The organism is Paenibacillus sp. FSL K6-1558 (assembly GCF_038002565.1).
Lineage (GTDB): Bacteria > Bacillota > Bacilli > Paenibacillales > Paenibacillaceae > Paenibacillus > Paenibacillus polysaccharolyticus.
The window spans coordinates 115344-173014 of the sequence record NZ_JBBOCV010000002.1; the positions used below are offsets into that span (position 1 = coordinate 115344).

A 57671-nucleotide genomic window follows, 5' to 3' on the forward strand; every position below is an offset into this window, starting at 1 on the left:
GCCAAGACTGATTCCAGTCCCAAGTCGGCTCGTTGATCGGGCTAATATAGTCAAAAGCAAGTCCTTTTCCCTTGAAATACGATAAAACATCAATTAGATACGACGCGAACTTTCCATTATACTCCGGTTTCAGATTCGTCGAACCCACTTCAAGATCAGGCTGGGCATGCCCATTTTTGGTCATCCATACCGGCGGACTATTTACAAATGCGATAAGTGTCCCAACTCCCCGATCACGCGCGGCTTGAAGGAACCACTGTTGGCCCGACTGTTTACTCCAGTCATACTCGTGCTCCTCTGATATTTTGAAAGCTTCGGCTCTTCTCCAAGGGTCGGGAATTCGATCCTGATCGGTTTCTGTTGAACCTGCGCCTATGTTAAAACGCCATGCGGACAACCCGATGCCTCGCTCCCTGGAAAATAACAGATCGGCGATTTGCGCCTTGTTTTCCTCGCTCCAATGCTTCCCTAGCGGTTCCATCGACCACGCATCCGACGCGCCAAAATTGTCTATACTCTGATAACATATATTTCCATCAATCGTGACTTGTGCATCCAGCCTATCGTTTGCTTTTGGGGTATCTCTTTGCATCCCTCATCCTCCTCTTCCTGGTCTATCTTTGCAGATCTTTGCACTCCAAACCGTTCATTGGCTATGGGTTAGAGACTGCCAGCTATGTAGGCAGCCTCTTATATTTTTTCGAATTCAGTGTCCTTCTCAAGTTATAAAGGAAATATTCCCCCTTTAATCCCTGCTCCGATTCCTGTTATCCTACAAGACCGGAACGTTCCACACTCTCCACAAAATGACGCTGAACGAACAAATAAATGATAATCAGTGGCAGAATCGCCATCAACACACTCGTATTCATCATCATGGACATGAAAAACGGGTCTTGTGTATAAGATGCCGCAGCCTGGCCTCCGCCCGTTAGATACGTCGCAATGGTAAAGCCCGAGGATGACATCATCGACGACATCACTTTAGGTTCATTCAAATACATATTGGTGAAGAAGGAGTCATTCCATTGCCATACGAACGAGAACAACATGACCGTAACCATTGAAGGGATCGCGTTAGGCAAAATAATGCGTCCAAACGTTTTGAAATATCCTGCACCATCCACGTAGGCAGCCTCTTCAATCTCACGCGGAATACCTCTGAAGAACTGGCGGAAAATGTAGACGTACAGACCTGTTTTCACACCCATACCGAGTGCTGCGGAGATCAGAAACGGCCAGTATGTGTTGATCAGATTAGCAGGACTGCCACGAAACAGCTCGATTAAGCCCATCACATCAAAATTCTTAAAATTCAGATAGAGCGGAATCATGATCGTCTGTGTAGGCACCAGAATGGTAAATATTACGGCAGCAAACAACAAACCACTGCCTCTGAACTTGATTCTTGCAAACCCATAGCCGGCTAGCACACAGGTTATCGTTTGCAGAAGCATAACCGCAGAGGATAACCATAAGGTGTTCATTAACACGCCGGGATAGTTCATTGCCGTAAAGACCAGTTTAAAGTTTTCGAGCGTAAACGTACGCGGAATCCAGATCACCGTTGGGTCATACAGATCGGACATGCTTTTAAAGGATATCGATATTTTCAATAAAATCGGATATAGAATGACAAATGAAATGCCAAAGATCAAGACAAACCGAACCAGAATCCACGCCCACTTCTTGATCGCTTCAAACCAGTAGGCCGTGGAACCTAGGCGATGCAGCCATTCCTTTTTCGCTGGCGGTTGCCCTGCTGCGGTTTCTGTCTTCATGTCAGGCCTCCTTCAGAATACTAGTTTTGATAAAAGACCTTGCGGGATACCAAGGCGGTCGTTACCCAGAGAATCAGTGCAATCACAGCAAAATACATCCAGGACATCGCCGCACTGAGCCCGAAGTTAAAGCTTTTGAAGGCCGTATCCACCACAAGTCGGCTCGTCTGATCACTGATGAAGCTATCCACGATGGTATACACCAGATTCGTCAGAATCAACGGGCTTAGCATCGGGAACGTAATTTTCCAAAAGGCTTCATAGCCTGTAGATCCTTCGATTTTGGCTGCTTCATACAGTGATGGAGAAATCGACTGCAAACCGGCAAGGAAAATTAGAATCTGGACGCCTGATTGACTGACAATCTCGTATATCCGGCTAACCGCACCTGTCAGATATTCGACCAAAATCGGACTCATGCCGGATTCAAGCAACATAATGGTCAGATCCAGATTTTTCATCACGGACAGTCCACCGCCCGTCATATCGTTGGCACTACGTACAACGGATTGCATCAAATCCCCGTTTTCGATACTCGCAATAATACCCGAAGCCAAAATAACCGGAAGGAAAAAAATCGCTCTCGCCAGCACCCTTCCATGAAACTTCTGATTCAGAATCACCGCAAAAAACAGGCTGAAAATAATGATTAACGGTGTATTTACGACAATATTGATTACAGATTCCGTCAACATCCTCACATAGGATTCATGAGAGAATAACGCCTCACGGAAATTCGCCAAACCGATAAACTCCAGCGTAAACCCTTCATTGGACACCTGCAGATTGCTCAGACTGTATCGGAACGAAGAGATCAGCGGCACCATGAAAAGTAACAAGAAACCGATGAACCAAGGCAGGATGAAATACAAACCGTAATATCTGTTTTTTTGCTCTAGGGATAATTTCTTAAGTTTCATTCCGGCATGTCACCTCCTACCCAGTAGCTCTTCGCTGCCACACGTGTGCCATTCCACTCCACAGCAGCATCGTTGTAATTCACAATGACCGTTTTACCTTTTTCGTAAGTCGTTTGATAAACACCCTTAGCCAGCTTCTCATGTTTAACAATCGTTTGATTCTGTACATCTTGCAACACATTCCTAAGTTCCTTATATCGCTCTGCTGATTCCTCGATCCAGCGCCGATAATCGGCTGAATATAACGCGTCAAAACTCGTCAGTTTGATCGCAGATGGATCTGCATAGAACCACGTGTAATACGGTGCCGATCCGGTTTCGATCGCCCGGAGCATCTGTACATGGGAATCCTGATCATCCGCCATATTCCAGGCCTGCCCTGCATATTGCACGAAGCCGTGATAGACCAGTTGGAAAAAGGGCACCGCTTCATCGGTGATGTTAAACCCGCTGTTGCTAACAGGTGCATCTACGATATGTCTGGCATAAGGGCTTGCATAACTATTGCCGCCCTCTACGAGAAGCGATGCATCCGAGCTGCGCACCTGCTCAAGCTGATTCATCACAACCTCTTTGGCTTGTTCGCGATTGATCACGTTAGCGCGGTTGAAGTCGGAATTCAGCTGGTCGCCTAAATCTCGAAGCGATAGACCTGTAAGTCCTGTTTCCTTATAATCTTGCAGAAATCCGCTCACAATGCCCGGCACCGCTTCCGGACTCAGGACATAACCTGGAGAGGCTTCATTCTCCTGTGTAAAGGAGGCGATATAGTACGGGAACAACTGCGCAAGTTTACCCGTAATTTGGCGAGAAGCATACGATTTTTTGAATCCCTTCGCTTCTGGGAACGCCTCCAGGAAGGATACGTCCGGATATAATCCAAAACCATTCTCTTGTGTATAGGCCTGTAGGCTTTGCAAACCTTTAGCGCCACCAAGCTTTTTATCAACATCGATGGACTTCGGCATATCATGATGCATACCTCCGTTAAACCACCCCGAGTACCGAAGCTGGATATCCTCCACACCAAGGCTTTGCATTTCTTTTAAAATATCCTGTGCCTCTTCGAACGTGGTAAGCGACTCATAAGCATTGTACGGGATGCCGAGGAAAAACTTTTTCTTCGGGATACCGCCGATCAATTCCACGTAAAAAGGGAGTTCCGTATCATCACCTAAACGGGTGAGATTCTTTTGCTCCGTCAGATAATCCCGATAAGTCGAGGCCATACCGGAATAGCTCGCATCATCTGCGCTCAAAAATTCATAGATAACGGACATTTCATTATGAAAAGGCTGTGCCTGAAACCGTTTGACTGTGCTGGAACGCCAGCCGTTCGTCAGGGTAACCTCTTCCATACTGCTGAGTGAAAAACTGGAATGCACCGTATTGTACTGGTTCAATCTTCCGCTGACATCCGCTTCAACAGACGCAACCGCATCACCTTTATCAATGACAGCAAGATATCCTTTGTCTCCGTAACTCATACCAAACACCGGCATTCTCGCCTTCTGTTCCTTCTGGATCTGGGAGAGCTGATTTACAGCATGATCACTTCCATACAGAGCCGTACTATATGGGGATACTGACGTTTTTTTATTATTAAAATAAATCAGAGATCCCGATCCGTCTGGCACCAGACTGTATCCTTTATCTTTTGGACCGCTTGCTCCAAAAAACGGCAGCAGGGACAAGGATTGAATTTTCATCGTATCTGGATACTGGATTCCATTTTCCGGAATGGAAACACGCAGATGTCCTTGCTCCAGCCGATACTGGACAGGCACAATGACACTTGCGCTCCCGCTTTCCTCTTCACCGTAGGCCGCTTTGTCTATGGCAATCTGTGCCTCATCATAGCCGACAGACTCGAAAATTCGGGTTACTTTGGACAAACCTACGCCTTTCAGAGATGAATCCCGTCTTTCGTAGCGTTTGTTCTGCTCATCATACTTAAAGCGCTTCTCAATCTCTTTCTGGTCTTGTTCTTCCAGTTTCCCGAGAATTAATGTGTTAAAACGTTCTTCGCTAATATATTTAGGGATAGCTTCAATATCACTTTTGACTTCACCCAGCGTGTATACAACGTTGAAGCCGTCCTCTACTTTTTCAACTTCAAACTGACCACTCTCTACACTGTGCGTAAAATTATCGTATTTGAGCGCATTGCCCGTATTATCGTAATACGTCAATTCAAATTGCACATTCAGCTGGGACTTGTTATAACCGGTCGCAATGGTATCCTGTTCACGATCCTGCGGGTTAGAAAACCACATCGCACCATTCTTCTGATCCTTGACCGCAATCTCTGTCGTTTCCGGCTTTAGATACAGGATCAGGCCATCCTTTTCCGCAACAACTTCCATCCCCTCAGGAACAGTTACGGCTTCGTTCTTCTGTTGATTCGCAGATGCCGTCTGCGGTTCAGAGCTGGTCGCATCGGATTGCTTTTCCCCCTCACGTTCAGGATCCGTCGTTGTAGACTCTTGTTTTGTTAAAGTTTCCTGTGTTTTAGAAGACTCAGTAGCCGTACTCTGATCTGCCTCCTGTGAATCGCCAGATGTGGTTACCACACGTTCCGATACGGATTCCGCATAGTTGATATTTTGAGCCATAAACAAGCTTGCAATAAGGATGACCGCTGCAAACGCGGTACGCTTTTTTCTCATATCAGGCACCTCCCTTCTTCTCCTATTCGCGCAGTGTAATCTCTTGAAAGAGGGTATAACCGAAACTGATGATCTGCTGGATCAGGCTGAAGAAAAGCAGGCCCAGGAAGATCACAACACCCATGACAACTAGCGTAAGCAGCATGGTGGTAATCGTTTTCATGACCGAGTATTGATGTACTGTCTTGGTTCCAATAAACAGCAGCCACACAAACCAGATGACACCGAACGAATCCAGCAAGTAATAAAAAGAAGATTCGCGCAGCGTAATCACATTACTCAGCAAAATATTAGGAATGTTGACCAGAATAAGCGGAAGCATCGCATATCCTGTTGCAATCAAGATGTCTTTGAACTTACCTTCCCCGTCCATCAGCGTAGTCAAGGACCAATTGGAAATACACCAGAGTAGAAAAGGGAGAACGATATATTTGAACTCGTTAATACTATTAAGCGAGAGCGGATAGTTATCATTGACAACATACCCGGCAAACTGTCGCTTCAAGATCATCGTTATCGTGACAGCCAGAAGCACTAGCAATGCAACGCGCAATCTGCCTTTATTTTCATATTTCAAATCCCAGTATCCGTCAAAAGGACGTACCGCGACATGCAGAGAGTATTTGAGTTCCTTAATTAGCGACATCTCTGACCCCCCTCTCATTCCTTGTTCTGGCGATCCGGCGCCAGACGATGACGCTGATTAGCAAGGCAATTGCTACAGTCATGTACATTCCGAAATATTCACGCATGTATTCTCTCCGATATTTCGCTAAAGCTTTGGAATAGTATTCGCGGTCATTCCCTAATTTCAGATAGGTCATTGCGTCCTTGTACTTTCCTTCTCGCAGCATCGATTTGCCGATACCGATATAGGCCATCTCATAGTTCGCGTCAAGGCGCAACACCTCTTGCCATAACTTCGCGGCTTCCGTATGTTTGCCAGAGCTGTACAACCGATTGGCCTCATTAACCAGGCTTCCAAACGTTGTTGCCTTGAACTCCGTAATTCGCCCGAGATCCCGATCCAGTACGTAGATAGCGTCCCCATAGCTTTCGATGGCGACCGGATTTTTGAATGTACCGATCTGGTTGCCAAGCTGACCTATGACATAGAGCAGATTACCATCCTCGTTATACGTGAACACCCGGCCTCTTGTTGAATCCAGCGCACGATAGACACCGTTACTGGACACCTGGATATCCACGAAGGAAGAGCGATTGAAGGTCAAGTCTCCGACCGGTGCAAATTCACCGTTAACCCGAAGTACGTCAATACCGGAGGGATTCAATCTTTTGACCGCAGAAAGCGAGTTTTTGTCCGCTGTTGTGGTGTAGATAAAACCGCCATCATCGATGTCCGCGTTGTTGAACTCCAGCGGGATAAACCGAATCATTTTCTCCCGTTGTTCCTTGGTGGATACGGTTTTCCAGAACAGGTCGACCGGATCAAACTGCACTCGATTGGTACCCATAAATCCGGTGAAACGTCCGTCACTATCAAACTCGATCAGTCCTTCAAAGACCCCGCGACCAACCACGTAGATCCGTCCAGCTTTGTCCACGATAACCTTGCGAGGAAAGTATTCAAACGTATCACTAAGCACATCCGACTCTGGTGCACCGATGGCCCGCACAAAAGTACCATCTTGATTCAACTCTACGATTCGTCTGTTTTCGGTATCCGCAACGTAGATTTGACCTGCTTCCGTCACAAAAAGTCCCTCAGGATTGTTAAAGCTGTCCTTTTTACCGTCATGGTTAAACTCTTGAATGACCCGAACCGTTTCCCATTTCTCGTTCAAGACAACGATCCGTCCATTGCCTGAATCCAGAATATAGAGCAAGCCATCTTTCGCAGCATATAAATCCAGCGGAGACTGCCATGCTCCTGTTCCGGCCTCATCCCCTGTGATTACTCTGGAGGGAAGAAACGCAATCGGTGACTTCACCGCATCTCCCCAATAGTTGTAGGTATATCCCTCATACGGTGCCGCATGAGCCTGGTTATGTCCGAATCCGGCAATCAGCAGGGAAGCTGCCAGAACGATTAGCCATGATTTCACTCTCATCTGTAACACCCTCTCCCTTAATCCTTCATGCCGGATGAAGCCATCGTTTGAATGACATTGCTCTGCGACAATACAAACGTCACGATCGGCACCGTCATCATGATGACCGCTACTGCAGCGCCTACCCCTGCACGAGCAATTCCCCCTTGAACAATCTGTCCCATGGCGTAATGCATCGTTTTGAGCTGCTCACTGTAGATAAAACTGCCGCCATCCGTTCCCCACAGCATCTGCATCATCAGGATTAGCAGGGTTAACCAAGCCGGTTTAACGAGCGGCATAACAACCTGTATGAAAATCCGGTATTCGCTCGCACCATCCATTTTCGCCGCTTCCAGCAATGCATCCGGGATCTGCTCCATAAACTGCTTCATCAGATACAAACCCAGCGGATAAGCAAAGGCAGGGATAATAATCGCTTGATACGAGTCGAGCCACCCAAGGGTCGACATGATCATGTAATTCGGGATTGCCGTGACATGTGGCGAGAACATAAGCGACAATACGATGACTGTAAACAGCACCTTGTGTCCGCGAAATTTATGTTTCGCTAGTGGGTATGCAGCCGCCGAGGCCAGAATGATATGACCGAACGTACCCGCCGCAGTAATAAACACGGTATTAAAAATGTATCTCGAAAAAGGAACCCATGAATTTTTCATCACCTGAAACAAATCCGAGAAATTCTCGAACGTCGGATTGCGAACAAACAGGGTTGGCGGGAAAATGAACAGCTCATCCAGCGGTTTAAACGCATTATTAATGACATAGATGAGCGGAACCGCCATAAATGCGCCAAATCCGCCAAGTAGCAGGAACAGCAGGATGTCGACCTGCCAGGATCGGTTGATTTTTCGTTTCATACGCAGGGCTATCTTCATCTGCTATTCCCCCACTCTCTTCAGAAGCTTTTGTACAAGCAGGTTGGAACCCAGCATCAGACCGAACAACACCGTTGCAATGGCAGACGCATAACCCATTTCGAAGCGGATCGTTCCGTAATCCATCAAGTGAGTGACGATCGTATGCGCACCGTACTGCACACTTGGGAACCCTGCTAGCGCCGTAGCAACTTCGGCAACCGCCAAGGACGCAGTAATCTGAATGACCGCACCAAACATCAACTGAGGCCGCATCGAAGGCAGCGTAATGTACCATAACTCCTGCCAGCGATTTTGTACCCCATCGATTGCTCCTGCTTCATACAGCGTACGATCCACGGTCTGCAAACCGGCGATGAACGCCAGGAAACTGGTTCCCAAGCTGAGCCACAGCTGCACTAGCATGATGATCGCCAGCATATATTTCGGATCTTGAAGCCACAGGATCGGTTCGTAAAGAATGCCTGTTTTCATCAAGAAACCGTTCATAATGCCGTATGAATCCCCGGAGAATATAATTTGCCAAATAAAAAACACATTGCCTGAAATTGAAGGTGCAAAAAAGATCAGGGTCATAAAGGCTCTCACCTTGGGATTCAGCTCATTAATCAGCCACGCGAATACAAAACAAGCGATGTAGCTGATTGGGCCGGTGACCACCGAGAAAATAATTGTATTTTTGAGACCAATCAAGAACACATCATCATTCCAGAGCAGCTTGGAATAGTTCTCCCAGCCGACCCATTGCGGAAACTCCAGCATATTGAAGTTAGTAAAGCTGAAGAAAATGGAGATGATGACGGGAAACACGGTAAATAGTAAAAACAACAACATATACGGAGATAGTAGAACATACAGATGTTTATCCCGCTTCATATCTCTGACAAAGAGTTCCCATTTCCCCGGCATGCCGGCAGGCGTGCGCTTGGGCCGAGAACCGGTTTTGTTCACCATTTCTGTCTTTTGCAAAAGAGTCCCTCCCTAGCGCATTCCGTCCAATTTAAACTCTTTTCGTTTCTGCTGAATTTCGTAGTTAATTTCCTGCACATAATCATAGATGGCATCCGTGGAATTGGTACCGTTATTCACGACCTCACGCAAGGCATTGTCCAGATGGCGACCTGTAAAGTAACCTCCAGGCACTTCAGGCACGCCCTGCACCCACTCCCATTGTTCTTCCAAACTGCGATAATCGCGGATTGGCCAAGGCAATTCCTGTAATGCTTCAATGTTGGCTGTCGGATAGCGCGCCGCAGCTCCCATCAGACCTTCCATTTCCCGTCCGAATCGAACTTGTGCATCCTTACTAACCCACCATTTCATGAATTCCCATGCCGCATCCTTATGTTTGGATTGTTTCAGCATGACCGTCGCCGTGCCACCACTAGCCACATCCCGTTTGATGCTTCCGTCCTTCTGCTTGATTCCTGGAACCGGGATAAACTCCCATAATCCTTTGATCTCTGGCGCAGATACAGACAAATAGTTGTAGAAGGTGTAATCCATAATGCCCACTGGCATTTCACCTGTTCTAAAGCGCATCGGGAAATCAAAGGTGAGCGGAAGTTTATAACTGGTATAAAAATTCGTCCATTCTTTGAACGCTTCCAGCCCCGTTTCCGTATCCATACCACTTCTGGCACCTTGGTCTAAATAGAATGAACCACCCATTTGATAGAGCAGCATTGCATACGCCCGGTTTACTTCGAGTACCGGTACACCTGTGGTTTGAGCAAGCGGCAGTGCCATTTCCATGTTATGCTTCTGCAGCACCGGAATCATGGCATACACATCTTCCCACGTCTGAGGTGGCTCAAGGTCAAGCTGTTCCAGAATATCTTTCCGGTAAAATAACATATTGAATATTTGCTGTTCCGGTAGGGCAAATACTTGATCCTCAAATTGATAAGGAACCATGGCACTGTCCCTGAACTGTTTGATCAATTCGTGGTACCCCGGATACGTAGACAGATCCTCTGCCGCATGCCGCATCCCGAAGTTAACCGGCACATCATTGCCTACTTGCATCGCCACATCCGGTCCTTCTCCTGCAAGGGAGGCGCGGAGCAACACGTCGGCATTGACCAGCTTGAGATTGACACTAATGCCTGTCAGCGGTGTAAACGTGTCATCAATCATCGCTTTTAATACCTGCGCCTGGTCGCGGCCTGTACCAATCCAGACGGTAACGGATTTATCTTCATCCGCTGTGCTACCGATGGTGTCGTAATCTTCAAAGAAAGAATGGAAGAAAGACGAAACCTCATGCCCTGCTTTGCGGAAGGCCGAATCATTTGCGTTTGGCAACTTCTCATCAGGGGAAGCTAAGAGCAGATAGTCAATTTCCAGCGGTTGCTCCCGAACTTCCAGAAGCCAAGAACCGACACTTCCGACGTTGATTTTGAATTGAGATAACCGTTTCTGAACCGTTTCCGGTTTGTCAGCCAGATCAGCCAGTTGATAAGCGGTTTTATTCAAAATCGCGGTTTTATCACTCTTTTCACCTGTTAGACGAATTAATTCTTCAGAAACCGCATTCAAGATATCGCTTTGCTTATGAAATACTTCCACCATATCTGGAATCTGCTTCTCTAATTGATAATCGCGATATGGGTCAGGCACATTGCCTGTGATCATCAGAATTTTTCGATACATCGCATTGATCTCAAGCACGCTGGCTTCAACCTGACGGATCAAAGGCGCAATGGCCCCAAGACTGACCTCAAGCCGCAAATCATGTTTTCCTTTGGTTAAATAAAATAAATACGGCTCTTCCTCGCTCCCAAGCACATGCATCTGCCAATCCGAATCATAGAAGAATGGAATCTGCATCATCTCTTTGAATGGCGTTTGGTTATCGATCTGCAACGAGCGTGTGGAATATATGCCTCTCAGCAATTCCTGTCTGCCTTTGATTGCAATTTTATATAAGCCATCCTCCGGAACATCCATTTCCCATGCAATCCATTGCCCCGGCACACGCCAGTTGTTCCCACCAATGGTGTTCATTCTGATTTTGGAAACATCATAAGGTTCTGTTGAGGTGCTGGATCGATCTGTAATCGGATACAAGGTCGGTGATGACTTGGTTGCGGCCTGTTCCCCTTGAACTTTGATCAAGTGTCCGCTTGTTTCCGCGTATCCTTTCGATTCGTACTCCTGCTTCAGTTCCGCATAGGATGGCGGCTCTTCGTAATGATGTAGTTTGATCGAATCAATGACCATCGGCTCCCGTGTCGATACAAGCTTTATGGAGTGTTTCCCTGCTGAAAAATAAAACTGGTACGGCTCTTCATAATAGCCTTCTTTATCTCTCAGGATGGACTCCTGCCACATGGGTGCTTCAATCTGACGCGGACGCAAGTCATTGCCTCTATTGTCTTGCTCAATTTCGGATTTTTCATTGACCCAAACCCGATGAAAGCTCATGTTGCGTGCACTGTTGAAAGGGATCTCCCCATCAATCCATAACTCGCGTTCGATCGCAGAGCTCTTTCCTTGAATCGGGTAATAACGCAACGTCATGTGATACATGCCGGATTCCGGAACATCCACGTCCCATTGCATGGAACCGCTCTCCTCTGTTCGTATAAACTTGCCCGTTTCGCCGCCGAGCTCTGTGATCATCTCTGGTTTCATTCCTTCAGCAGCTGTGTAATCTGCTCCCTGAATGACAATTTCTCTGGAAGGCCGCTTCTCGTTCTGGTATTGCTGCAGATAATAATCATAGCTACCCTCCGCAGCAGACTCCGATATCGGCATCACACGGCTCGGATCTGATGTTCGATTTCCGGATTTGGAATTACCGCTCGCACCGGAACTAAATATCGCGTACACCACGACGAGCATGACCATGACGACGACAATCGTCACTCGGGATAATGTGAATTTCACCCAATGCCCCTCCTTTAACTGACTCTCTTAAACGTAATCAGATGGACGGCCTGCAAATTTGTTTCCCGGCTAACCGAGAACAGATATGAGGCCGTCAACTTATATCCATTATTTTTTCTTGTCTTGCTCACCGCTTAGTACTTTTTTCGCCGCAGCCTGAGCAGGTGCAATGACTTGTGCAATACCTGTGGAAGGTGTAATTTCACCTTTCACAAATTTCTCGGTTACGCTGTCCAATTGCTCTTTGATACCCAGACCGCCGAAGCGTCCGCCAAATAAACGTTGTACCTTGCCATCATCATTCATCGCATTCGCGATTGAAGTTTCATCCGGTAAAATATTTTCAAGAGACAGTCTGCGGTTATCCTGCCAGTTATCAAAGTCTTGCAGATCTTCCCAGATCTTCACGATCACATCTGCATCCTTAACACCTTTCGGAATAACATAAGCTGCCGTCTGACCGAATGGTTCATAGTAAGAGTTCGCTTTAGGGCCCTTAGGCATATAAACATATCCCCACTCATCCTTCAGCTTATCTACAATCCGGCCTTCAACCTCCCAGAGTCCACCAGGATACATTGCAATCGTGCCTTCTCCGAAATATTTGGCTGGATCTTCCCAGTCGTTGCCTCCGTTGGCTTTGATCACTTTATGCTCGGTGTACAAGCTATGCAGGAAGTTGAGCGCTTCCATCGCTTCGGGAGAATTAAACGTCACTTTGCCTGTCTGCTCATCGTACAGTTTGCCGCCGTTGCTGGCGATCAGCATTTCCGAAAGCACGTAATGTGCTCCAGCCAGACCGTATTGATCCATTTTACCGTCACCATTGCGGTCAACGGTTAGCTTTTTGGCTGCATCCAGCATCGTATTCCAGTTCCAATTATCCTCATCCATTAACTGCTGTGGGTCTTTTAAACCCGCTTCCTTGAAAATCCGCTTGTTATAGAACAAGCCGCTTTCGTTCGGTGTATACCAGCTTTCGAGACCATACACCTTGTCACCGCCAAAGCGCATCGAGTCCACAACATCCTTCTCGACCCGAGTGTCTTTGAGATAATCATCCAGCGTGGTCAGGAATCCACCATGCATAAGTCCCCAGATGAAACCATCAGGAATGCGGACAATTTCCGCAAAAGGCTCGTTCGCAAGCACGGAGGAAGACAGTTTTTCAGATGTAGACCAGTATTCGGTGTTCAGATACTTGATTTTCACGTTATATTTTTCTTCCACCATTTTGATTCGCTCACGCGCCAGTTCATCTGACTCTGAATCCCCTTGGGGAGTGGCATCCCACCAGTGAGATATGCGAATGACCCGTCCGTTCAAATCAGGAGCTGGCACAGCCTCTTCCTTCTCTTCTTCCTTGGCAGGTGTGGTGTTAGTCTCCGTCTCAGCTGGTTTAGTCGCAACAGGCTCGGCTGGTTTATCATTAGAACCACTACATGCAGACAAAAGCATAATCAAAGCGGCAAACAAAACGATGAACATGATTTGGTTAGAAATCAATTTTTTCAACATGGGTTGCCTCCCTTAAGTAAATGATTTTACTTTACTTGCTTTTTTCGCCCTTCAGTACTTTCTGAATTCCTGCCTGTGCAGGTCCGATGACCTGAGCAACACCTGTAGATGGAGTCACTTCACCTTTCACGAACTTTTCGGTTACACTGCCGAGAGCTTCCTTAACACCTAATCCTCCAGCACGAGCACCGTATACACGTTCAACCTGTCCGTTGTCATTCATGGCATTAGCGATCGAAGCTTCGTCAGGCAAAATGTTTTCTAACCACAGACGGTGATTATCCTGCCAGTTGTCAAAGTCCTGAAGCTCTTCCCAAATTTTCACGATGATATCGGCATCCTTAACGCCCTTAGGAATAACAAAACTTTCTGTACTGTTGACTGTATCCAGATACGTTTTTGCTTTTGGACCTTTAGGCATGTAAACATAACCCCAGTCGTCCTTTAACTTATCCAGAATACGGCCTTCGACTTCCCATAATCCGCCAGGGTACATCGCAATGTTGCCTTCTGAGAAAAATTTGGATGGGTCTTCCCAATCATTACCGGCATTGGCCTTCACAACTTTGTGGTCGTTGTACAGACTATACAAAAAGTTAAGCGCTTCCAAGGATTCAGGTGAATCAAACGCTGCCTTTTGCGTTGCCTCGTCATACATCTTGCCGCCGTTGCTTCCAATCAGCATTTCGTGAAGTACATAGTACGCACCCGACAGACCATACTGATCCATCTTGCCGTCACCGTTTTTATCTACGGTTAGCTTCTTGACAGCATCCAGCATCGTATCCCAGTTCCAGTTATCCTCTTCCATCAATTGCTGCGGATCTTTCAAACCAGCTTCCTTGAATATTCGTTTATTGTAAAACATTCCGCTGTCATTCGGGGTATACCAACCCGTCAGTCCATATACTTTATCACTGCCAAATCGCATCGAATCGATGACATCCGGCTTGATCTGCGTATCCTTCAGATATTCGTCCAGTGGTGTAAGGAATCCGCCCTGCATAAGACCCCAAATATTACCGTCAGGCACACGCACAATCTCTGCAAATGGTTCATTCGCCATCACGGATGAAGAAATTTTCTCGGATGTTGCTCCGTAATCTGTATTCAAGTAAGAAATTTTAACGTTGTATTTCTCTTCTACATTTTTGATTCGTTCACGAGCGCGCTCATCTGCCTCCGAATCTCCTTTGGGAGATGCATCCCACCAGTTCGATATGCGAACAGCTCTGCCGTTCAAATCCACCTTAGGCTCCTGTTTTTCCTGTACAGGTTCGACTGCCGCTTCTTTGTTTTTATCCGCCGGTGGCTGGGTCGCTGTATCAGATGGTGTACTTCCACCACTGCAACCAGCAATAATGGTTACCAGTAAGGTGAAAATCACCAACAGGCTGAACCTCTTCTTTCTCACAAACTTCATCTTTCACACGCTCCCCCTCAAAGTTAGATAAAGATGAATCAAGCTTGCATCATACTTGGATGACTTCCTCGAGTGACTTAATTCATCACAAGGCTGTCACGGATGGGAACTTGAAAACCTGCCAACCCCCTTCATCAGAAAGCGCTTACGAAATTGTTAGGAGTTAATGAAACGGATTTCATGAAACCCATTTCATTATAGTATCATGAAAAGCCTTGGGTCAATACATATTCTGTTATTATTTAGAATATTTTGATCCCTCCTGATTCATTCCGCACAATTTAAGGAAAACATAACACTTAAAGGGGATAAATCTTCAAAACCCTCTAACATCAGACTAAATGACAACGTAGAGGGCTTCAGTAATATATGAAATACGAATTTAAATTTGAAAATTTATGAATGATTCTACTTCTTGAGTCCATTTCCCCTCTTCATCCGCCAACAATGTCTTCCATCCGAGGTGTTTAGCCGAATGCAAATTTTTCTCTTGGTCATCAATAAACAGTACGTCTACTCCACCTGCCAGATGCGTTTCAACCAGTTGATATATTTCAATCTCCGGTTTGCATAAACCTACTTGATTCGAGATCGTTACACTTTTTGCATAATGGCTTAAGCTATCCAGATTCGGTTGTATCCATTCGCTGCAATGATTGCTAAGTAGATGAATATCGGCGGACTCACTCCAGCGCTCAAGGTACCCAGCAGCAGGTAACGGAACGATTGAATCAAATAGGATGTCTCTTGCTCGGCCGATCGGTAATTCAGGAAACATTTCGCCTAAGGAAATCCAAAACTCTTCTTCCTTCATTTTCCCAGTCCAAAGCTGTTTCTTAATGCTCCCAAAATGCATTTTTAATTGATCTGCTGACAGGTTCGTTTCCTGAATCATTTCTTTCCAGCACATTAACGACATATTACTTAACAACACACCTGCAATATCTAAAACAAGCTGTGGCTTGTCTCTCATCACATCAACCTCCGGTTCATTGATAATACTGAATTAAAGATGTGTCCACTCCGTGATTATGTAAATCATCTATTCAATTTGTATAAGCAGCATAACCGTTTCAAATCACTTAAAAGCATCGTGGAGCAGAAAGGCATGCACGCCTTTCACACCATTCACAATTTGCGTGATACGCAGATCAATCACTGCGCTTCCCAGCGCAATCGCTTCTACCCGCTCCAGGCCATATAACTCGCCCATCAGGTCTAACATGCCATCCAACGCTTGAACCGTTGCTTCATTCAAGTCCTCATCAAAACCAAAGGTAATCCATCCAGAAGGCGTATGCGCACGTGGATTGGTCAGCTTTATATCCTCTATGACATTCACTGTGAGATCTACAAGCTCCATGGCACATTCAATCGCCTGACAGCTGACTTCTCCATCGCCTTGCCGTGCATGACCATCACCAATGGCCAGATAACCCCCATCTACAGGAACAGGCAGATATAACTTACTTCCCTGTACTAGTTCCTTGCAGTCGATGTTCCCTCCACAATATCGCGGCGGCCAGGTCGTATGAATTCCTCTTGATTCTGGCGGCATGCCTACGACACCCATGAATGGATTTAAGGATACGCTGTATGACTTGCCCCGTACCTCACAAGAGCCACTCATCGCTTGTCGATCAAGTGTCCAATTTAGAGACAGTTCTTGGACCTCTGTTAGATGCAATTTCTGATTCTGCCAGTTGGGATATCCACCTGCGGAAGTAAACCCGTAACTGCCTGGTATAATCTCATTGAAAATGATCTCGAGTGTCTTTCCCTGCTTCGCCTCTTCAATATAGATTGGGCCGATTAAGGCGTGCCCTCCATCTTTTTCACCTTGTCGTGGAAAAGGTTTGATCCGTTTCGCATAACTTACTCCCGTGCCCCAACCTGCGTCCAGCGTCTGAAAACGTATGGAATCACCTGACTTGATCTTTAAAATCGGCGTTACCTCATCCGTAAATGAACCAATCAGATTTTCCTGAGCCAATGTAATCGTATGAATACTCACAACAATCCCTCCCCGGCCAGATATTGTTTTAACGGCTCCATATGATGCTGGTCATGCCATATAAAATCTTTAAGGTATTGGGGAATGTAAAATACATTATCCTTGTTCTCTGGATCCACATATCGTTGATAAAGCTGTTCCTCCGATAACCCTCGAATATCATTCATAATTTTGTGACGGTAAGTGATCGCCTTGTCGACAATTTCGGACGGCTCTGTGCGGTTCCCGTACTCCACAGCTTTGCGATTAAACTCATCAAAATCCAGATGCTTCAACGTAATCTGCTGATTCAGGGCAATCTTCTCAATCGCTTCCTTGTAAAAATATCGATCCCATAACATCATATGGCTTACGATGGATTTGATCGTCCACTTTCCTTTTTCTAGACTGGAATTCCAGGTCTTTTCTTCGAGACGACTCAACGTTTTGACAAATAGCGTCCATTCTTCAAAAGCTAAAAGCAGTTGTTCCGTTTCTTTGTTCACACCAAACTTCCCCCTTCTCTTTGTAGAAGATGAATCATCACGATTCGCCCTTTCTAGTAAGCAACTGTTCAAGCGATTCTCTCGTCTTTGGATGCAAAATAATATCTTCCGAGTTCATCATGCCTTCTTCCACCTTAGTTCTGTGACTTCATCTTTACGGTCCGAATAGAACTTGATTGCATAAGGAAAAAATTCGTGAGGACAAAATTTCGTTAAATCATGAAATATCCCTTGCAAATATAACCCTTCATGCCAGCACTCAATGAAAACGTTCAACTTATGTTCAGTTACATATAAGAAATACCTCCAATAGGCAGAAAGCATGGTCATCCCCCCAGCTGGCTATTCCCCGCCCCTACAATGGTTTAGCATGATTGAAACGATGTATTCCGAATTGTTGGAAGTCTGACTGTAACACAGCATCTCTCAGAGGATATAGATTTGTCGTGAATCGCAACTCAACCCCTCTGGCCAAAAGCCTATCTAGCAGATGATCTATTTTCTCTATGTAACTTGGTGTAACCACCTGATCAGAAATATAGTACCCTGCGGTTTCATCAAAAAGTTTAAAGGACGCTGCATCCAGATGATACCGATACAACAGGACAATCTCTCGGAAAGTAATAACTGAATTCATGTTGCTCATCAATCGCCCAGACAACCGCCGGAAACTCAGGCCGATTCTGCTTCGCTCTTGGTATAAAGATATGAATATCAGATTCTTCACTGAAATGATATAGCATTTGATACACCTCTGTTCGTGAAGTTAAGTCTCAAGCAGTGTGTTCAATCCTTTTCTAATCCCATACGTTAAAATGTCGTTCGCTAACAAGCTCTTAATCAGATCCTGATTCACATACACATTGCTTGTTTGCAAATAATCTAAAATCAAATCCGCTTTCTCATGTCTACCCATCATATGATAAGCAACGTACCACACTTCAGGACTTGAAACATGCATTCCGTGCCATTTTACATTTCGAATAGGCGATATAGGTAACTCCAATCGTCTTCCATCTACATCAAAAGCAAATCCGCCAATGACATCCACGTTTAACGACTCAACCTCCATTCTATATTTACTTGCAAAAGGTTTGTCGCCGCTTTCCTTCTCGATCCACTCATATCCAGCAATCGCTTCTATAAATTTGAATTTTGGACAATCGACCATCAGATCCCAATCGTTCACGGAATCAACCAAGCCAAGAAAACACAACATCGCACTTCCACCCAGTGAATATGCAATATGATTCGCTTCTAAACGTTTGACTAACGGTAAAATCTCTTGAGGATTCATCATTATGTGTCCCACTCCTAACGCTCATTTTATATCAATCATTCGTATCTAAATTACATTAATATAAAATCTCAATCTGGTTGTATACGTTCAGCGGCTCCTGATCAATCAACACATTCGGGTCTTTCTGCTCGGTAAGTAACATATTCAATATATTTAACTCGTAGTACCATTCTCCGGTATCATGATAGATATGCCTTCCGTTGTACACCACTCTTCCATATTCGTTTGAAGTCAATCCAAATGCCCGCTCTGTCAAAGGCTGATATCGCTTGTCATATCGGATTGGTTTCCCACACTCTGGAAAGTAGGTGAAGGTTACATCATATTCGGAAGTTTCAGATTCGGGCTCCTTACTATCAATCAAAACACAACCCAATTTGAAATTCTTTGCAGTAGGTTTCAGAATGACACTTTTATCTTGAATCTTCTCAAAACCGTTCTTGTTCTGCAAAATGAGCATTCGGTGGTAAGGCAGACCATAGGACGTGTCGTAACTGAACAGCATATCCGGTAAACGGAAGGCTTTCTCCATATCATTTCGGGCAGTGGAAAAAGGGGCCCCTCTTACATCCTTCTCCCAGCGCAAGGTTATGAATTGAAGAAGTATTCTTTCTCGATTCGAGCGCTCTTTATGTTTCCCAAACTGCATATCTGTTTGCTCCTTCTTCCTGCTATTGTGCTGAAATAGTCAAGAAGCTGGTCCATCTTGCTTTAGACGTCCCAGCTTCATTTTTATTCTCCTCGTTTCATGCCACAGAAGAAACCTTATTCACTTTTGAATAACGTGTTGATAATCATCTCGGCGCATTCTTCAGGTGTATGCTGACTCGTATCAACCGAGTACGTATACTGAATGTCGGACGCCATCATACGATGTTGCTCTTCAGACTGGTCTTCTCTGCGGTCTCCCCGTTCAATGTTACGCTGACGACAGATATCGAGAGGGCAATGTAGCTCCACAATCTCTAGCGGATATCCTTCATATATCTTTTTCACTTGTTCATAATGCGGTGCAAGCTACGGTCTCTCCACCAAAATCCCATCGATCAGCACATGCTTGCCATGGTCTGAGAATACTTTAGCCGTGTGATACATCATGATGATGGCTTCGCTTAGGTACTTCCAGTAATCGGTCTGCAGATGCTTATCTCCGATCGTATTTTCAAATAAATCATTCGCCACTACGTAGAAAAACGGATCATCGTAAGATTGCATCGCCTCGACTATAGACGTTTTGCCCGAACTCGTTACACCATTCAAAAATATAATTTTGCCTTTATCCATTATGTTATCGCCCTTTGCAAAAGTATAATGTTCTATATATTTTACAGCGTCTACTGAAATACACTCCAATGATCATTCAAGCGCGGACCGTTTAAAACACTTTGAACATTCTCTACCAAGTAAGTACCATTCTGATAAATCAAAGCATTCAGTTGCTTGCCAAAGGCGCATCCACCATCAATGCCTATTTTGTCTTCAGCAAACCAAACTTCCGCTGATCCATGAATGTCAATCGTTTTTGTATGTCCAAAGACAATTTTTTTGCTTACATTTGTAAACGTGTGCTTAATAAATTTATTTTTGATATACATAAAATCATGCTCCGGTTGTTGCCTCCAATCGTTGTAATCCGGATTTAATCCCGCATGAACATAAATATGATATTCATCCTCATGGTATAGAGGTAATCTACTCAAAAATTCAATATGATGGCTGTAATTCGCTGTTATGATCTTAATTGCCTCTTCCAATACTTCATCCGACATTTCATTAATCATTGGACAGTAACTTTCAAGCGTTGGATGACCTCCATGTTCCATAAACTTTGATTGAATGGAGGGCGTTCCCTCATGTATGAGATCAACAAATCTTTGGTCGTGATTTCCTCTTAATGCGATGGCATGATGTTCTTGTACTAATTCCATGACCTTATCAACGACTTTTCTACTATTGCCACCTCGATCTACGTAATCTCCCAACAGGATCAACTGATCATATGTTGAATTGTAGTCTACCTGAATTAACAATTGATCAAACGCATCGATACAACCATGGATATCACTAATCATAAGAGTTCGATTCAATTGATCCCCTCCTTTTTGATCTTCATGCAATAAAAACGGACATTTGAAAATCGGTTATATTCTTCGATATGTATTAGCTCAAACTTCAATTCATTTAAGAGTTCGAATAGATTTTCTTTTTTGTGGTATCTATCAAAATCCATATACATGAATTGAGCATCCGGTTTTAACACCTCTGATATTTTCTGCAAACCTTTCCGGTATGCGCCTGTCTCTTGAAGAGCAGAACCAATCATGGTGACCAGATCATAATGATCCTGAGGCAACTCAGATGTTAAAAAGTCTTCGCATATAACAGCAGAGGCATTGGGATGGCCCTCCTTTTGTTGTCGGTATTTGAATATTTCGCATATATCCTTGTTAATATCAATACTTGTTAAACAACCCGCACCGTTCAACAAGTAACCGATATAATCGTCCCTTTCTCCTACTCCAATGCCAACGTTAAGCGCATTCATGCCACTGAACACGTCAAAGTATTTTGCTAGAAAATCTCTGGTCTCCAATTCCCAAATACAAACTCGCAGGCGAGAGATTCCACTGATAGGCCTCCTTCTCCCTCATATGTAAATAAAACTTCAAGAGATTTTGATCATTTATCTCGGTCACTATTCGGGTAATCTCCTTTCCAAATAAACCTCGGATTTTTTCGTAACTCTTCAACAATTTCAGATACTTGTTCTCGCCTGTACTGCTGCGTATAGAGTTTGTTTTGTTCTTTTAAATCTGAGCATGTTTCAAATTCCTCTAGTAAAACCAAACTGCGCTCACCCATCTGTGCTTCTGAGGGTCTCAATTGATCCCTTGCGATAAGGGTACTTCGATCTACCAACAAGACGACAAAGACAAGCCTGAATTCAAGATCCGTTAATTGCTGTACTAGCCATTCTACGTCTGAAGGAAATGTAACATAGTCAATGACAACATCATAATCCTGTTCTAACAGATTCCGGGTTAAGCTCAGTATATTTTTCCACGTCAGATCATACGTCTCTTTACATAACCAAGGCTTGCCTCGTCCATTCACCGGAATATGACTGATCGCGTCTCCCGAAATATACGCACTTTTGCTCAATGCCTGAACAAGCTGTTTCGAGGTTGTCGATTTTCCTACCCCAGCGGGTCCTGAAATTACGTGAATTGTTGGGATCATGTTGTCCTCACCTACTTATACATTTGGATATACCACATACGGAAACCCAATTCTTCATAAAATGACGCCGTATCTTTCCATTTTCGATTGGACGATCCAACCAGAGTCCTCTCAATCTGGTGCTCACTTGCCTTATCGATTAAACACCTAACAAGTTCTTTGCCGACCCCTTTACTCCGATGTTCAGGATGAATATACACTTCATGAATTTCCAAATAACCATCAGCTTGAGGAATGACCGGCTCTGCGTTTCCACACCTAATCTCTCCGAAGCCATAACCGATAACCATACCCTGTAACTCCACAATATAAAAGTAATCATTCAGCTTCTTTTCTAATTTTTCCGGGGTCCAGGCCACATTCTCATAGCCTACTGTAATGTCTTCTTTCTGCCAAAGTATAGAGAGTTCAATAATGTGTGTAAGATCTTTCTTTTGCCCCTTTCGGTAATGGTACATATGCAAGTCTCCTATCGAACACAGTCAAGTTCTGCAAAATATAAAACGGTCATGAGGGTTCCACACATGCAGATCATCCGCAATGTAACCTCGTAACCACAACTCGTCTTCTATACGTCTGAGATAAAAGCCTTTTGGAAAATAATCATCCTCAGTAAGAGGTTTAGAAGCTATTGTAATCGAACCTGATGGTGCTTGGTTTCCTTTTTCAGTGCTTGATGTACATGTCTCATGTTGATCCAAATACTGAGTTCTAAGAAAGGGACCCAAATCAATAGGACATAACTGCAAACCAAGAGTATCCGCCATTTGAAAGAGTTGTAAGGTCGTAGCTCCATCCAAAAATCCTAGATTTCTAACTGATAACTCGACCGTCTCTAGCCGCCTCTTGGTGGGAGAAATGACAAATTTCTCATCATCAAACAGTTTATTTCCGTATTCATTCATTCGAATTGAACACTGCTGTAATTTATCTTTAAGCTGCGGTTTGCTTACTCCCCCAACTTCAATGACTCTTATTTTCATGGGACAATGAGGGTAAATTTCTTCTTGGTTAAGCACTCCTATTTTTGTGACACTTTTTAAAGATTTAATCTGAGCAATATGATGCTGTCCATGCCAGGCCAATCGTTAAATGGCGACATCCAGCGTAATGCTACCCAATACCTCTGTTCGCAGCTTCCGCTTGAATTGCTCAGGTTGTAAACCACGTAGCAGTGTGAGAAATCGTTTGTGCAGTATTTCAAGCAGCATGATTGAATCTTCCATTGGCAAATCTTTATACTCCTGTAACGCTGCCCACAAATCCTCGCGATACGAGCTTGCGAGTGGTTCCTCTTCAGTTAATGCTCTTTTGAATCTTATGTATGCGTTCATATCATTGTCTGCAAGATGGTGTACAATCTGGATGATCGTCCAGCCGCCTGTACGATAAGGAGTACGAAGTTGCTCAACATTAAGATCTTGTGTGATCTCCCTCAAGGTCTTTGCAATCTCGGGAATTTGATCCAATATGTGTTTTCGATTCTCATCAGTAAATTCAAATCGGGGCTCAAAGTGTCCAATCGGAAAACGTATCTTTTCATTTAAGTCCATATTTAACACCGCTCCAATCGTTTACTACAGGATCAAATCATATCCAATATAACCCACAATGTTCCATTTGCGAAGTGGAAAAATAAAAAAAAGCAGCCATGATCCTGACGGCTAGCTCCAATGACTCCATCTTATATAGTAAAATCTGGCATAGTACCCTCCTTCTTTAGATACGAAGCCGTTATTTTATAATGTCCGCCATCCATGTATCCTCTCCGATTGTTAATCATCTTCAAGATGATCAATCCGATCCTTGACTCGTTCTTCAGAAAAACCAAACCAAGTCATTTCAACCAAACAAATTGCGACGATTTGTTCATTTGAGAATTGCTCAAGTACCTGTTGATCTACATAAAAACCTAACCATTCTCCCCACTTACTTGCGGAAAGATCCCAATATCCTTCCCACTCAGGTGAATTATTCTTTCCGTGTACTCTATATTCGATGTCTTTTTTATCCTTATCATCATCAGAATCAATCGAGTCTATATGAACAATCATTTCAACTACATTAGTTGCAGGGTTTTGTAAAAGAATGGATTCATATACTGTTACATATTTTTCTTTTATTTGAGCCATATCAGGATAGTATTTAATCAAGTTATCCCAAACGGCATCGAAAGTAACACGCTCTAAAATCTCTTCAAAAGTAATCAACTCATTGTACTCCTATTCTTTATAAGACTCTCAATGGTTAGGGGTAGCGTTTAATTGCTATTCTGAGAATTTAATAGGTACAGTCGCCACTATTTCTCATTTATTTCATACCAAATTCTATAGCCCTCAATGTTTGTTTCAGAATAGTCGCTAGCGTTAGATGTTTTGAAAAATCTCGCATAATAAGCATGTTCAATGGTTTTCGTATCCTCATCCGTATTCATATCAAGATAAATTTTGGATATTTCCAGTCCCCATTTAACGCTACGAGCAATCTCATTCATGTTATCCACTGTAGTAAATCTCTTGATTACTGTAAGAATTGCTTCCAGTTCTTCTTTACTCGGTTCTTTGCTCATGTCTATTCTGCAAGAGAGATTTGGACGGGTAAACGTAAAATGGACTTTTTCAATCGACGGAAAAAGTTCCTTCAGCTCTTTTGTTAATTCTTTGGTTGAATCGGTATGGATCTTATGTGTAGTACTGCAACCTGTTATAAGTAGAAGGACACCTATCAATATAGGAATTAATTTACTCATCGTGGACTCCAATCATTGAGTATTTGAACAGATTACTCTGAGCAGCCCAGGTTCCATGATCTATTAGATGTCCTGCTCATGTCTCATGGCTGCATCAATAAGTGATCTATCCAATGCTTTTGAAATCTTTCCAAATGATTGTGAATTGATCCCTTCAATCAAAGGGGAATAGAATACGATCACATTAATCTCTTCATTAGCCACATTTAATCCCTTCGCTTTGAAAAACCTTGCTGATTGTTTATTTTCAAATCGATCTGTAGAGCAAATTTCTTCTCCCGTAACCTCACTCACCTCAATGGATACCGTGAAATATTCCTCAAATTCAATTCGATCCTTAATTAACGTCCATCGGAATAAGGTAATCTCTTGACCATCAGGTCTTAAATAGGCATGACATCCCGTGCCATCCGCATGAAATTCTAACTGTGTATCTTCAAATGCATCATAGAAAAACGCTTCAGATGACCACACTCCTATAAGATCATCATTATAAAAAAACTGCACTGGTTCACTCATATAACATACCTCATTTAATTATTTCGCTTCATATTACGTATAATCAGTTCTATAGATTTCTTGGTTGAATACTGATCAAAATGTGAATGCCCTGAATACGAGCTTGCTAAGTACGCACATTGATGAATCAATAGTTCGTATCCCAACTGAGATGCGTTAATGATGGCTAAATCTTTGTTCGCCATGACTCTCAATTGTTCATTGTATTTCCAATGTTGCCAAGTCTTCCACATTGATTCTTCGTGAGAATCTATCAACGGAATTGTATAAATTCCTGGCTGTGTATGCTTTATCACTGTTTTTAGATTTTTTAAATCTCTTTGATTTATTGGAGTTATCGCACCGTTAAATACCAAGAGATCACAACTTGAATCATCTTCTCTCGCAAAATAGATAATGTCGTGAGTATACATGGCGTGCTGAAATAAACTGGCTAATAAAAACATTTCAGGACAGTCCCTAGCATCTACTAACAGTAGATGACCCAGCTCTTCTCTTACTTTGATATTTATATCCTTCTGTCTTAAGACTACTGCTGTCCACTCAGCACTTTGGAATTTTATCTGTATTCTAGGAATTGTCATCGTCTGAGACATAACGTACCTCTTTTTAGTTTCTTTCACATGTTATTCACGCTCTAATCTTTCCAACGCCTTTCTATATTTCTCAAGTCGATTATAGTCTTCCTCCGTCGGATTCATTATTCTTGATATGTTCATATTCTCTTTAATATCAGCGATCTTTACATTTCTTGCAGTTCGATTCGTTGTTGTCTTCTCAATAAATTCTTCGTAACTATCCTCTGTAGATCTCGTCAACAACTGAATGGCTGTTAAAATTTCTTCCGAAAATCCCAAACCTCTTAACTCTTCAAGTGTGACTTCTGAATCTTCAATGACATCATGGAGAACAGCCACGATCTTCTCTTCCATGCTTTCCACTCTGTTCATAACAGCTAACGGATGTAAAATATACGGGTGCCCACCTTTATCAAGCTGCCCTTTATGAGCTTGTAACGCGACAGATATAGCTGATTCGATGTCCAAAATAATCAACTCCTTATTTGAAATTGTTCTCTATTCCCTCCGAACTGACTAAACTATTATCTGGCTCGAATTTGTTTCTTTAATAACATAATTTGTCCAATATGATATGCACTATGAATACTTAGATTAGAAACAACTCCCCACCAAGGAGCATTAAAATATTCTGGAAGTTGCTTTGTTAGTTTAGATTCATCTGTTTCTTCTAAAACTACTCTCCAACTGATAAAAACATGCTCAAGTCTATTTAATGTTTCCTTCCAGCCAGCATCATTCAATTGATCTTCATTCAAAACAAAAGTTTCATCATTGTTGATCCCATGATTTAATACAAATTCTCCAGCCTTATAACGCTCAAGCCATTTCTCATTCCAATAAATAAGGTGATTCACGATGGACCAAATGGTTTGTTTATTATCATCCTCAGTCAATGCTTCTTCCATTGTTACATCTTTCAATATGTCCTCCAGCGGAATAAACCAGCTCTTATCGTTATAACATGCCGATATTTGATCTGTTAAAATGGATTTATAGCTCATCATTTGATCCTCTTCTCTTCATTCATTCTAAGTGTTGATTTCTTCAGTAAACGTCCTGCATTTATAATACAAGCTTAGTCCATGCCACATTAAACTACCTACTAAAATCCATATCAATATACGGGATATCATGCTCGATATTATTCAGATAGAATTTCAACGCTTCCTTGTCCCAATCACTCCAGTTGTTATAATTATCAAAATTATAACTTCTATAAATCGCGGAAACTACACCAAACTGTCTAAGATTAATAAAATCAGGGATTAATTCTAACCATGTATGATCTATTGTATTTTCTTTAACATACCCATCCATGAAATTGTAATAATACCTCTTGGTTATCTCCAACCTTTTCTTTCCATCGATTACCCAAGGAATTGGAATTTCATAGAATAACGGGATAGCAATATCACTCACAAACCAACTGTATTCGGCTTCATCAAAATCAATAAATATGACATCGTCGCCTATATTTAAGTAATTCCCATGATTTAAATCCCCATGAATCATTCCATACGAATCCGTATTCTTTGGAAGCTGACTAAGCTTTCTCTTCAGAATTTCGTATTGATCCATGACATAAGAAAGTTCCGCAGGTAAATACTCTTTCATATGGATCAAAAACTCTTTTTCATGCCATTGTCTCCTGTTTAATTTATGTATTAGATTTGACGTCTTTGAAATATTATGCATTTTCCCTGTATAACCACCGATTCTTTGATAGAACAGATCGCTCTCTTCAGCGATTTCAGCCTTTCTTCCACAAGAAAACTCAAAAGATGTTGCATAAAATCCCCCATCACTGATTTCCTCTACAAACTTCCCATGAATAGATGTTATAGCTTTGGAAACAGATACATGATGAGAAGACAAGTGATTTATAAAATCGATTTCAGATAAAATCTCCTTTTCGGTTCGATGGGATTTATGTGTTATCCGGAGAACAACATTTGTACCATTTGACTTCCCAAAATAAACAAAGTTCTGAAACCCTTGCAAGTCTTTAAGACTGGATTGAATAATATTAAACTTTTGAGCTGCTTCATGAAGTACTTCCTTAGTAAATAGTTCTTTAAGACGCTTTTCCATCAAATCTCTTCCTTTCTATATCACGTCTCGCCTAACATCTCGTATTTACTTAGTCTTCTATGGCTTAAGAGCTTCAGCATTTACGACTTCTACTGTGTTTGATTCATTAAAACCGAAATATATTCATCATCTCTAAGCCTTGTCACTTTACAATTCTCATTAGATTCAAATTCAACGATTCTCTCTTCAATCGTTCTATTCGTACTATCTCTAAATATGTCCTCTCGATCATAGTGAGGAAAGATAAACTTGTGGGTTACACCTAATGCCCTAAAATCCGTTACATCCATCGTATTCATCTCTGGAGTAAAGTAACCGACAATGTTAATATTCGGCCCCAGTATTAACGCGCCAGCACTTACTCCAATTATAATTACATTCTGCGAAGCCAATGTTTTAATAATTTCATCAGCACCACTTTTTTTAGCGTAATACAATAAAGTAAAGGGATTCCCCCCATTAATATATATAACATCTCTATGTAAAAGGATTTGCGGGTCATCAAATTCGATATCTACAAACTCAATATGCTGAAACCCCATGTCTTTGAAATCTTGCATTGCCTTTTGTGCATATCTATTATTTTCTTTCATAGGAGATCCTGATGTAATAATAGCGACCTTTAATTGAGAAATATCTCTATCAATATAATCCAGAAATTGATTTTTAATATCTTCCGTATTAAACCCACAAGAGGTCAGTAACACGCTACTCATTGGACTCCCCGCCCTTAATAAGGATTTATCTGATCTGTATAACCTGAAATACGCTACAAAACACCTTTGTACTCTTCCATTATCCTCGTAACAAATTCTGTTTTCCCTTCAGTATAGTCTTTGCGATTGTCTCTGAATTCAGATGACAGTTGGATCTTCAAATTTGAGTACTCAGATACCAATAGGGGATGCTTCCTTAATATGTCTCGAAACATGATATGTCTTTGTAGTTCCTCACTTTCTCTATTGCAGACATATAGATGATGTTCGTGCTTCACATCGCCTTCACTGCTGTAAGGTACATAAATGTCCTTTCTCGCAAATGCCTCTCTGTTCTTAATGCCTAAATCACCTTCGTGAATGTATCCTAATTCCTCTAGCTTTTGGATTACCCCTGGCAGGTACTCCATAGAATCAATAACTACATCAATATCAATGATTGGCTTGGCAGCAAGTTTCGGTACCGCTGTACTTCCTACATGCTCGATTCGCAACGCTAGCCCATGAAGTTTATCTGATAAAATTGATTTTATTATAATAAATGCTTTTGGCCATTCTTCATTGTATTCTTCAATGACTACTGGTTGTTGATTCTCCATCGCCATCCTCCTTGAGTTTGAAAATATTTCTAAAAGATCTACGATATTCAAGGCTCAAGGATACTGATTTTCCGGCGAATGCCGGGCCAAGCATGAATATCCGCAACATAAATTTTACGTTATATCCCTTAACTAAAGTAGTTTCAATCTTATTTAGGATATAGTCATATTTATATACTTGTTTAATTCGTCCAGCCATCGCTTATCATCTTTCCACGTGGATAAAAACCATGACATATATCGTAAACCCAAGTATCTGGACGTAATTGTATAATTCAGTTTAAATATACCCGCCGATAGATTTAAGCCTCTCGAATTCATCAACATTCTATAGTTCTCGGCTTGAGAAAACTCTCTATACCTAAGCGCTACATCAATGTATAAGGAACCATAATGTGCTTCTTCCCAATCAATGAAATATACATTTCGGTTTTTGTGAACTAATGTATTGCCGGGGTGTAGATCGTTATGTACAAGGGTATGGGAGCTTTCATCTCTGAGAACTTTATCCATGTCCTTAACTATATGCTCTGCAACCTTATCAATCTCTGGAATAAGATCACCAAAATGACTTATAAAATCCGGATCTGATTTTGCATTATTCCAAGTCGGTCCCCATTTCTCGTTCAGTACTGATTTAATATATCTTGAATCAAGCAATGGAAGCCATTGCAATTTATAATATTTTTCAAAGTTGAACGCATGTATATCTGCCAGAGCAGCTTGTTCATTTTTTTGAAGCAGTTCGATATCTAAATTATTGTAATCCGTTTCATAATCTACATCCTGCATGCAAAGATATTCTCGGCTGTTACTTGTCATATTTAATGTAAAACTAAATGGAACATTTGCTGATTGATCATTTAGATAATTTAATGTACGCCTTTCAATGAGTGACGCTCTCTTTGAAATAAGATTAATACTCCAATCACGAGTATCATTTCTAAGTAATATTTCATGTCTTTTAAGTTCTACAGCTGAGGTGCCGTAAGCAAGATCCTGATCTTTAATACTCAATATTTCTGCATTAGGCGATACGAAACGGTCAATTGTATTCTGCATTGTGTCTCTAAGTTCTGTATTCATTTATCCTCCTTAATAAAAATTATAAATACCTTTGAACTTTTACATTACATTCTGTCGTGGTCGGAGTAATATACTCAATATAATTCACCGAGTCACTAAAATTTAAATAAGCTTCGTAACGAGTTCGAATGGCTGGGAGAGTAATAAAATCCAGAACCTTGTCCTTTGCAACCCAGCGGCAATCACTTGTTTCTTCAGAAGTACTTAACTCTCCTCCCTCAACTTTACATACAAAATCAAACATAACCTTCGTTGGAACATCAGTTACTCCGTCATACCACTTATGTATTCCCGTGCTTGATACAATGTTAACTAAATGGCTTACTGTAACATCAATTCCACTTTCCTCCTTGATTTCACGGATCACACCATCAATTAGATTTTCCCCAACTTCAGTAATCCCACCAGGATATACCCATCCATCATCATGAGCTTTTACCAAAAGTATATTTCCGTTTCCATCCTCTACTATTCCACCCGCTGATACGATATGTGTTGGAAATCCCATTTTATTACCTCCTATTCACCAGTTATATTTCTTTATTTTGTTCCTGTATTCACGAATTTTCACTGCCTTAAGTGAATAGAGAGATCGGTTGTGACGCGATTAAACAGTGCAAGGTTGTCCGACCGAATATGCCTCCCTGCTACTGAATCAGCTTCTTTGAAACCTCATCTATGCTTCAACTCGGACCAAAGATAGACAAGGACTCAACTTGAATATATGCAACTCTCACTTAACGATGATCGAAATATCAGCTATTATGCCAATAAAACGTATAATGTGAATGCTGTTGAAATCCTAATGACTTATAAAAATGACTATCAGAAATAACATATGCTTTTTTAGCACCTAAGGAACGGCCTTTTTTTAAAGCTTCCATAACCACCGCTTGGCCTAGACCCTTATGACGATACTCAGGAACCGTACATACAGGTTCAACATAAACATAATCTGTTTTCGGACTATACCATAAGCCACAGTATGCAACATATTCCCCATCTTTATTTTCAGCCATAACATGTAGAAAAGGGTTCAAATGGGTTGCGGATAACATTTCTTTTTGCTTATTCATCGTAACTTCATCAACGGGTACAGGCCCTTCGTTATCAAATGCTTGCCATAACATATGATGAAGTTTATATAAGTCATTCTTTATATCAATGTTTTTTAGGGTTATGCCTTCAGAAATTGTACCTTCAAGGCTAACATTCTCTAGTGCAAGCTCAAGTATGTTTTCCGTCTGATCATGCGTAACAAAATGATAACTACGCAGTAAATCTACAGTATGGATATCTTTATCATTCACCGCAATCCCAAGGCCACCTTCATTACTGAAAGTAGCAATAGCATATTCTAATATATCTTTTTCTAACTCTTCAAATCCCTGTTTAGTAGCAAAAAAAGCTTCACCGAAATAATGGTCATACGTTGCTATAGCTACTAACTCATCAGAATGATACCATAAACCAATTTTATTTTTTAAGTCACGATTAAATTCAGGATGAAAAAACATCCATTCCCACCTTGCCCAATTCCAATTGATATGTTTACGATCGTTTTTTGATAGTTCAATCAAAAAATCACAAACTTGTTCATAATACGAATCGTCAAAATTTTTAAAAACAATTTTCATGACAATCCCCCATATCATATAAATTCTGAGTCTATTTCACATAACCTTACCGTATTCACGACCCGACTAGGTCCTTATGATCTTTATATATGTCTTTGCGACAACAGGAAAGATATCTTCAGACTGTACTTCTAGATGGTCTTCACTTGTTTCATTCTCTATGATTTTCAATCCATCAAAACGAGCATTTTCTTTATACCAATCAATTAGTTCAGGCAGGGAGCAACTTCCCTTCAAGCCCTCGTCTTCATAATAAGAAAGCAATGTCACTGTAAATGCAGGTACTAAGGAATCCGCTTTCAAATACAAAATAAAGTCTTTACTCTTATAATACGTTTTAAGATACTGCTCAATCTCATCCTCTAGATAAGAAAAGGTTTCGATTAATTTCTCTGATGATATTCGATTATGCTTAATCAATCGGTTGAATCCATGTATTTAGAAGTAGTTATGATAGAGTTCCTTCTCTCTTAACTTGGAATCATTAGCAAATAAAAAAACGGGGGAAGTCGTTATCGAATGAACCTCTCCATATGCTTTTTGAGCATACTTCTTTAAGTACTCCAGGATCAAAAACTCACTCCTCTTTGGTAATTTCACTTAACGTTCCTGTATTCATGTACTCCGGGGTAGTCTGCTTAAATTATCGGATGTCAGTGTCTTCTTCAAATTCCTCCAAAAAATGATTCACTTTATTCTCATTGTCTTCCCAATTGTACTTTTCGTTTTTTATGATCAATTTTGGTATCTCCCATTCCTGAACGATATTGAAAATGAAATCTTGGTTTTTCGTCCAAAAATGTCCCGCTTCAATAAAATCATTATCCGTGTAAAGTCCACAACGATCCTGTGTGAACTCAGGTCCACGAACACTACATATCCATTTCCAATGTTGCTCTACATGAGTTTGATAAAAATAAATGAGGATCGGGTCGAGACGACTTAAAATAAGTTGTACTTTCTTGGTCAAATCTAATATTCTTTGTTCGTCCATTTGCATATTAAAGGCAAAACCAAGCGTATTCTGAAAGACGTAACTTTCCATAATTGTAACTTCGTCTCGCTCTACTCTTTCATTGACAAAATCAGTGAATAGCTGTTCAACTTTTGTAGTAAACCACTCCGCTTCATCTTGAATAGCAAAAGAAGTAAATGTCTTATCGTATATTCGCAATGGGTGGTTCTCTTCTAATTCGTGATAAAACCTATTTCGAATATTCATTTTATTCAACTTTGAACCTATTACTTTCCCAATCGTTGACTTACCGGAGCCCGGCATTCCATCTATCAGTATCAATCTTGACTTCATAGGTATTCCTCCTTTCAATGTTTGTATTATTCTTCACTACTGCTTTCAGATAACATTTGTGCATTAACGACCCAGCGAACGGCCGGCCAATGCCAATTCAAGGGTGTATGCCCGCAGCGTAAATATTATGTTATACGAAGATTCATTCTTCTTTGAATACTCGGCTTGGGGTTCGTTATTGTTTATTCGCCTTCCTATTACTTTCAAACTCATTTTTCTAAATCAATAGATAATTCCGTGTCAATTCTATATTTCCAATTCACAAAATCTTCTGCTATTTTGAAGACAATTTTTGAATATGTTCTTTAGTGATATAGGCACCTTCATATTCGCTGCCTTCCAAAACTAAAATCATTAAATATTCATTCCTTTACAATCTCTCCTCACCATTTTTGTACTCATATAACTTTAAATACTCAAAATTCGATGAGGCTAAAATATCATGGAGATACCTTTCTTGCTCTTCGATTGTTACATGGTAAGGTGGTGTTTGATCTATAATATTAGCAAAGAGTATCCAGCCAACGTCCTCGTTCGAAAACTTATATTTCCCTTCTAAATCTTTGTTGGGATAAACTTCTATATATACTTGTTTTTCTTTGTTCAAATTCCAATAATAATATTTATAAACATATGGAAGCCTCGAATCTAACAAGCTTTTGTTCCTCGTTTTTGAGAAAGTTCTATTTAATGGTTCTAAAAAACTGTAAAGAGCACTCATAAGCACCTTTTCATCCTTACTGCCACATAAAAAACCATACTCAACCATTTTATTCATTTCTAATCCCCCACTAGCCTAAATTTCTTGTATCTTAAGATTTTGTTTATATATTATCACTTGCACAGGTTTTGTATAACGTTCCCGTATTCACGACCCAGCGCATGCTCGGTGTCTGGCAACGCCGGACCAAGGACGAATGTCCACAGCGTGAATATTATGTTATCGGATGTTGCTGTCTTCTTGAATTACTCACACGTACTATAAATTAAATTCATCTTTAATTAATCTTGCGACTTCATCTGCACTTAAATTTGTATTATTGATTCTCAAATAGTTCTCTCTAGTAATTTCTCCCTCTTTAGAATTGAGTCGATGTTCTTCCATCGTTTTGATTAAGTCCATTTCAGAATATTCAATATTTCTTTTTGTTGGTTTTTGATCAAGTCTAAACGCCGTTTTATTTCGTTTTAATCGTTCTTCTATATCTGACTCTAATTCAACAAAATAAATTTCTGCCCCTTTCGATTCGAACAAGTTACATGTTTGCTTGACGAATTCCCAGTCCTTCTGAAGATCAAACCCCCAAAGGTAAGTAAAAATAAGTCCATACTGGTTGCTGCTTGCGAACGATTCAAAAAGCTCTCTTCTTACGATACTTGATAACCTCCAAGTTTCACTACCAAAACCAAAAAAGGGATGAAATAGCTCGATCGACATGTGATTGTGAAACAATTTCAATTCCGTTATTTTCGTTAATTCATGACCAACCGTCATCTTTCCAACGGCCTGTGGGCCAAATATCAATATGAATTTCATAGGTATCACCCCGGTTCTTAATATCTTGCGCCAATTTCTTATAACGTTCCTGTATTCACGACCCGACACATGTCGGGTGTCCGGCGAATGCCGGATCAAGGGCGTATGCCCGCAGCGTGAGTATATTGTTATGAGATGTCAAATTAACCTTCACTGTTTTCGCTTTCAAATTTCTTTTCTTGGTTCTGCTTAAATGTCCTTCCGTTAGCATCTACCCACTCTACTGGTCCAGCTGCTTGACGTCCTAGGACTACAGCAGTCGCTGCACTAATACTAGAAAAAATCGCATTCTCTTTGAATATATAAAATTCTCCACTATCGATTAGGACTCCGGTTTCTATCAACTTATTTCTCTGCTTGATCCATCCTTCAGAGATTGAACTTGACGTTTGTTTACAACTTTGAGATCCAGACAGAACTACATAGCCCTTTTCAGTTTCAATCAATTTAGCAGAAGCTCTTTTACTTTTAAGCGTGTATACAATATCGCTATTGACTTGTACTGGAGCAATTACAGTCTCACTTGATTGTTTGAGGGTAGAAGGAACCAAGAACATAAAATTAACTACTGGAAAAATTAATTTCATTTGTTCTAGAAAATACTCCATATCCGAAATATCAGCTTCCGGGAGAGTTGATAGTTCAGGCTGAACCGAATTATCAATCTCGGCTGTTTTTGCTTCTTTAGATAAAGAGATAATTCGAGATTCTAAATACTTTATATGAGACTTAGTGAGCATTTCGTCTTTGCTTATAAAAGCTACAATCTCAATGAAGTCCTTATCTGAATCCGCTAAATGTTGTTTTAATCTTTTTTTGAGATTCTCTGCTTCCCCTATGTATATGCGTTCATTATAGTTTTCACTGTTTGGTAAGGACTTTAAAATATATACTCCTGGTCTATCAAATTCAGAGCGCTCTATAATTTTGGGTAAAGAAGAACGTTGAGAATATACAGCCTTTCCTGACCAATTACCGATTTCGATTGTTCGAGGTCCTGTTTCCGAACCGTCCACAAGAAATATAGTTAATTTTTTTCCCATTTTATTTCTCCTTTAATTTGATTTCAGATAACGTTCCTGTATTCACGACGTCCAACGAAGTTGGATGTGTCTGCTGAAATGCTTCCACAAAATTCATCCAGCAGACCAAGGCTCCATTGGAGCCGCTGCTTGAATATTATGTTATACGACGGAATCACATCTTCGAGTTAACCAACATCCTCTTATATTCTATTCTTTCATTGGTCTGTTAGATGTTCCAAAAGATCTCCAGGCTGGCATTCCAATGCCGTACATAACTTATCAATGACTTCTAAAGATACATACTCATTCGTGTTCAGCTTTGCCATCGTTGCCGAAGAAATCCCCGTCATTTTCAATAAATCTTGTTTCTTAATCTCCCTGTCAATCAATAATTTTTGAAATGGTTTATAACTTATCATCTGGTACTCCTTCATATCTGAATTGAATTTTTCTTTAATTATATGAAAATATATTTTATTAATCAAAAATATCTTTTATATGTCTTGACTATTTATTTCGTTATGATAAAATAATATTTAATAAGTTAAACTTTTGTTTGCAAAATAAAACATGACGAAAGGTGATCATTTATGTACAATTCCTTAGAAGTCTTACTTGATTCGTTGATACGTAATCGGATTGAAGCCTTATATAGCGACCTTCTCAAGAACAACACTATTTATAATCAATTCTCATCTGATCGAAATCTTTACTTCAAACAGTTACATGAACTTCTACCTCAAGATATGCATAAAACTCTATTTCTTTACGATGATGCAGACCTCTCAGTTCAAACAATCCTAGAACGTGAAATCTACTTGCAAGGTTTTAAAGATGCTCTTCAATTACATAATGAATTAAATATAAATTCTAATTGAGAGCCAAACGGCTCTCTTTTCATTTGATTCTGTAGTATAACGTTTTTGTATTCACGACTACGCACCTACTTAAATCAACGCCAGCAACCGACCGCGAAGCGGTTAATCGATGAGGATGTGGCCGCTGATTCCACTCCCTTGCTACTACTCCTCGCGAACTGAGGGCCGAAGGTGTTGATGTATTAATATATTGTTATACGAGGAGATCAACCACTTCGAATTGCATATAATTGTGTTTTTTACGATTGTTGAGTTTATAGAAGTGTTATTGCATTCACAGTGTCCCAGACATTTAGCTAAGTCCGATATATCTACGAACTTCGTATATACCTCTCATTTCAAACTCATATGCGTACTACATCTAATATAACCCAATTTGTTCCATCTGCGAAGTCGTCAATAGAGAAAAGCAGTCCCTCAACCGCGCGTCGTTTGTTAGTACGAACTAACAAGCATACCTACAGTTACAATGGGACTGCTCTGACTTATATTAAAGGCTTACTGCCTCATACCTAAAATCTTACTCCCAACTCCTAAACCTTACTTGCCACCGACACTCCACACTACGCGTTCGCTCATGGCTTTATGTTGGGCGATCAGGCACAGCTCTGCTGCCTTGAATGCATGCTCCTGTGTCATAGCAGTCTCGGTACGATCCAGACAATCGCGGATGAGCTGACCGAAAAATGGATAACCGACTTTGCCTTTGACGTTGTATCTGAACTCACCCTCATGGTTAACCAGATACACCTGATCCCCTTCCGGCTCGCGTGCAATGTCGATGTACTTGCGCAGCTCGATGTAACCGTCTGTACCGAGAATAACGGTACGTCCATCGCCCCAAGTGCCGAGGCCGTCCGGTGTGAACCAGTCTACGCGGAAGTAGCCGGATGCTCCGTTATCACCGATCAGGGAAGCTTCACCGAAATCCTCCAGTTCAGGGAACTGTGGGTGATTGAAATTGTTGACCCGACTGAATGCTACCTGTGCATCACTGCACGACGCAAAGGTCAAGAACTGTTCAATCTGGTGACTACCAATGTCACAGAGAATGCCGCCGTATTGCTGATGGTTGAAGAACCAATCTGGTCTTCCGCCCGCGTTCAAGCGGTGTGGTCCTGTACCCATAACTTGAACTACTTTGCCGATGGCTCCTTGTTCAATGAGCTGTCCCGCATAGATGGCACTTTCCACGTGCAAGCGTTCACTGTAATACACCATGTATTTTTTGCCCGTACGCTTCACTTCTTCACGCGCCAAGTCTAATTGCTCCATCGTGGTGAATGGGGCTTTGTCCGTAAAATAATCTTTGCCAGCCGCCATCACTCTCATGCCGAGTGGTGCGCGATCTGATGTTATAGCTGCGCTTGCTACCAGCAACACCTCTTCATCCGCGAGTACTTCCGCTTCCGATGCGGCTACCTGCGCCTGAGGGAACTGTTTACGGAATGCATCTACTTTAGCCGAGTCTGGATCGTACACCCATTTCAGCGTAGCTCCAGCATCCAGCAAACCGCCAACCATACCATAGATATGTCCGTGATCTAATGCTACAGCTGCGATCGTGAACTCTCCCGGTTGACACACAACTTCTTTTGTCACACTTTTGGGTGCATAGAACATTCCGTCTTTAGCCATGTTATCCCATCCTTTTTAAAAGTTATATTCATAAACGCATATAGATCAAGTTTGAAGTTCAAAGGTCATCGGAGTGTCCCGTGTAAATCTGTAGTTGAACTTATCTATATCATCATTTAAAGGTCTGACTCAGATCGGCAGGCTGACCGCCCGCATACGCTTTGTCTTTCTTCGTAGTTGAATTGGCGATCCGCTCCTGCAAGTGCTCATAGAACAAGTCTTCATTGATCGGCAGATCAACCCAGTTATCCGTCCAAGTGGAGAGTAACATCGCATTGGATAACGTTAAGCCGTGAATACCATCCTGGCCGGGAGCAATCAATGGTGCCCCTGTTCGAATCGCATCAACCCAGTTGCGGATTAACCCTGGATGACCTGTCTCAATGCCTGTAATTGGCACATCGCATTTCCAGCATTCCGGCTGTCCGAATCCGCCGGTAAAACGTTGATTGAACTCTGGTTCCGATTCGCGCAAGCGCCAGAAGGTGAGTTGTCCGTCTTCGATGACGATCTTACCGCGGTCGCCGCTGACCTCAAAGCGGTTGGTTCCTGGTGCTTCACCCGTGGTGGTTACAAACACACCGGTCGCTCCATTTTCATATTCCACATAGGCAGTCACGTCATCTTCCACTTCTATGTTCCGGTATTTGCCGAAGGCGCAGAAGGCACGCATACGCACAGGCATCATGCCAATCGTCCATTGCCACAAGTCCAGCTGATGCGGGTCTTGGTTAATCAACACACCGCCTCCTTCGCCTGCCCATGTTGCACGCCAGCCGCCGGAATCATAGTAACTCTGAGAACGATACCAGTTCGTAATAATCCAGTTGGTGCGCCGCACCTCACCAAGCTCACCTGAAGCAATCAGATCACGTAGCTTAATGTACAGCGGATTGGTCCGCTGATTGTACATGATGGAGAACACTTTACCGCTTGCCGCGGCAGCCTCGTTCATCTCCCGTACCTGTTTTGTATACACACCTGCTGGTTTTTCGATCATTACATGCAGGCCATGACGGAACGCCTGGATCGCTTGTTCGGGATGATCGTAGTGTGGCGTGGCAACAATGACGGCATCGATCGTTCCCGAGGACATCATCTGCTCCGCATCCTGCCAATACGTTACGGTAGACGGAAGGTTACTCGTTACCCAGCTCTCCATCTCTTTTCTCACATCACATACAGCTACTAATTCTGCACCCAGTACTTCTCCAGCCACCAATGTTCTGGCATGTGATGCCCCCATATTTCCAATTCCAATGACCGCTACTCGAACGATACTCATGCTTGCTCCTCCTCGTTTACGCGACGCTCAATTTCTGCAAAAACGTCTGCAAAATGCTGTAACATCGCTCTGGAATCCAAAGTTCCGCTAAAATCTTCGATGCCATAATAACCGTCATAGCCAACTGCTCTCAGATCACGTACCATCTGCACCCAGTCCACCATACCTTCCGTCAGCGGAGCCCAGTGACATTCCCATGACGTGCTTAGTGATTGTTCAGAGCCGCCGCTTCCAACCAACGATCTCGCATCTGATGTGTCCCCGGAATTCTTCTTGTACCACCCTGCATTTTTCACATGCACATGGGCGAGATACGGACCAAGCTGTTCAAGTCCCATGCGATGGTTTTCATACCCTTCGTGCACCATGTTGCCCGGATCATAGAGTACCCCGACATGCTCCGGGTCAAGAGATTGTACAAGACGATAGGCTAGAGAAGCCGTTGGCGCAATCGTTTGATGATGCGTTTCAATAACAGCCTTAACGTTATACTGTTTCGCTATATCCTGAACTTCGTTTAGATAACGAACGGCCTTCCCGTATAACTCGGGATAAGCTGTACTCCGGTCATAACCCGGAACACCCACACGCATCATCGAAGCGCCAAGTGTAGATGCGGCCTGGAATGCTTGCTCGGTTGCAACCATGTCTCCACAATTGAGATATGGCACAAGTGCGATAGACTTTCTGTCATGGGCTTCAGCTGCTTCCCGAAAAACAGGAACTTGTTCCTGCCATCTGTCCGGATCGATGGAGCACCGATTGTTCCGCCAGAACGAAGGTTGTTCAGCCGACGCATCCTCCGGTATGCCGCGATATCTCCACTCGATTCCAGCGATGCCCGCTGCCGCCGCTGCGGAAGCAAGCTCGTTAGCATCCAGGTCAGGGACAGCAACAGTGAATATGGACAGTTTCATGTTCTTGAACCTCCCCTTTATGTAAACGCATTCATTTTATGTCGTAAACGCATTGTATCACTCTCTCGATCACTGCCATAGAGCATAACGCAAACAGATGAATGACAGATAACAAACCGCACATATTCCCCATTCAGAGATAACGTTTCACGTCAAAATCATCCTCCAAAAACAAAAAAGCGTCTCTAAATCAGAAATGACTTCTGTTCAGAGACACCTTTTATATGGAATGTTGTTCTATCGTTATCCAAGCCAACTTGTCCATACAAACACGATCTATTCACGATCAAAAAAAACATGTTCGGCCTGCAATTTCCCATCTTCTGCCGTCATGATTCCGAACGAAAATCGCTTCTGAAACCGGCGGTCCGTGGGTGAACCCGGATTAAATACAAGTAAACCATCTACGGTATGCATCACCGGAATATGGGAATGTCCATAGACTACCGCATCCAGTTGCTCTCCAGCAAAGGTCTGAATGGCGTTCTGCTCTGTTCCGTTTGATCCACGATGACCATGCACAAGTCCAAGCCGTAATCCTTCCGCTTCAACAATTCGGGAGAAACCCAGCTTCTCCCCAATCTCGGATGGGTCCGTGTTACCAGCTACACCTTCGACCGGAGCGTAATGGCTTAGCAGTTCATACACACTCCAGTCTGACCAGTCCCCTGCATGGAGAATGAGATCTGCGCTAGTCAATGCGTCAACCAATGGTGCGGGTAACGTTTTTGCTTTTTTGGGTAGATGCGTGTCGGAGATAACAATGATTTTCATGTGATTACCGCCTTCCCTTAGTTCGACTTCTGATTCGCCTCTAATTGTGAAGCCTGGATCCGCTCGGTACTGGTACGCTCCATATCTTCAAGCGTGATCGTTGCAAAGAACTGCTCCACTTTAGATTCAGCAATCTGATACAGATTGGTCAGCAGTCCATCGATTTGAAGGCCTACTTCACAATTGGGATTACAATTGCCATGAATCGGGAACAATGGTCCTTCATCCTTGGCTGCCTCATAAACCATGGCAAGTGTAATTTCACTCGCTGGCTTTGCCAAATAAAACCCTCGAGTGCCTGGTGAAGAATTGACTAATCCTGCCTTTTTCAGCCCTCCCAGTATACGTCTGACAACGACAGGATTGGTATTTACACTGCCCGCAATTTCAGCAGACGTGATTCGTTCAGGCGCGCTGAGAGACAGTAACAACAAACAATGCACACTGACCGAAAAATGAGTACTCATGATTAACCACCTTTTTTAATATAATCCCGGATGTTCCAGCCTTATTCCATAAACAGATCCTTTTCAGGACGTGCTCTGACTTTGAGTTGTCGCACAGTATACTCCAGTTGCTTCACGATGTCATCCAGTTGTTTGCGATCAATCTTATTCGGGTCTTCGACAGGTTTGACCGAATTTTTGAGGTCACGAATGGTCAACTGTTGTTCCTGCCATTTATCCATTAAATCCGCAATATTCGCATAAAAGCGCTCGTAATCCTTAATCACCAGATCCAGGTACGCATCTACCTCGTCCGGGTCATAACCACGAAGTTTATAATTGAACTGTTTCTCATGAATTGATAAAGCATCCAGCTGTACACCCAGTTGTTTGAACAATTGTCTCTGTTTGTCCAATCTTCGTTTCATATGTTCATCCATCTTGACAACCCTCCATTATAGCCGAGCAGCGGTTCCATTCATTCGAAAAGAACACACGGCAATTCTCTCTCTATTTTTTATAACACATAATGCATCAGATATAAAACGAAACCGCCCTCTCCCGTGCAAAATGATTGCCTCACTTGCTTTTAGGGTAAGAAGTCACTACACCCCCTCAAGCGGGAAAGGAGCATGTCCTTATGAGTACATTAACCCAAGATCAACGTAAAGAATTGCAGCAAGCCCTGCTGGAGCAGCGTGAAGATCTGCAACGTCATTTTGAATCCAGTATGGAGGATGGCGCACCAGCAGAGTCGTTAAAAGATTCTACAGGCGAACTCTCCTCTTACGATAATCACCCGGCAGACGCGGGAACAGAAACGTTTGAACGCAGCCGTGACCTCGCAATCGACGATACACTAACCGAAGAGTTTAATCAGGTCAATGAAGCCCTCGAACGTATGAATGAGGGTACATATGGAACCTGTGTTACATGTGGCAAAGAGATCCCTTTTGAACGTTTGCAAGCTATACCTTATACCGCCTATTGCATCGATGATACTCCAAACCGGGACGTAAGTAATGATCGTCCTGTTGAGGAAGAGGTCATGACGATGCCACCGAGTGGTGCCGGGGAAGTGAGACAGCGTAACGCGGGCAAGTTTGACCATGCAGAAGCATGGGAAGCCGTAGAGGACTATGGTACATCCAATTCCCCCGCGATGGCCGCCAAACGAGAGGTGAAGGATTACGACGAGAACATGTAAAGTAACATCGACTCGGATGGAATCAGCCCTATCGCATTATGATAATAAAAAGCCGCCATTGGCGGCTTTTTTGCTGTAACTCCATGCTACCCGATTGTTCTCTCTTCCTAAAATGAATGAATCGACTATCATACGTCTACATTTGGTCCGTCCTGCGCCTCACACTTGAAAGAACTATCATGTTTCATTTCGATCTTGATCAGCTATTCATCTGTAGAATCAAAGGCCTTAGGTTCTGAGGCTCTCCGTTTGACAGCAGGTTTCGATTTTTTCGCCGTACTTGATATTTCGGATGTTTTCGATGCCTTTGTAGATGCATTGGAAGCAGACTCTTTTTCTTTCTGCCCAGCCGAAACTGCCTTTTTCTTCTTAATTCCAGAATCAGAATGCGACGCAACCTGTGCCTCTTTGGACAGTGCCGTGAACAGCTGAAAAACCTGATGGTCTGATTTCTGTTCATCCTTGGTTAAATACGGTTTGCACAGCTCTACAATCTGCTGATATAGCTCCTCTACTTCATCCGCCGTAGCGTAGAGCGTCATATCCGAGATAAAACGTTTCTCCTGTCGATCATGCTCTGCATGATTCATAAAGCGCTGGCGGCTCTGTTCGAACATTTCGTTCAACAACTTTAGCGTTTCGGAGCGAAAAACCTGCTTCAGCGGTGAATTTTCATCCTCTTCATCCTTGTGACGAAGGTGGATTTCACCCGAGAAGGGCTCGTAATATTTTGCGATAATGCCGTTGATTTCCCGAGTGGATACCATGGTTAGAAGACCGATTTTCTCCAGTTTTTTCACATGATAATGCACCTTCGCAGGCACTTCTCCCATCAGATCTGCAATTTCCTTCACGGTAGAAGGTCTGCCCTGACGGTTAAACATATTCATAATCTGTATCCGGTATGGATCAGAATATATTTTGATCTCTTCAATTGTTGAGAGCACTTTATGTTGCTGCATATCCGAGTCCTCATTTCCGGGGTACCTGCCTGCCCTTCGTTCCCTATATTATACCGTTCAGACAGGACTTCGGTCAAAAGGACGTACACTTACATCTCCCGCCGAAAACTTTTGCTGGTAAGAAGTAATATCGCAGACAACCCCAGTAATACGCCAAATACAATGAACAGGATCGGCATCGAAAACCAGTCGGCCAGAACACCGGACAGAAGGCTACCGATTGGTGAAACACTTAGGACCAGCATACTTTGCAGCGCAGACACTCTTCCGAGCATATGTGAAGGCGTCACTTCCATCAGATATGAAACGAGCGGCGTTGTAGCAAGCGGTATACCTAAACCCATAAGCAGACAGAACACACCTGCCGTTGGAAGCTGGAATGACGTCATATAAGCCGGAAGTGCAGTCATGGCGTATCCGCAACCAAGCATAACAATGCCGGAGATAACCAGCACGCTTTTACGGTAATGCGTCCCTTGTTGTGACATCCACAGACCCCCAAGCACGATCCCTCCAACTAAAAGCCCACTAAGCAGACTTAATCCCCAAGCACCTGCTTGCAGTGTTTCCATCACGTAAGGTGTACGTAGCACATTAAATGGCATCAGGCAGAAGTTAACCCAAGCGAATAACACGGAAGAGACGAATAACAAGGCATGTTTACGTAGAAAATGAAAAGCTTCCGCCATCTCGGAGATCAGACTCTTGACGCCAGATGACACTGCTCGCGGTGACATCCATTCTGGATAGTCCACCCGGCTCATCAAGATTGCGCTTAGTGCAAACAACGCGGCGTCAATCCAGATAGTCCACGCAATACCTACGGTTGCAATTAAAGCGCCTGCCGCGGCTAGCCCCGCCAGTTCAGCCAATCGAGTGGCTGAAGAGGTCATCGCGTTACCTGAAAGCAACATGGACTGAGGCAATAACCTGGGAACGCTGGACACCTCGGCAGGTGACGTGAAACATTCCAGCAAGGAGTTCAGAACCGTAAATACAAATAAGTGCCACACTTCAAGTTGCCCCAGGGCGAATAAAAGTGCTGTGAGTCCAACCATCACTCCGCGTCCGGTATTCGTCATGACGATGACTTTTTTCGGAGATAATCGATCCACCAATGCCCCAGCGAACAGCCCAAACAGAATATTCGGTAAAAAGTTAACGGCTAGAAGTGTGCCCATCAGTACCTTGGAGCCGGTTAAAATATACACCATCCAGCTATATGCAATCGAATCGATGGAATCCCCAAAGCGGGACACCATTTTACTCAACATAAATTGCATATATGGCCTGATTCGAATCAATTCTCCCAAACCTTGTTTCCCCGCGACAGCACCCTCGTTCATCATTGTTCCACTCCTCGACGTTAAAATATTTTTCATGTTAATATTATTTTAACGAAGTTTATGCAAAAATCAATACAAACGTGAAAATATTTTTAACGTTGTTCCTTAAGGATATTTTTAATATTGAATATCTATACAAATATCAGGCTTAACTCTCCATCCTGAATGGCCTTTGCATAACCACACAAAAAAGACTCTCATCGTCATCGATGGAGTCCTGTATCATGCCTGATTTTAAATGTACAGCCTAAATAAAGGTTAAAGTCTGGAGGTCATTGCACTACAGCTGTAGCAGTTGCTTAAATCGGACTACGATCCACCAGCACCCGCTGACGCTTGCGCGCAGATTCCAGACAGGCATCAATCACACGCATGTTCAAAACGGTGTTGTCCGGACCGAATGGCAACGCCTCTCCCTCAAGAGCTGCCATTGCAAATGTTTCGACCTGAAGCACATAGGAGTTGGATACCGAAACTCGTTCCTCCCGGCTGACGGAATCCGTATGAATGATGATCTGAGGCGGAATATCGCTATTCTCCCAGCCGAACACTTTAGGCAGCTCAATACGTCCTTCCGTTCCGAGAATCTCCATCTCGGCCCGTCCTGATGCCCACATGCCGCAATCAAAGGTTAATGCGACCGAGTTCGGAAACTCAATCAGACCTGAAGCCATCATGTCGACGCCATCATGCTCCTCTGAAAATAAGGCATGAACCGTAACGGCCTCCGGCTCTTGTCCCAGATACATCCGGGCAGCCGAAATGGGGTACACGCCAAGATCAAAAATGGAGCCTCCGCCCATATCTTTTTTGAATCTCACATTGTCTTTGTCATCCGCGGTATTACATGTAAAATTACCATGGATCGCTCTGACCGTTCCAATCTCGCCACTCTCGATAATGTCCTGCACCCGTCTGTGCTTCGGATGATATCGATACATAATCGCTTCGGAGAACAATACCCCGTGACGTTCACATGCCTCAATCATCTCTATCGATTCCTTTGCATTCAGCGCGGCAGGTTTTTCACAAAGCACATGTTTTCCTGCCTCGGCAGCTTTAATCGTCCACTCTCGATGCAAATGGTTTGGCAACGGGATATAGACGGCCTGGATATCCGGATCAGCAATAAGTTCCTCATAACTGCCATAGGATCTGACAATGTCCATCTCTTCAGCCAGAGCTTCAGCCTTTTCCTTGGAACGGCTGGCAATCGCCAGTACTTCACCCCGTTCAGACTGCTGAATTGCAGGAATAATAGCATTTTTGGCAATCGTTGAAGTTCCCAGTACACCCCACTGCAGAGGTCTGTTCATGCTCATCTTCCTTTCGTACCGTAATTATCCGCTTCTGCCTTGTGCAAAATGCCAAGACAACGATCCAGATCAGCTTTCACCTGTTTCTTATATAACTCTGCTTTGGCCGCCCCATCATCAGTAAAGTGATAAAGAACAATTTCCTGGAAATCAACTTTGGGGTCGTTTCCCTTTAATTTTTTGGTTCGATAAAAGATGCCCTGTTGTACCAGCTCATGTAATGCCCGATATACCTCACTTTGGGGTGGTACATATCCGTAATCTTTGAATTCTTGCTTCATCGCTTCCAGCATCTCGTAACCATAACCTCTATGTTGCTCCACCATCGTGATCAGATAAACTTTGATAAATGCCCGCTGTGCAATCATAAAAGCCATGCGCTTTCCCTCCTGTCAGAACCTGTCTATCTCTCATTATAAAACATATGTTCTGATCCTGCCATCTTGATCCTGATCTCACTCTTGTAACGTGTTGTTATGGAGAGTAAGCAGGATAAAGAATTTGGATATAGGAGTGCTGATGTAAGTAAGCACAGTTTTTATTATTGTGAATTTTTCATATGATGAAATAATCATTTTTGGACCGGAACAGGTGTTTTATTGACATGGGTGTGTTTCGGTACAACGCCTACGATCCATTTTCCCCATTTAAAACGCGAGATCAGCCAGGTCAGCACACAAGATGCGGTCAGTGCTACAATCCAAGTGACAATCGTGCGTATCGCAGGATTCCAGCCCCACGCCACGTACAACCATTCGTCTGGAATGTAACTGTAACGCAGCACCAGCATGTGCATCAGATATCCTCCATACGACATACCGCCAATCCATCCTAGCCAGTAAAGAACGCGATGGTGATGAAGCTTACTGGCTAATTGGTACATGACCATGATGGAAGCAATCAGGAACAAAATCATATCCGGCCTGATCAGGCTGACGGTATAAAAACGGATTTGAATTCCTTCGGGTTTCTGAAACTCCAGCATTAATAGATACATAAACCGTAGACCCAAGATCATAAACACCAACCAGTAGACCCAGCGCAACCGATTAATCCATTCTTTCCAGCGCTGTACCGAAAGTCCTGCCGCAGCACCAAGTACAAAATAAAAAAAGAAATAGATGAAATTACGGTCTGCATAGGTTGTAAAAGCATCTGTCAGCACGGGGATTTGCATCCGCTCCATCCATCCGGCAATATTCCTTAATTGATCGGATAGAACCAGAAATAAGACGCCTGAACCCAGCAGTGCGAGCATTCGCCCCTTGGCTTGGTAACGATGAACCACGTACCGAATACCACGCAAAAATAACGGGAAAAACACGTAAAACTGAATGAGCATAATGATGTACCAGAAATGTGAAGCCGTCTTACCCGTCACGAGCTTCAGAGCGAGGTCCGGAATGTCCTGCCAGCCGAATGTTGCCCAGTTACGCGGGGCAAGTATAAAATAAATAAGAGACCAGACCACATAAGGCAAGATGACATCCATGACTCTTTTTCGCATAAACTGGCCGTAATGGAGCTTATCACCTGTGTTGTAGAACAGCACCATCCCGGTTATAAATATAAAAAGTGGCACAGCAAACTTCGCTAACATCAGTAACAAGGCAAGCACGACACCATCTTGAAGTCCAGCCTGCGGAACCAACGAATAATGAGCAATTGAATGCTGTAGTACAACCGCTGCAAAGGCCAAGCCCCGTAATGTTTCGATTTCAGTAATTCGTTCTTTGCGAGGCAAATCACTCAACCTACCTTTCTTAATTCTTGCAATATCAAATAAAAAACGATAACCATCCATTGGAGGTATGTAAAACGAATGTCTGACAAATCATCCAGAATCCCTGAATCCAAAACGGTTCAACAACACTTGGCTAACGAACGTACATTTCTCGCCTGGGTGCGCACAGGCATTGCAATGGCCGGGATCGGTTTCCTTGCCGCCGGTTTCGGTTTTCATTCAACCACCTATGACCGCATTGCCCATCTTGCTGCCATCATCACGGGAATCACTTCTCTCTTTGGTGGCATTGCCGTCATTGGTTGTTCAGCCATTGCTTACCACCGTAAACGCACACAGATTAATGAGCAGACCTTCCAAACCACTACCGGACTTATCACCTTTCTCAGTCTCCTGTTGCTTGTGATTGGCCTCGCGCTTGCGGTGCTGCTGTATGTATTGTTATTCCCTGTCTGACAAGGTGAAAAACAATATTCGGATCTTAATTACAAACTAAGTACGAACCAATTACAACCTGTATACAGCCGAATCTCGTATGAGGACAAAAACCGGCCTCCTCAGCGGAGACCGGCTGCAGTCCATGTTATCGTTCACATGCATCATCCTTTTTTCAAAGACGCTCATTCAAATGAGCTAGCATGTGTTCTATGGCGTTCAGTCTTTACAAAAAGGTGTTATTGCCGAAACGAGCAGCTTTGGTCTGCGCTTCCATCCGTCGTTCTTCCATATCAAGATCTGGACGGGCATCAGCAGTATTCACATCTTCACCATGCACAGGATCGATGTTGGAATGAGTCTGACGGTTAAGGTTAAACACATCGTATACCGCGCTATCCCGATCCGATGAGTCAACGAGCAACAAAATTTTACCATGCTGCACATACTCCTCATATTGTCTCGCATCCTCTTCTGGAATACCCAGTCCTACAAGTCCACCAACCAATCCTCCGGCTCCTGCACCTACAGCTGCACCTGTAAATGCTGCGGCAATAGGTCCTGCAGCCAGAATCGGGCCGATCCCCGGAATAGCCAGTGCACCAATGCCAGCAAGCAAACCTGCTACACCTCCAAGCACACCGCCTGTGGCTGCACCTGCTGCTACACCCTCTGGCGCTTTTGTGCCTGTCTCTTCCCGAATAGCCTTCAGCTCATCTCTGTCCTGCGTTACGACAGATATCTCATCCGATGTAAATCCTTCGGCTTTCAAACTTTCAATCGCATCGGATGCCTCACGCTCTGTATTAAACACACCTACGATTTTCTTCTTCATAGTGAATACCTCCTCATGGATTTGAGTGGTTCGCTATGTTATTACCCGTCATTCTCTCTTTCAAACGTCTCTGGGCTAATGATCATATGCATAAATACTAATTTGAGCCAAAAGACCGAATACCTTTGGAGACAAAAAATGACGAAAGACTCCAGAGAAAAAACTGAAACAGCGATACTGCGGGGATGTTCCCGCTCAAAATGAAATTTGCGTCTGATGCATATATTTCTCCCGGCCTACTGGATTTGCAAGAGGGCGTACAAGACAAGGCGAGAATACAGCGTTCCGCAGGGTTATTCTGTCATCAGACTGTAGGTATAGACATGTTCAGTTTGACTTCTGTAGATTATGAACAACCTGATTATCAGGTTGTTCGCGGTTTCGCACGATTCGTTGCGATCGCTTCAAGCGGATTATCCGGCCAGTAATGTTTCGGATATCGCCCTTTTAAATCTTTCTTCACTTCAAAATAGGTCTCACGCCAGAAGTTCGCCAAATCTCTTGTAACCTGTACAGGGCGTTGCGCGGGAGATAACAGATGCAACGTGACCGGAACGCGACCGCCCCCGATGTGAGGGGTCTCTTGCTGTCCAAACATCTCTTGTAATCGAACAGCCAGGATCGGATCTTCCGGATTGCTGTAATCCACGGGAATCCGGGAACCACTCGGAACCTGAATGTGGGTAGGCGCCTCTTCATCCAGCTGCCGCCGCTGCGCCCAGCTAAGTCCGCCTAAAAGTACATCATGCATGGACAGTTTCTTCAGATCAGCGGCCGACCGCATTCCTGCCAGATATGGTGCAAGCTGTTCCTGCAGCTCATCCGTCAGATGATTCTCGATCAGATCAGGCCAGTCTGGCATGTGCAGATGCAGAAAACGCATGCGCTCCGCAAGTTGGCGCGATGTTTTACTCCACGGCAGGATGTCCAACCCTTCCAGTCGTATCCCCGACAATAGTGCTTCCAGCACCTGATCTTCCGGTGGCTGTGCAATCATGCTTTCCTTGATCATTATTGCTCCGATGCGCTGCCGCTTATGTGCCCGCACACTTCTAGTCGTGCGATCCCAAGCCACCAGCACCTCCTCGTGCAATAGATGCTGCGCGGCACGCAGCATCGCCTGCTCCTGCACTGGCGCAGCCAGCAAGATACGCGCATCTGCCCCCTGGTCGTCGGCCTCGGCTGCGACCAGATAGGCGGAACGGCTCAGCGACTCTGCCCCCGCGAGCCGTACCCCACGGCCGCTGCTCAGCAGATAGCGGCCATCCTCGCGGCGCTGCCCGATCCGGTCCGGATACGCAAAGGACAGCAGCAACCCGCAGCTGTCCTCATCCGGCCGCACCGGATCGGCCGCCGCGTTGCCGAGCGCCGAGCATAGCTGGCGGCTCTCCTGCAACATGCGCCGCACGGCAGCGCCGTCTGCGCCAGCCGCCGCCGCTGGCGGCCCCCCGCTGCTGCCTGCGGCCAGCAGCGCTTCTACGCGCGGGCGCAAGTCCGTGCCCGCGCCGCCAGCACTTCCGCTGCTGCTGCGGAGGCCTGCCGGCTCCTGCAGCAGCGCCGCCAGCGTGCTGGCGTAGCTGGCCAGCCCAAGCTCCGCCGCGCGGAGCAACATGCTGGCCAGCCGCGGATGAACGCCAAGCGTGTTCATCCGCCGCCCAAAGGGCGTGAGGCGGCCTGCGTCGTCCAGGCCGCCCAGCTGGCGCAGCAGCGCCTGTGCCTGAGCGTAAGCCGCATCAGGCGGGGTGTCCAGCCAGCTAAGCTCAGCTGGGGACTGGACCCCCCACGCGGCAAGCTCCAGCGCCAGCGGCGCAAGATCCGCGGAGGTGATCTCCGGGCGTGTTGCTTCAGGCAACGCGCTATGAGCCTCCTCGCTCCATAGCCGGTAACACACCCCCGGGGCAATACGCCCCGCACGTCCGCGTCGCTGGTCAGCGGACGCCTTGGAGACCGGCTGTGTGACAAGCCGGCTCATGCCCGTCCTTGGCGAGAAAGCCGACGCCCGGCTGAGTCCTGCATCCACGACCACTTTTACACCCGGAAGAGTCAGACTCGACTCCGCAATAGAAGTGGACAGCACAACCTTGCGCCAGCCACCCGCCGCAGGCCGGATTGCTTCATCCTGCTTCTCGGCAGACATACTGCCATACAGCGTATGTACAAGGACCTGCGGAGGAAGAGATGCTTGCAACAGTTCCCTTTCCGTACGATGAATCTCTCTCGCCCCGGGAAGAAAAACCAAAACCTCCCCCTGTTCTTCACTCAATGCCCGCATGATGGTACGAGCCGTCCAGCTCTCGATTTCAACTGCGGCAGGTTTCGCGACATATTTCGTTTCCACCGGAAACGTACGGCCTTTACAATGCACAACTTGTGTATCTTCGCCCAGCATACGACAGACCGGTTCCGGGTCAAGCGTTGCCGACATGACCAGCAGCTTCAGATCCGGACGCAACATGGCCCGCGATTCCAGCGCCAAAGCCAGTCCCAAATCCCCGTGCAGGTGCCTTTCATGAAACTCGTCAAAAATGATCATTGCCGTATCTTCAAGTCCCTGATCCTGCTGTAGCATACGTGTTAATACACCCTCAGTGACCACTTCGATTCGTGTAGCCGGGCTTACCCGGGTATCCATTCGTACGCGGTATCCGACCGTTTGTCCTGCCTTTTCACCCAGCGTTGCTGCCATTCTCGACGCGGCTGAACGAGCAGCGAGTCTCCGCGGCTCCAGCATAATGATTTTTTTGCCATCCAGCCAAGGCTGTTCAAGCATCGCCAGCGGCACAACCGTTGTTTTTCCGGCGCCCGGTTCAGCAATCAAAACACCCGTATCCTGGTCACGGAACAGCTGCTGTACCTCCGGAATAATCGCTTGTATTGGTAAATCAGTGTACATATCATCGCTCCTAATGCATATCTTAACGTTTCGATATCATTCTATAAACTCAGTATTCGAATGTTAGCATTATAACAAAAAAAGCCGTCCCGAAGGAACGACTATATGACATCCATAACTTATGGATATTACCCAAACTCATTCAATTATCTAACATTCAGCTTGTGGGGTAATCATCTGCGAATAACGGTTACTGTCTTATCCAGTTACGTCCCCATCGTTTACCCGATCAGCTCAGCAGAGACTCCGCACCATCGATCACAATCTCGGCTCCAGTAATATGTTTGGATGCGCCGGAAGCGAGGAAGCTAACCAGATCCGCAACGTGCTCGGGCTGTCCTGGTCCATCCGCGAGTGGCTGCTGTCCTTCCGGGAATTCCATCGGGATGATAATGTCCTGAAGGTCATCTGTTTTGATCGTACTTTGATCAATATTGGTAGCAATCGCACCTGGACAGATTACGTTGACTCTGATCTTGAATTTCGCCAGCTCCAAAGCCGCCATCTTGGCAAAAGCAACCTGTCCTGCCTTTGACGTACTGTACGCCGACATACCGAAGCTGGAGAAACGCTGATTCCCATTGATCGAGCTCGTAATAATAATGCTACCGCCTCCGCGTTTTTTCAGATGTGGGAGAGCATATTTTACGGTGAAAAATGTGCCGTTCAGGTTCGTCGTAATAATCTGTTGCCAGTCCTGTACCTGAATTTCTTCGATTGGAGCAGACACCCCGTTAATGCCCGCATTAGCAAAAACGATATCCAGTCCTCCAAACAATTCCACCGTTTCCAGTACAGCCTTTTCAACCCGCGCCGGATCGGAAATGTCCACATCGAATGCTCGTGCAGCCCCTTCATGGTTCGCATTAATCTCCGCTTCTGTCTTTGAAATCCGATCATTCACCAGATCGAACAACGCTACATGCGCCCCTTCATTCGCCAGCTTGAGTGCCGTGGCCTTGCCGATTCCCGAGCCAGCTCCTGTAATGATAGCCACCTTACCTTGAAATGGTGATCTGCTGCTGTGTTGTGTCATAGCCCAACCACTCCTTCGTCTTGGAAATTATGTAAAGATTTAATCTGATTTTATTTCAATCAATTCTTCACAAGATTACCCAAAACGAGCAGCTTTTAAATCAACACTCGTAACTTTTTTCATTTTTCAGGCAGTTACATACACTGACGATCTGCACCAGCCACACGTAGATCTATCTCAGAAAACGATCCTCGTTACAGGGCGTGTTCACCACTCCAGTTCAATGAAAGCGGCATCATCCTCAAGTCCGCCGGTATGGGCGGCATCCAGCAACACTTGAATATGCTCATCCGGGATGTATGTACCAATGGCATCAAGATCATTCAGTCCGTCTGTATACAGTTGAAGGCGAAATGATTCACTTCCTGCACCTTTCATTTCGAAAACATGGGGTCTCCCCCCTATGGAGCCTTCTCGTGTAGACCAACGCTCATTGGTCTTGCAATGTGTTTGGAATTGTTCCGACTGCTCCTGTCCATTACGCCAGAGCCGGATTCTGGAATCTCCTTGCCATGCCAGCCATACTCGGCTCTTCCGTCTTCCAGATGTGAGTTCAATGCGTCCGCATACATACATGGCCTGACTTCCTTGGCTTCGCTTTTCCATCAATACCTCCCGTAGCAGAAGAGGCGAGGTATCCATGGGCTGTAGTTGTTCTAACTGTTCAGATGCGGAACCCGTTAGACTTTGCAGAAACTGCTCGACCCCTTCAGCGGTTAATGATGACGTCGTTTCCAGCCATTCCAGTAGCGCACTACCGAGAAAACGCGCAGCAAAATCACCCAGATAACTCATGCCAACTCCATCACACAATACAAAATGACAGACATTACCTTGCATGCGAATCGCAACAAAGTCTTGCCCTGCGTCACCCTGGTTCACGGTTTCGGCTGCACGTCCATATCCGTATCTGCATTTCAGCTTGCCTTGGTAACGAGTTAACGGCTGTTCTCCAGTCTGAATGCTTACATAGCGAAAATTATCCTGTTGCTGCTTTGCATGTCCCCCTCGATCACTGGCAGACAATGTTGCCATACGCATTGCTCGCATGATTCCCCTCCTATCTTACAGGTGTTGCAGCAGACATCTGGAATCCAATGGATACCAGTTCTGCACAAGTACCAGGCAACATCATGAGTGCGCCTGGTGCTAGCAAATAATCTGCCTCCACCAACATTTCGCGATAGCTTTCAGGCAGCACGGATGACATATTACGCAACTTCTCCCCATGCTCGTCTTGCAGGTTTGTCTCTGGTGAGATCCCCTTCCAGCGTCTAGGCTCTGCAATCGGAGCTTCCAGCAGATGATCACTTATAAATATATTTTCAACCAAAACATTGCCATCCGGCACACTCATGCCCATAATGCGCTTGGCGATCGGCTCCGGGTCTTCTCCAGTCGCAACACCATCGGTCATATGACATACGAGTGGTGCAGGGCAGTCCTGCATGTTAGGTATTTCTGCTTGCAAAATTTTCTCTGCCTGCAAAAATGCTTTTGCGGAGTCCGAGAAACGTCGAGGCGTCAAATCAGGCAAAGAACCTACAGCCGCAACCTCATCGATTCCTTTAATCCCGTTTAATACATCATATACATCGTCACTGTAGGCCAAAATAGCAATTCGGTACCGCGGCGTCAGCCGATTTCCTTTGGTTGAACGAAATACCATCTGCCGGATCGCCAAAGACAAAGCATCATAAACGATGTCAATCCGGCGACGATTGTCCAGAACCATATTCATGGAGGCGCTAATATCAATTAAATAAATAATAAGTGCAGGTGTACGTTGCGATGCTTGAATTGTGTAGTTCATCTAGAGTGTGTCACCTCTATTATTAAATATAGATTTATAAATCTGGCAGTGAGTACTTGGAATTACTCAAAAATTTGTTGATCGCACTCATCCGTGCCGCCACTTTACCTACACCTTTAAAATACGAAGCGTCCGTATTATATAGGTTTTTGAAATCGCGAGCATACGAAAGAGCGCTGTCCGTTTTTCTTCCTATTTGTGCATTGTACGCCTTGTTATAGCTTGCAATCAGTGTCACGACATTTTGAGCCCGTCTTTTCTTAAGAGCTTCTTTCTGAGCCAACTCTTGCTTACGTTTGGCTTCGGCAGCAGCCTTCTCCTTTGCAATTCTGGCGTCATTTTCTTTTTTCCACGCTATATAAGCTTCATACTTCGCTTGCTGGTCGTATTTTGCTTGCAGTGCCTTACGTGCTGCTTCTTTTTTCTGTTGCTCCTGCTTCGCCAGATAAGCTTCATATTTAGCCTGCTTCTCGTATTTAGCCTGCAAGGCTTTACGTTCTTCCTCTTGTTTCTTCGTTTCCGCTTCCTTTTGTTTAGCCTCAGCAAGCTTTTTCTTTGCATCAGCTTCCTGCTTTGCCGCTTCTGCAGCCTTTTGCTTTTCGGCTTCTGCCTGTTTGAGTTTGGCGGCTTCCGCATCTTCTGCCGCTTTTGCTGCGGCTATACGAGCAGCCTCCTGCTGTTTAACCTCGGCCTGATCGGCAAGGATTTTAACTGTGGGTACACCCCCGGCAAGCAGTACAATGAGCACTGCCGAGGAGATCATGAATTTTCTGGAACGGTAGAATGGAATCACTACCGGCTCAGTACTCTCCGTGTTTGAGTTGATTTTGGCATCCAGTTCCTTGATCGCGGCCTCTACTTCCAGCTGCATCGCACTGTTATCCGGAATGAAGTGATACAGTGACCGATAAACCTCAAGGGCCGCTGCTGGTTTGTCTTCATCCTCCAGCGCTCTAGCTTGTAAAAACAGCCGGTTTACAACGGCCTCCTGGTCCGGAGATTGTTTTGAATTCGATGTATTTCCAGCTTTAGCATCTTGTTTCACACTCGTTGATGTTTCGGAGTCTTTTGGCGTGGCAACCACATCAGTTTCTGAAGATTCTGCTACATCCTCTTGCGGCGCTTCCAGAGCAGCCAGAAAGGCTTCAGCCTGCTGGGTGTCCACAGACGCAAGGGCAATGTACCATTCCCCAAACGTTGGACAACTGCTCAGATCATGACTTTCCCATGCCCGGATAAACAGATCTGATAATTTGGAGCCCCAGCGATTCTCAAGGGAACCGCGCATCGCGAAATAACGCTCGCTCGAAGTCTGCATCTCATGTTGATCAAAATAACTCTCTCCCCAAGCTTTCTCTACTATGGCGGGGTCGGACCAGCATAACATCTCGGCGATAATAACAGCTCCGGCAAATCGATCTGCATAAGAACTCCACAAGCCGCTGTGTACCGTTCGATGGGCTGCGTAACCAGGTGAACCAGCAAGCAATGCATCTGGTCGATCCATCTTGGAGCCGTACATCTGCTCCACATCAACCAGTTCAACTGCAGAAGTCAGGGCCGAGTTCTGCACTTCGGAAAAAAACGGAATCATTACATTCGGAGCAGACATATCACAATGTGCGAGTCCACGTTGCTCCATTGCAGAACCTGTACCTGCAAGTGCTCTAGCCAACTGCAGACTTTCCTCCGCTGTCAGCTGCTTTTGATCACTGATCACATCGAACCAGGTCAGACCCTGTACCCAAGGCATCAGTACTGCATATAACAGATCGGGATGTTCTCCAATAAGCGCTCCGTTTCTTTCCGGAGTGAGCACTTCACGCTTGCATACCCGCAAGCCTGGCAGTTCACTATATGGCTCCATATGCTCGGACTGATAGACCATAGCCGGGATACGGAATTTTGGAAAAAATACTTTTAGTGCTTTTGCCCCATGAATGGTACCCGTCCGGGGAATCAATTGATAAACTATACCTTGCCTTCCCGCTTGGGCATAAGCAAGCCCCGGTGCAGCCGGATGTTGACCAATCGTATAGGCAATATCATTAATCACCACTTCATCGCCGGGATTCGGTTGAAAAGACATGCTCATCCCTC

61 protein-coding genes and 2 pseudogenes (1 of these 63 only partly in view) are annotated in these 57671 nt (G+C 44.0%); 3 read left to right on the top strand and 60 right to left on the bottom strand.

The genetic code is table 11. The features are described 5' to 3' along the window. The 43 genes and pseudogenes from MHI38_RS28215 to MHI38_RS28425 all read right to left on the bottom strand — a co-directional run. Positions 1 to 592: the beginning of a glycoside hydrolase gene (locus MHI38_RS28215; protein ID WP_154886279.1), read on the bottom strand. 977 nt of this gene lie to the left of the window's left edge; only the first 592 of its 1569 coding nucleotides appear in the window; its start codon is at positions 590 to 592; its stop codon lies beyond the left edge, outside the window. 175 nt (positions 593 to 767) lie between these two features. Next, complete coding sequence (locus MHI38_RS28220; protein WP_090920923.1) at positions 768 to 1781, bottom strand: carbohydrate ABC transporter permease; 1014 nt, start codon at positions 1779 to 1781, stop codon at positions 768 to 770. A gap of 20 nt (positions 1782 to 1801) precedes the next feature. Continuing rightward, entirely contained in the window at positions 1802 to 2701 is a 900-nt protein-coding gene (locus MHI38_RS28225) for a carbohydrate ABC transporter permease (protein WP_090920925.1), read from the bottom strand. Then, positions 2698 to 5370, bottom strand: a complete 2673-nt coding sequence (locus MHI38_RS28230) for a DUF5696 domain-containing protein (RefSeq protein WP_154983818.1) — start codon at positions 5368 to 5370, stop codon at positions 2698 to 2700. Before MHI38_RS28230 ends, MHI38_RS28225 begins: the two co-directional genes overlap by 4 nt. A 22-nt stretch (positions 5371 to 5392) precedes the next feature. After that, the gene (locus tag MHI38_RS28235; RefSeq protein ID WP_090920930.1) at positions 5393 to 6016 is read right to left on the bottom strand and encodes a Yip1 family protein; all 624 of its coding nucleotides are present in this window, start codon (positions 6014 to 6016) and stop codon (positions 5393 to 5395) included. Then, complete coding sequence (locus tag MHI38_RS28240; RefSeq protein WP_341181981.1) at positions 6003 to 7436, bottom strand: gluconolactonase; 1434 nt, start codon at positions 7434 to 7436, stop codon at positions 6003 to 6005. The genes MHI38_RS28235 and MHI38_RS28240 overlap by 14 nt, the downstream gene beginning before the upstream one ends. Positions 7437 to 7459: 23 nt before the next feature. Continuing rightward, positions 7460 to 8323 carry a carbohydrate ABC transporter permease gene (locus tag MHI38_RS28245; RefSeq protein ID WP_090920933.1) on the bottom strand — a complete coding sequence of 288 codons (864 nt, stop codon included), beginning with the start codon at positions 8321 to 8323 and terminating at the stop codon, positions 7460 to 7462. Between the two features lie 3 nt (positions 8324 to 8326). Then, positions 8327 to 9232 carry a carbohydrate ABC transporter permease gene (locus tag MHI38_RS28250; RefSeq protein WP_240037208.1) on the bottom strand — a complete coding sequence of 302 codons (906 nt, stop codon included), beginning with the start codon at positions 9230 to 9232 and terminating at the stop codon, positions 8327 to 8329. Between the two features lie 72 nt (positions 9233 to 9304). Further along, on the bottom strand, positions 9305 to 12178 hold the full coding sequence (locus tag MHI38_RS28255) for an extracellular solute-binding protein (protein ID WP_186812291.1): 2874 nt from the start codon (positions 12176 to 12178) through the stop codon (positions 9305 to 9307). A 147-nt stretch (positions 12179 to 12325) separates the two neighbouring features. Further along, positions 12326 to 13732, bottom strand: coding sequence for an ABC transporter substrate-binding protein (locus tag MHI38_RS28260; protein WP_341181982.1), 1407 nt, complete (start codon positions 13730 to 13732; stop codon positions 12326 to 12328). 34 nt (positions 13733 to 13766) lie between these two features. Continuing rightward, the gene (locus MHI38_RS28265; protein WP_341181983.1) at positions 13767 to 15158 is read right to left on the bottom strand and encodes an ABC transporter substrate-binding protein; all 1392 of its coding nucleotides are present in this window, start codon (positions 15156 to 15158) and stop codon (positions 13767 to 13769) included. A 382-nt stretch (positions 15159 to 15540) separates the two neighbouring features. After that, positions 15541 to 16131, bottom strand: a complete 591-nt coding sequence (locus tag MHI38_RS28270) for an HAD-IA family hydrolase (RefSeq protein WP_341181984.1) — start codon at positions 16129 to 16131, stop codon at positions 15541 to 15543. 105 nt (positions 16132 to 16236) lie between these two features. Then, positions 16237 to 17172 carry an acetamidase/formamidase family protein gene (locus MHI38_RS28275; RefSeq protein ID WP_341181985.1) on the bottom strand — a complete coding sequence of 312 codons (936 nt, stop codon included), beginning with the start codon at positions 17170 to 17172 and terminating at the stop codon, positions 16237 to 16239. After that, positions 17169 to 17657 carry a DinB family protein gene (locus MHI38_RS28280; protein WP_186811700.1) on the bottom strand — a complete coding sequence of 163 codons (489 nt, stop codon included), beginning with the start codon at positions 17655 to 17657 and terminating at the stop codon, positions 17169 to 17171. The genes MHI38_RS28275 and MHI38_RS28280 overlap by 4 nt, the downstream gene beginning before the upstream one ends. A 117-nt stretch (positions 17658 to 17774) precedes the next feature. Beyond that, a complete protein-coding gene (locus MHI38_RS28285; RefSeq protein WP_312027659.1) occupies positions 17775 to 17987 on the bottom strand; it encodes a DUF5662 family protein in 213 nt (70 codons plus the stop codon). A gap of 25 nt (positions 17988 to 18012) precedes the next feature. Beyond that, positions 18013 to 18400, bottom strand: a pseudogene (locus MHI38_RS28290) (DUF6886 family protein). A gap of 23 nt (positions 18401 to 18423) precedes the next feature. Further along, positions 18424 to 18957 (bottom strand): hypothetical protein, encoded by a 534-nt coding sequence (locus MHI38_RS28295; protein ID WP_253495308.1) that lies wholly within the window; start codon positions 18955 to 18957, stop codon positions 18424 to 18426. A gap of 55 nt (positions 18958 to 19012) precedes the next feature. Next, positions 19013 to 19489 carry a hypothetical protein gene (locus tag MHI38_RS28300; protein ID WP_341181986.1) on the bottom strand — a complete coding sequence of 159 codons (477 nt, stop codon included), beginning with the start codon at positions 19487 to 19489 and terminating at the stop codon, positions 19013 to 19015. A gap of 233 nt (positions 19490 to 19722) precedes the next feature. Further along, a pseudogene (locus MHI38_RS28305) lies at positions 19723 to 20241 on the bottom strand (phosphotransferase-like protein). Between the two features lie 50 nt (positions 20242 to 20291). Then, complete coding sequence (locus MHI38_RS28310) at positions 20292 to 21044, bottom strand: metallophosphoesterase (RefSeq protein ID WP_341181987.1); 753 nt, start codon at positions 21042 to 21044, stop codon at positions 20292 to 20294. Next, entirely contained in the window at positions 21041 to 21550 is a 510-nt protein-coding gene (locus MHI38_RS28315; protein WP_341181988.1) for a class I SAM-dependent methyltransferase, read from the bottom strand. The genes MHI38_RS28310 and MHI38_RS28315 overlap by 4 nt, the downstream gene beginning before the upstream one ends. Positions 21551 to 21636: 86 nt before the next feature. Beyond that, positions 21637 to 22197 carry an AAA family ATPase gene (locus tag MHI38_RS28320; protein ID WP_341181989.1) on the bottom strand — a complete coding sequence of 187 codons (561 nt, stop codon included), beginning with the start codon at positions 22195 to 22197 and terminating at the stop codon, positions 21637 to 21639. Between the two features lie 11 nt (positions 22198 to 22208). Beyond that, positions 22209 to 22655, bottom strand: a complete 447-nt coding sequence (locus MHI38_RS28325; protein WP_253495316.1) for a GNAT family N-acetyltransferase — start codon at positions 22653 to 22655, stop codon at positions 22209 to 22211. Positions 22656 to 22679: 24 nt separating this feature from the next. Then, positions 22680 to 23180, bottom strand: coding sequence for a helicase (locus MHI38_RS28330; protein ID WP_253500211.1), 501 nt, complete (start codon positions 23178 to 23180; stop codon positions 22680 to 22682). 105 nt (positions 23181 to 23285) lie between these two features. Then, positions 23286 to 23750 (bottom strand): YfiT family bacillithiol transferase, encoded by a 465-nt coding sequence (locus tag MHI38_RS28335; protein ID WP_341181990.1) that lies wholly within the window; start codon positions 23748 to 23750, stop codon positions 23286 to 23288. Between the two features lie 222 nt (positions 23751 to 23972). Next, complete coding sequence (locus MHI38_RS28340; RefSeq protein ID WP_341181991.1) at positions 23973 to 24407, bottom strand: DUF6557 family protein; 435 nt, start codon at positions 24405 to 24407, stop codon at positions 23973 to 23975. A gap of 89 nt (positions 24408 to 24496) precedes the next feature. Further along, positions 24497 to 24946 carry a hypothetical protein gene (locus MHI38_RS28345; protein WP_341181992.1) on the bottom strand — a complete coding sequence of 150 codons (450 nt, stop codon included), beginning with the start codon at positions 24944 to 24946 and terminating at the stop codon, positions 24497 to 24499. Positions 24947 to 25009: 63 nt separating this feature from the next. Next, positions 25010 to 25465 carry a hypothetical protein gene (locus MHI38_RS28350; protein ID WP_253495322.1) on the bottom strand — a complete coding sequence of 152 codons (456 nt, stop codon included), beginning with the start codon at positions 25463 to 25465 and terminating at the stop codon, positions 25010 to 25012. A 14-nt stretch (positions 25466 to 25479) separates the two neighbouring features. Then, complete coding sequence (locus MHI38_RS28355; protein ID WP_253495324.1) at positions 25480 to 26061, bottom strand: hypothetical protein; 582 nt, start codon at positions 26059 to 26061, stop codon at positions 25480 to 25482. Positions 26062 to 26091: 30 nt separating this feature from the next. After that, positions 26092 to 26511, bottom strand: a complete 420-nt coding sequence (locus MHI38_RS28360) for an HD domain-containing protein (protein ID WP_222592158.1) — start codon at positions 26509 to 26511, stop codon at positions 26092 to 26094. A gap of 56 nt (positions 26512 to 26567) precedes the next feature. Beyond that, positions 26568 to 27047 (bottom strand): DinB family protein, encoded by a 480-nt coding sequence (locus tag MHI38_RS28365; RefSeq protein WP_154887379.1) that lies wholly within the window; start codon positions 27045 to 27047, stop codon positions 26568 to 26570. Positions 27048 to 27141: 94 nt separating this feature from the next. Next, complete coding sequence (locus tag MHI38_RS28370; RefSeq protein WP_154886296.1) at positions 27142 to 28137, bottom strand: phosphotransferase; 996 nt, start codon at positions 28135 to 28137, stop codon at positions 27142 to 27144. Between the two features lie 89 nt (positions 28138 to 28226). Beyond that, a complete protein-coding gene (locus MHI38_RS28375) occupies positions 28227 to 28853 on the bottom strand; it encodes a Type 1 glutamine amidotransferase-like domain-containing protein (RefSeq protein ID WP_154886297.1) in 627 nt (208 codons plus the stop codon). A gap of 53 nt (positions 28854 to 28906) precedes the next feature. Next, positions 28907 to 29452 carry a GrpB family protein gene (locus tag MHI38_RS28380; protein ID WP_154886298.1) on the bottom strand — a complete coding sequence of 182 codons (546 nt, stop codon included), beginning with the start codon at positions 29450 to 29452 and terminating at the stop codon, positions 28907 to 28909. A gap of 153 nt (positions 29453 to 29605) precedes the next feature. Further along, on the bottom strand, positions 29606 to 30538 hold the full coding sequence (locus MHI38_RS28385; protein ID WP_154886299.1) for a phosphotransferase: 933 nt from the start codon (positions 30536 to 30538) through the stop codon (positions 29606 to 29608). Between the two features lie 19 nt (positions 30539 to 30557). Then, the gene (locus tag MHI38_RS28390) at positions 30558 to 31046 is read right to left on the bottom strand and encodes an NUDIX hydrolase (protein WP_090920989.1); all 489 of its coding nucleotides are present in this window, start codon (positions 31044 to 31046) and stop codon (positions 30558 to 30560) included. A gap of 247 nt (positions 31047 to 31293) precedes the next feature. Then, positions 31294 to 32175: a GNAT family N-acetyltransferase gene (locus MHI38_RS28395; protein WP_154886300.1), complete on the bottom strand. Its 882-nt coding sequence runs from the start codon at positions 32173 to 32175 to the stop codon at positions 31294 to 31296. A 66-nt stretch (positions 32176 to 32241) separates the two neighbouring features. Then, positions 32242 to 32595, bottom strand: a complete 354-nt coding sequence (locus tag MHI38_RS28400; RefSeq protein ID WP_154886301.1) for a hypothetical protein — start codon at positions 32593 to 32595, stop codon at positions 32242 to 32244. Positions 32596 to 32818: 223 nt separating this feature from the next. Next, positions 32819 to 33484, bottom strand: a complete 666-nt coding sequence (locus MHI38_RS28405; RefSeq protein WP_154886302.1) for a hypothetical protein — start codon at positions 33482 to 33484, stop codon at positions 32819 to 32821. Positions 33485 to 33854: 370 nt separating this feature from the next. Further along, positions 33855 to 34262, bottom strand: a complete 408-nt coding sequence (locus MHI38_RS28410; RefSeq protein WP_090921001.1) for a hypothetical protein — start codon at positions 34260 to 34262, stop codon at positions 33855 to 33857. A gap of 201 nt (positions 34263 to 34463) precedes the next feature. Continuing rightward, the gene (locus MHI38_RS28415; protein WP_154886303.1) at positions 34464 to 35021 is read right to left on the bottom strand and encodes a shikimate kinase; all 558 of its coding nucleotides are present in this window, start codon (positions 35019 to 35021) and stop codon (positions 34464 to 34466) included. Positions 35022 to 35164: 143 nt separating this feature from the next. Then, the gene (locus MHI38_RS28420; RefSeq protein WP_154886304.1) at positions 35165 to 36064 is read right to left on the bottom strand and encodes a GIY-YIG nuclease family protein; all 900 of its coding nucleotides are present in this window, start codon (positions 36062 to 36064) and stop codon (positions 35165 to 35167) included. Between the two features lie 197 nt (positions 36065 to 36261). Further along, positions 36262 to 36465 (bottom strand): helix-turn-helix domain-containing protein, encoded by a 204-nt coding sequence (locus tag MHI38_RS28425; RefSeq protein ID WP_024629424.1) that lies wholly within the window; start codon positions 36463 to 36465, stop codon positions 36262 to 36264. 171 nt (positions 36466 to 36636) lie between these two features. On the opposite strand from MHI38_RS28425, the gene MHI38_RS28430 reads away from it, so the two are divergent. Then, positions 36637 to 36924: a hypothetical protein gene (locus MHI38_RS28430; protein ID WP_079696379.1), complete on the top strand. Its 288-nt coding sequence runs from the start codon at positions 36637 to 36639 to the stop codon at positions 36922 to 36924. Positions 36925 to 37464: 540 nt separating this feature from the next. On the opposite strand, the gene MHI38_RS28435 is transcribed toward MHI38_RS28430, so the two are convergent. The 6 genes from MHI38_RS28435 to MHI38_RS28460 form a co-directional block, all read right to left on the bottom strand. Further along, on the bottom strand, positions 37465 to 38562 hold the full coding sequence (locus MHI38_RS28435) for a Gfo/Idh/MocA family protein (protein ID WP_154886305.1): 1098 nt from the start codon (positions 38560 to 38562) through the stop codon (positions 37465 to 37467). 112 nt (positions 38563 to 38674) lie between these two features. Continuing rightward, positions 38675 to 39847 (bottom strand): Gfo/Idh/MocA family protein, encoded by a 1173-nt coding sequence (locus tag MHI38_RS28440; protein WP_154886306.1) that lies wholly within the window; start codon positions 39845 to 39847, stop codon positions 38675 to 38677. Beyond that, positions 39844 to 40764 carry a TIM barrel protein gene (locus MHI38_RS28445; protein WP_154886307.1) on the bottom strand — a complete coding sequence of 307 codons (921 nt, stop codon included), beginning with the start codon at positions 40762 to 40764 and terminating at the stop codon, positions 39844 to 39846. The genes MHI38_RS28440 and MHI38_RS28445 overlap by 4 nt, the downstream gene beginning before the upstream one ends. A gap of 276 nt (positions 40765 to 41040) precedes the next feature. Further along, positions 41041 to 41538 (bottom strand): metallophosphoesterase family protein, encoded by a 498-nt coding sequence (locus MHI38_RS28450; protein WP_090921023.1) that lies wholly within the window; start codon positions 41536 to 41538, stop codon positions 41041 to 41043. A 17-nt stretch (positions 41539 to 41555) separates the two neighbouring features. Further along, positions 41556 to 42005, bottom strand: a complete 450-nt coding sequence (locus MHI38_RS28455) for an Rrf2 family transcriptional regulator (RefSeq protein ID WP_154886308.1) — start codon at positions 42003 to 42005, stop codon at positions 41556 to 41558. 41 nt (positions 42006 to 42046) lie between these two features. After that, entirely contained in the window at positions 42047 to 42424 is a 378-nt protein-coding gene (locus MHI38_RS28460; protein WP_154886309.1) for a DivIVA domain-containing protein, read from the bottom strand. A 200-nt stretch (positions 42425 to 42624) separates the two neighbouring features. Between MHI38_RS28460 and MHI38_RS28465 the strand changes: the two genes are divergently transcribed. Then, positions 42625 to 43191, top strand: coding sequence for a TraR/DksA C4-type zinc finger protein (locus tag MHI38_RS28465; protein ID WP_154886310.1), 567 nt, complete (start codon positions 42625 to 42627; stop codon positions 43189 to 43191). Between the two features lie 203 nt (positions 43192 to 43394). Here the strand turns inward: MHI38_RS28465 and MHI38_RS28470 are convergent, their stop codons facing one another. The 5 genes from MHI38_RS28470 to MHI38_RS28490 form a co-directional block, all read right to left on the bottom strand. Further along, complete coding sequence (locus tag MHI38_RS28470; RefSeq protein ID WP_261769160.1) at positions 43395 to 44153, bottom strand: ArsR/SmtB family transcription factor; 759 nt, start codon at positions 44151 to 44153, stop codon at positions 43395 to 43397. 89 nt (positions 44154 to 44242) lie between these two features. Continuing rightward, positions 44243 to 45502 (bottom strand): MFS transporter, encoded by a 1260-nt coding sequence (locus MHI38_RS28475; RefSeq protein ID WP_186809547.1) that lies wholly within the window; start codon positions 45500 to 45502, stop codon positions 44243 to 44245. A 296-nt stretch (positions 45503 to 45798) separates the two neighbouring features. Beyond that, positions 45799 to 46815, bottom strand: coding sequence for a Gfo/Idh/MocA family protein (locus MHI38_RS28480; RefSeq protein WP_154886312.1), 1017 nt, complete (start codon positions 46813 to 46815; stop codon positions 45799 to 45801). A gap of 2 nt (positions 46816 to 46817) precedes the next feature. Continuing rightward, a complete protein-coding gene (locus MHI38_RS28485) occupies positions 46818 to 47192 on the bottom strand; it encodes a helix-turn-helix transcriptional regulator (protein WP_090921036.1) in 375 nt (124 codons plus the stop codon). Positions 47193 to 47386: 194 nt separating this feature from the next. Continuing rightward, positions 47387 to 48568, bottom strand: a complete 1182-nt coding sequence (locus tag MHI38_RS28490; RefSeq protein ID WP_186809548.1) for an acyltransferase family protein — start codon at positions 48566 to 48568, stop codon at positions 47387 to 47389. 69 nt (positions 48569 to 48637) lie between these two features. Here MHI38_RS28490 and MHI38_RS28495 point away from each other — a divergent pair, with 69 nt between their 5' ends. Next, positions 48638 to 49015, top strand: a complete 378-nt coding sequence (locus tag MHI38_RS28495; protein WP_341181993.1) for a YidH family protein — start codon at positions 48638 to 48640, stop codon at positions 49013 to 49015. 205 nt (positions 49016 to 49220) lie between these two features. On the opposite strand, the gene MHI38_RS28500 is transcribed toward MHI38_RS28495, so the two are convergent. The 6 genes from MHI38_RS28500 to MHI38_RS28525 form a co-directional block, all read right to left on the bottom strand. Beyond that, complete coding sequence (locus tag MHI38_RS28500; protein WP_090921042.1) at positions 49221 to 49829, bottom strand: general stress protein; 609 nt, start codon at positions 49827 to 49829, stop codon at positions 49221 to 49223. A 364-nt stretch (positions 49830 to 50193) separates the two neighbouring features. Continuing rightward, positions 50194 to 52722, bottom strand: coding sequence for an ATP-dependent helicase HrpB (gene hrpB / locus MHI38_RS28505; RefSeq protein WP_341181994.1), 2529 nt, complete (start codon positions 52720 to 52722; stop codon positions 50194 to 50196). A 229-nt stretch (positions 52723 to 52951) separates the two neighbouring features. Further along, positions 52952 to 53758 carry an SDR family oxidoreductase gene (locus MHI38_RS28510; protein ID WP_090921046.1) on the bottom strand — a complete coding sequence of 269 codons (807 nt, stop codon included), beginning with the start codon at positions 53756 to 53758 and terminating at the stop codon, positions 52952 to 52954. Positions 53759 to 53965: 207 nt separating this feature from the next. Beyond that, positions 53966 to 54808 carry a protein phosphatase 2C domain-containing protein gene (locus MHI38_RS28515; protein ID WP_341181995.1) on the bottom strand — a complete coding sequence of 281 codons (843 nt, stop codon included), beginning with the start codon at positions 54806 to 54808 and terminating at the stop codon, positions 53966 to 53968. Positions 54809 to 54818: 10 nt separating this feature from the next. Further along, positions 54819 to 55571, bottom strand: coding sequence for a vWA domain-containing protein (locus MHI38_RS28520; protein WP_090921050.1), 753 nt, complete (start codon positions 55569 to 55571; stop codon positions 54819 to 54821). A 34-nt stretch (positions 55572 to 55605) separates the two neighbouring features. Next, on the bottom strand, positions 55606 to 57660 hold the full coding sequence (locus tag MHI38_RS28525) for a hypothetical protein (protein ID WP_341181996.1): 2055 nt from the start codon (positions 57658 to 57660) through the stop codon (positions 55606 to 55608). Positions 57661 to 57671 lie beyond the last annotated feature (11 nt).

What these genes read in the sequence shown, in the direction of transcription:
- MHI38_RS28220 (WP_090920923.1), bottom strand. Translation starts at nt 1,781, where the DNA reads ATGAAGACAGAAACCGCAGCAGGGCAACCGCCAGCGAAAAAGGAATGG.
- MHI38_RS28225 (WP_090920925.1), bottom strand. Translation starts at nt 2,701, where the DNA reads ATGAAACTTAAGAAATTATCCCTAGAGCAAAAAAACAGATATTACGGT.
- MHI38_RS28230 (WP_154983818.1), bottom strand. Translation starts at nt 5,370, where the DNA reads ATGAGAAAAAAGCGTACCGCGTTTGCAGCGGTCATCCTTATTGCAAGC.
- MHI38_RS28235 (WP_090920930.1), bottom strand. Translation starts at nt 6,016, where the DNA reads ATGTCGCTAATTAAGGAACTCAAATACTCTCTGCATGTCGCGGTACGT.
- MHI38_RS28245 (WP_090920933.1), bottom strand. Translation starts at nt 8,323, where the DNA reads ATGAAGATAGCCCTGCGTATGAAACGAAAAATCAACCGATCCTGGCAG.
- MHI38_RS28250 (WP_240037208.1), bottom strand. Translation starts at nt 9,232, where the DNA reads ATGCCGGGGAAATGGGAACTCTTTGTCAGAGATATGAAGCGGGATAAA.
- MHI38_RS28255 (WP_186812291.1), bottom strand. Translation starts at nt 12,178, where the DNA reads ATGGTCATGCTCGTCGTGGTGTACGCGATATTTAGTTCCGGTGCGAGC.
- MHI38_RS28265 (WP_341181983.1), bottom strand. Translation starts at nt 15,158, where the DNA reads ATGAAGTTTGTGAGAAAGAAGAGGTTCAGCCTGTTGGTGATTTTCACC.
- MHI38_RS28270 (WP_341181984.1), bottom strand. Translation starts at nt 16,131, where the DNA reads ATGAGAGACAAGCCACAGCTTGTTTTAGATATTGCAGGTGTGTTGTTA.
- MHI38_RS28285 (WP_312027659.1), bottom strand. Translation starts at nt 17,987, where the DNA reads ATGACCATGCTTTCTGCCTATTGGAGGTATTTCTTATATGTAACTGAA.
- MHI38_RS28295 (WP_253495308.1), bottom strand. Translation starts at nt 18,957, where the DNA reads ATGATGAATCCTCAAGAGATTTTACCGTTAGTCAAACGTTTAGAAGCG.
- MHI38_RS28300 (WP_341181986.1), bottom strand. Translation starts at nt 19,489, where the DNA reads ATGGAGAAAGCCTTCCGTTTACCGGATATGCTGTTCAGTTACGACACG.
- MHI38_RS28320 (WP_341181989.1), bottom strand. Translation starts at nt 22,197, where the DNA reads ATGATCCCAACAATTCACGTAATTTCAGGACCCGCTGGGGTAGGAAAA.
- MHI38_RS28325 (WP_253495316.1), bottom strand. Translation starts at nt 22,655, where the DNA reads ATGTACCATTACCGAAAGGGGCAAAAGAAAGATCTTACACACATTATT.
- MHI38_RS28330 (WP_253500211.1), bottom strand. Translation starts at nt 23,180, where the DNA reads ATGAAAATAAGAGTCATTGAAGTTGGGGGAGTAAGCAAACCGCAGCTT.
- MHI38_RS28335 (WP_341181990.1), bottom strand. Translation starts at nt 23,750, where the DNA reads ATGGACTTAAATGAAAAGATACGTTTTCCGATTGGACACTTTGAGCCC.
- MHI38_RS28345 (WP_341181992.1), bottom strand. Translation starts at nt 24,946, where the DNA reads ATGAGTAAATTAATTCCTATATTGATAGGTGTCCTTCTACTTATAACA.
- MHI38_RS28350 (WP_253495322.1), bottom strand. Translation starts at nt 25,465, where the DNA reads ATGAGTGAACCAGTGCAGTTTTTTTATAATGATGATCTTATAGGAGTG.
- MHI38_RS28355 (WP_253495324.1), bottom strand. Translation starts at nt 26,061, where the DNA reads ATGTCTCAGACGATGACAATTCCTAGAATACAGATAAAATTCCAAAGT.
- MHI38_RS28365 (WP_154887379.1), bottom strand. Translation starts at nt 27,047, where the DNA reads ATGAGCTATAAATCCATTTTAACAGATCAAATATCGGCATGTTATAAC.
- MHI38_RS28370 (WP_154886296.1), bottom strand. Translation starts at nt 28,137, where the DNA reads ATGGAAAAGCGTCTTAAAGAACTATTTACTAAGGAAGTACTTCATGAA.
- MHI38_RS28375 (WP_154886297.1), bottom strand. Translation starts at nt 28,853, where the DNA reads ATGAGTAGCGTGTTACTGACCTCTTGTGGGTTTAATACGGAAGATATT.
- MHI38_RS28380 (WP_154886298.1), bottom strand. Translation starts at nt 29,452, where the DNA reads ATGGAGAATCAACAACCAGTAGTCATTGAAGAATACAATGAAGAATGG.
- MHI38_RS28385 (WP_154886299.1), bottom strand. Translation starts at nt 30,538, where the DNA reads ATGAATACAGAACTTAGAGACACAATGCAGAATACAATTGACCGTTTC.
- MHI38_RS28390 (WP_090920989.1), bottom strand. Translation starts at nt 31,046, where the DNA reads ATGGGATTTCCAACACATATCGTATCAGCGGGTGGAATAGTAGAGGAT.
- MHI38_RS28395 (WP_154886300.1), bottom strand. Translation starts at nt 32,175, where the DNA reads ATGAAAATTGTTTTTAAAAATTTTGACGATTCGTATTATGAACAAGTT.
- MHI38_RS28405 (WP_154886302.1), bottom strand. Translation starts at nt 33,484, where the DNA reads ATGAAGTCAAGATTGATACTGATAGATGGAATGCCGGGCTCCGGTAAG.
- MHI38_RS28410 (WP_090921001.1), bottom strand. Translation starts at nt 34,262, where the DNA reads ATGAATAAAATGGTTGAGTATGGTTTTTTATGTGGCAGTAAGGATGAA.
- MHI38_RS28415 (WP_154886303.1), bottom strand. Translation starts at nt 35,021, where the DNA reads ATGAAATTCATATTGATATTTGGCCCACAGGCCGTTGGAAAGATGACG.
- MHI38_RS28420 (WP_154886304.1), bottom strand. Translation starts at nt 36,064, where the DNA reads ATGGGAAAAAAATTAACTATATTTCTTGTGGACGGTTCGGAAACAGGA.
- MHI38_RS28425 (WP_024629424.1), bottom strand. Translation starts at nt 36,465, where the DNA reads ATGATAAGTTATAAACCATTTCAAAAATTATTGATTGACAGGGAGATT.
- MHI38_RS28430 (WP_079696379.1), top strand. Translation starts at nt 36,637, where the DNA reads ATGTACAATTCCTTAGAAGTCTTACTTGATTCGTTGATACGTAATCGG.
- MHI38_RS28435 (WP_154886305.1), bottom strand. Translation starts at nt 38,562, where the DNA reads ATGGCTAAAGACGGAATGTTCTATGCACCCAAAAGTGTGACAAAAGAA.
- MHI38_RS28440 (WP_154886306.1), bottom strand. Translation starts at nt 39,847, where the DNA reads ATGAGTATCGTTCGAGTAGCGGTCATTGGAATTGGAAATATGGGGGCA.
- MHI38_RS28445 (WP_154886307.1), bottom strand. Translation starts at nt 40,764, where the DNA reads ATGAAACTGTCCATATTCACTGTTGCTGTCCCTGACCTGGATGCTAAC.
- MHI38_RS28450 (WP_090921023.1), bottom strand. Translation starts at nt 41,538, where the DNA reads ATGAAAATCATTGTTATCTCCGACACGCATCTACCCAAAAAAGCAAAA.
- MHI38_RS28455 (WP_154886308.1), bottom strand. Translation starts at nt 42,005, where the DNA reads ATGAGTACTCATTTTTCGGTCAGTGTGCATTGTTTGTTGTTACTGTCT.
- MHI38_RS28460 (WP_154886309.1), bottom strand. Translation starts at nt 42,424, where the DNA reads ATGGATGAACATATGAAACGAAGATTGGACAAACAGAGACAATTGTTC.
- MHI38_RS28465 (WP_154886310.1), top strand. Translation starts at nt 42,625, where the DNA reads ATGAGTACATTAACCCAAGATCAACGTAAAGAATTGCAGCAAGCCCTG.
- MHI38_RS28470 (WP_261769160.1), bottom strand. Translation starts at nt 44,153, where the DNA reads ATGCAGCAACATAAAGTGCTCTCAACAATTGAAGAGATCAAAATATAT.
- MHI38_RS28475 (WP_186809547.1), bottom strand. Translation starts at nt 45,502, where the DNA reads ATGATGAACGAGGGTGCTGTCGCGGGGAAACAAGGTTTGGGAGAATTG.
- MHI38_RS28480 (WP_154886312.1), bottom strand. Translation starts at nt 46,815, where the DNA reads ATGAACAGACCTCTGCAGTGGGGTGTACTGGGAACTTCAACGATTGCC.
- MHI38_RS28485 (WP_090921036.1), bottom strand. Translation starts at nt 47,192, where the DNA reads ATGGCTTTTATGATTGCACAGCGGGCATTTATCAAAGTTTATCTGATC.
- MHI38_RS28495 (WP_341181993.1), top strand. Translation starts at nt 48,638, where the DNA reads ATGTCTGACAAATCATCCAGAATCCCTGAATCCAAAACGGTTCAACAA.
- MHI38_RS28500 (WP_090921042.1), bottom strand. Translation starts at nt 49,829, where the DNA reads ATGAAGAAGAAAATCGTAGGTGTGTTTAATACAGAGCGTGAGGCATCC.
- hrpB (WP_341181994.1), bottom strand. Translation starts at nt 52,722, where the DNA reads ATGTACACTGATTTACCAATACAAGCGATTATTCCGGAGGTACAGCAG.
- MHI38_RS28510 (WP_090921046.1), bottom strand. Translation starts at nt 53,758, where the DNA reads ATGACACAACACAGCAGCAGATCACCATTTCAAGGTAAGGTGGCTATC.
- MHI38_RS28515 (WP_341181995.1), bottom strand. Translation starts at nt 54,808, where the DNA reads ATGCGAGCAATGCGTATGGCAACATTGTCTGCCAGTGATCGAGGGGGA.
- MHI38_RS28520 (WP_090921050.1), bottom strand. Translation starts at nt 55,571, where the DNA reads ATGAACTACACAATTCAAGCATCGCAACGTACACCTGCACTTATTATT.
- MHI38_RS28525 (WP_341181996.1), bottom strand. Translation starts at nt 57,660, where the DNA reads ATGTCTTTTCAACCGAATCCCGGCGATGAAGTGGTGATTAATGATATT.